At 46.4% G+C, this 57,671-nt stretch carries 50 protein-coding genes and 1 pseudogene (2 of these 51 cut by a window edge); 8 read left to right on the top strand and 43 right to left on the bottom strand.

Features of this window, described 5'->3' with window-relative positions; all coding sequences use genetic code 11:
- The 4 genes in view from NYE33_RS33290 to cysT are tightly spaced (at most 39 nt apart) and all read right to left on the bottom strand, a layout consistent with a single transcriptional unit that may run on beyond the window.
- On the bottom strand, positions 1–516 hold the start of the coding sequence (locus NYE33_RS33290; RefSeq protein WP_042134371.1) for a sulfate ABC transporter substrate-binding protein. 552 nt of this gene lie to the left of the window's left edge; only the first 516 of its 1,068 coding nucleotides appear in the window; its start codon is at positions 514–516; its stop codon lies off the left edge, out of view.
- A gap of 39 nt (positions 517–555) precedes the next feature.
- On the bottom strand, positions 556–1,620 hold the full coding sequence (locus NYE33_RS33295) for a sulfate/molybdate ABC transporter ATP-binding protein (RefSeq protein WP_042134369.1): 1,065 nt from the start codon (positions 1,618–1,620) through the stop codon (positions 556–558).
- A gap of 2 nt (positions 1,621–1,622) precedes the next feature.
- Positions 1,623–2,420, bottom strand: coding sequence for a sulfate ABC transporter permease subunit (locus NYE33_RS33300; RefSeq protein WP_042134367.1), 798 nt, complete (start codon positions 2,418–2,420; stop codon positions 1,623–1,625).
- Positions 2,417–3,232 carry a sulfate ABC transporter permease subunit CysT gene (gene cysT, locus NYE33_RS33305; protein ID WP_042134365.1) on the bottom strand — a complete coding sequence of 272 codons (816 nt, stop codon included), beginning with the start codon at positions 3,230–3,232 and terminating at the stop codon, positions 2,417–2,419. The genes NYE33_RS33300 and cysT overlap by 4 nt, the downstream gene beginning before the upstream one ends.
- A gap of 195 nt (positions 3,233–3,427) precedes the next feature.
- Between cysT and NYE33_RS33310 the strand changes: the two genes are divergently transcribed.
- A complete protein-coding gene (locus NYE33_RS33310; protein ID WP_042134363.1) occupies positions 3,428–3,829 on the top strand; it encodes a secondary thiamine-phosphate synthase enzyme YjbQ in 402 nt (133 codons plus the stop codon).
- A gap of 153 nt (positions 3,830–3,982) precedes the next feature.
- Here NYE33_RS33310 and NYE33_RS33315 read toward each other — a convergent pair whose 3' ends face one another.
- The 3 genes from NYE33_RS33315 to NYE33_RS33325 all read right to left on the bottom strand — a co-directional run bounded on the left by NYE33_RS33315 (position 3,983) and on the right by NYE33_RS33325 (position 6,687).
- Entirely contained in the window at positions 3,983–4,564 is a 582-nt protein-coding gene (locus tag NYE33_RS33315) for a TetR/AcrR family transcriptional regulator (RefSeq protein WP_039296452.1), read from the bottom strand.
- Between the two features lie 4 nt (positions 4,565–4,568).
- A complete protein-coding gene (locus NYE33_RS33320; RefSeq protein ID WP_039296449.1) occupies positions 4,569–5,201 on the bottom strand; it encodes a YigZ family protein in 633 nt (210 codons plus the stop codon).
- Between the two features lie 130 nt (positions 5,202–5,331).
- Positions 5,332–6,687, bottom strand: a complete 1,356-nt coding sequence (locus NYE33_RS33325; protein ID WP_039296447.1) for a glucose-6-phosphate isomerase — start codon at positions 6,685–6,687, stop codon at positions 5,332–5,334.
- A 263-nt stretch (positions 6,688–6,950) separates the two neighbouring features.
- Between NYE33_RS33325 and NYE33_RS33330 the strand changes: the two genes are divergently transcribed.
- Positions 6,951–7,853 carry an NAD(P)-dependent oxidoreductase gene (locus NYE33_RS33330; protein ID WP_076242389.1) on the top strand — a complete coding sequence of 301 codons (903 nt, stop codon included), beginning with the start codon at positions 6,951–6,953 and terminating at the stop codon, positions 7,851–7,853.
- A 498-nt stretch (positions 7,854–8,351) separates the two neighbouring features.
- On the opposite strand, the gene ppnP is transcribed toward NYE33_RS33330, so the two are convergent.
- Positions 8,352–8,669 (bottom strand): pyrimidine/purine nucleoside phosphorylase, encoded by a 318-nt coding sequence (ppnP, locus tag NYE33_RS33335; protein ID WP_039296439.1) that lies wholly within the window; start codon positions 8,667–8,669, stop codon positions 8,352–8,354.
- 34 nt (positions 8,670–8,703) lie between these two features.
- Complete coding sequence (gene tkt / locus NYE33_RS33340) at positions 8,704–10,755, bottom strand: transketolase (RefSeq protein ID WP_076242388.1); 2,052 nt, start codon at positions 10,753–10,755, stop codon at positions 8,704–8,706.
- A gap of 318 nt (positions 10,756–11,073) precedes the next feature.
- On the opposite strand from tkt, the gene NYE33_RS33345 reads away from it, so the two are divergent.
- A complete protein-coding gene (locus NYE33_RS33345) occupies positions 11,074–11,718 on the top strand; it encodes a hypothetical protein (protein ID WP_042134351.1) in 645 nt (214 codons plus the stop codon).
- 81 nt (positions 11,719–11,799) lie between these two features.
- Here NYE33_RS33345 and NYE33_RS33350 read toward each other — a convergent pair whose 3' ends face one another.
- From NYE33_RS33350 to NYE33_RS33415, 14 genes are all read right to left on the bottom strand, one after another.
- Positions 11,800–14,985 carry a hypothetical protein gene (locus NYE33_RS33350; protein ID WP_341069552.1) on the bottom strand — a complete coding sequence of 1,062 codons (3,186 nt, stop codon included), beginning with the start codon at positions 14,983–14,985 and terminating at the stop codon, positions 11,800–11,802.
- 573 nt (positions 14,986–15,558) lie between these two features.
- Complete coding sequence (locus NYE33_RS33355) at positions 15,559–17,823, bottom strand: hypothetical protein (RefSeq protein ID WP_340947536.1); 2,265 nt, start codon at positions 17,821–17,823, stop codon at positions 15,559–15,561.
- Between the two features lie 9 nt (positions 17,824–17,832).
- The gene (locus NYE33_RS33360) at positions 17,833–18,465 is read right to left on the bottom strand and encodes a hypothetical protein (RefSeq protein ID WP_340947537.1); all 633 of its coding nucleotides are present in this window, start codon (positions 18,463–18,465) and stop codon (positions 17,833–17,835) included.
- Between the two features lie 57 nt (positions 18,466–18,522).
- A complete protein-coding gene (locus tag NYE33_RS33365; RefSeq protein ID WP_042134344.1) occupies positions 18,523–19,020 on the bottom strand; it encodes a hypothetical protein in 498 nt (165 codons plus the stop codon).
- A gap of 20 nt (positions 19,021–19,040) precedes the next feature.
- Positions 19,041–19,421 carry a hypothetical protein gene (locus NYE33_RS33370; RefSeq protein ID WP_039296416.1) on the bottom strand — a complete coding sequence of 127 codons (381 nt, stop codon included), beginning with the start codon at positions 19,419–19,421 and terminating at the stop codon, positions 19,041–19,043.
- Between the two features lie 15 nt (positions 19,422–19,436).
- The gene (locus NYE33_RS33375) at positions 19,437–19,580 is read right to left on the bottom strand and encodes a hypothetical protein (protein WP_156118554.1); all 144 of its coding nucleotides are present in this window, start codon (positions 19,578–19,580) and stop codon (positions 19,437–19,439) included.
- A gap of 5 nt (positions 19,581–19,585) precedes the next feature.
- On the bottom strand, positions 19,586–19,795 hold the full coding sequence (locus NYE33_RS33380) for a hypothetical protein (RefSeq protein WP_042134342.1): 210 nt from the start codon (positions 19,793–19,795) through the stop codon (positions 19,586–19,588).
- A gap of 61 nt (positions 19,796–19,856) precedes the next feature.
- Positions 19,857–20,726: a hypothetical protein gene (locus tag NYE33_RS33385; RefSeq protein ID WP_341069554.1), complete on the bottom strand. Its 870-nt coding sequence runs from the start codon at positions 20,724–20,726 to the stop codon at positions 19,857–19,859.
- An 11-nt stretch (positions 20,727–20,737) separates the two neighbouring features.
- A complete protein-coding gene (locus NYE33_RS33390) occupies positions 20,738–21,787 on the bottom strand; it encodes a hypothetical protein (protein WP_341069556.1) in 1,050 nt (349 codons plus the stop codon).
- A gap of 14 nt (positions 21,788–21,801) precedes the next feature.
- Positions 21,802–23,376, bottom strand: coding sequence for an ATPase, T2SS/T4P/T4SS family (locus NYE33_RS33395; protein WP_341069559.1), 1,575 nt, complete (start codon positions 23,374–23,376; stop codon positions 21,802–21,804).
- Positions 23,373–24,437, bottom strand: a complete 1,065-nt coding sequence (locus NYE33_RS33400) for a hypothetical protein (RefSeq protein ID WP_156118552.1) — start codon at positions 24,435–24,437, stop codon at positions 23,373–23,375. Before NYE33_RS33400 ends, NYE33_RS33395 begins: the two co-directional genes overlap by 4 nt.
- A gap of 31 nt (positions 24,438–24,468) precedes the next feature.
- The gene (locus tag NYE33_RS33405) at positions 24,469–25,248 is read right to left on the bottom strand and encodes a hypothetical protein (RefSeq protein WP_042134333.1); all 780 of its coding nucleotides are present in this window, start codon (positions 25,246–25,248) and stop codon (positions 24,469–24,471) included.
- A gap of 279 nt (positions 25,249–25,527) precedes the next feature.
- Positions 25,528–26,424: a formyltetrahydrofolate deformylase gene (gene purU / locus NYE33_RS33410; RefSeq protein WP_042134331.1), complete on the bottom strand. Its 897-nt coding sequence runs from the start codon at positions 26,422–26,424 to the stop codon at positions 25,528–25,530.
- 46 nt (positions 26,425–26,470) lie between these two features.
- Entirely contained in the window at positions 26,471–27,598 is a 1,128-nt protein-coding gene (locus NYE33_RS33415) for a deoxyribonuclease IV (RefSeq protein WP_042134329.1), read from the bottom strand.
- 171 nt (positions 27,599–27,769) lie between these two features.
- On the opposite strand from NYE33_RS33415, the gene NYE33_RS33420 reads away from it, so the two are divergent.
- Both NYE33_RS33420 and NYE33_RS33425 read left to right on the top strand, forming a co-directional pair.
- Positions 27,770–28,234, top strand: a complete 465-nt coding sequence (locus tag NYE33_RS33420) for a DUF2621 family protein (protein WP_340948989.1) — start codon at positions 27,770–27,772, stop codon at positions 28,232–28,234.
- Positions 28,235–28,284: 50 nt separating this feature from the next.
- Positions 28,285–29,190, top strand: coding sequence for a TIGR01777 family oxidoreductase (locus NYE33_RS33425; RefSeq protein ID WP_042134328.1), 906 nt, complete (start codon positions 28,285–28,287; stop codon positions 29,188–29,190).
- Here the strand turns inward: NYE33_RS33425 and NYE33_RS33430 are convergent.
- From NYE33_RS33430 to NYE33_RS33495, 14 genes and pseudogenes are all read right to left on the bottom strand, one after another.
- On the bottom strand, positions 29,181–30,887 hold the full coding sequence (locus NYE33_RS33430) for a DUF6382 domain-containing protein (RefSeq protein ID WP_341069567.1): 1,707 nt from the start codon (positions 30,885–30,887) through the stop codon (positions 29,181–29,183). The genes NYE33_RS33425 and NYE33_RS33430 overlap by 10 nt on opposite strands.
- Before the next feature lie 41 nt (positions 30,888–30,928).
- Complete coding sequence (locus tag NYE33_RS33435; RefSeq protein ID WP_042134324.1) at positions 30,929–31,441, bottom strand: A24 family peptidase; 513 nt, start codon at positions 31,439–31,441, stop codon at positions 30,929–30,931.
- 27 nt (positions 31,442–31,468) lie between these two features.
- Positions 31,469–32,443, bottom strand: coding sequence for a pilus assembly protein (locus NYE33_RS33440; protein WP_341069570.1), 975 nt, complete (start codon positions 32,441–32,443; stop codon positions 31,469–31,471).
- 15 nt (positions 32,444–32,458) lie between these two features.
- On the bottom strand, positions 32,459–34,534 hold the full coding sequence (locus tag NYE33_RS33445; protein WP_341069572.1) for a hypothetical protein: 2,076 nt from the start codon (positions 34,532–34,534) through the stop codon (positions 32,459–32,461).
- 338 nt (positions 34,535–34,872) lie between these two features.
- Positions 34,873–35,538, bottom strand: a complete 666-nt coding sequence (locus NYE33_RS33450; RefSeq protein WP_042134322.1) for a TadE family protein — start codon at positions 35,536–35,538, stop codon at positions 34,873–34,875.
- Entirely contained in the window at positions 35,535–35,723 is a 189-nt protein-coding gene (locus NYE33_RS33455; protein WP_042134320.1) for a Flp1 family type IVb pilin, read from the bottom strand. The genes NYE33_RS33450 and NYE33_RS33455 overlap by 4 nt, the downstream gene beginning before the upstream one ends.
- Positions 35,724–35,736: 13 nt before the next feature.
- Positions 35,737–36,075, bottom strand: a pseudogene (locus NYE33_RS33460) (type II secretion system F family protein); the annotation flags it as partial.
- 195 nt (positions 36,076–36,270) lie between these two features.
- Entirely contained in the window at positions 36,271–37,278 is a 1,008-nt protein-coding gene (locus NYE33_RS33465; RefSeq protein ID WP_341069575.1) for a TnsD family Tn7-like transposition protein, read from the bottom strand.
- Positions 37,247–39,133 carry a TnsD family Tn7-like transposition protein gene (locus NYE33_RS33470; protein WP_341069577.1) on the bottom strand — a complete coding sequence of 629 codons (1,887 nt, stop codon included), beginning with the start codon at positions 39,131–39,133 and terminating at the stop codon, positions 37,247–37,249. The genes NYE33_RS33465 and NYE33_RS33470 overlap by 32 nt, the downstream gene beginning before the upstream one ends.
- Before the next feature lie 6 nt (positions 39,134–39,139).
- Positions 39,140–40,780: an ATP-binding protein gene (locus NYE33_RS33475; RefSeq protein WP_341069580.1), complete on the bottom strand. Its 1,641-nt coding sequence runs from the start codon at positions 40,778–40,780 to the stop codon at positions 39,140–39,142.
- A gap of 5 nt (positions 40,781–40,785) precedes the next feature.
- Entirely contained in the window at positions 40,786–42,963 is a 2,178-nt protein-coding gene (locus NYE33_RS33480; RefSeq protein ID WP_341069582.1) for a Mu transposase C-terminal domain-containing protein, read from the bottom strand.
- A 12-nt stretch (positions 42,964–42,975) separates the two neighbouring features.
- Entirely contained in the window at positions 42,976–43,776 is an 801-nt protein-coding gene (locus NYE33_RS33485) for a TnsA endonuclease C-terminal domain-containing protein (RefSeq protein WP_341069584.1), read from the bottom strand.
- The gene (locus tag NYE33_RS33490; protein ID WP_341069587.1) at positions 43,773–43,982 is read right to left on the bottom strand and encodes a hypothetical protein; all 210 of its coding nucleotides are present in this window, start codon (positions 43,980–43,982) and stop codon (positions 43,773–43,775) included. Before NYE33_RS33490 ends, NYE33_RS33485 begins: the two co-directional genes overlap by 4 nt.
- Positions 43,983–44,102: 120 nt before the next feature.
- The gene (locus NYE33_RS33495; RefSeq protein ID WP_341069588.1) at positions 44,103–44,570 is read right to left on the bottom strand and encodes a hypothetical protein; all 468 of its coding nucleotides are present in this window, start codon (positions 44,568–44,570) and stop codon (positions 44,103–44,105) included.
- A 205-nt stretch (positions 44,571–44,775) separates the two neighbouring features.
- On the opposite strand from NYE33_RS33495, the gene NYE33_RS33500 reads away from it, so the two are divergent.
- Positions 44,776–48,318, top strand: a complete 3,543-nt coding sequence (locus NYE33_RS33500) for a tetratricopeptide repeat protein (RefSeq protein WP_341069590.1) — start codon at positions 44,776–44,778, stop codon at positions 48,316–48,318.
- Between the two features lie 81 nt (positions 48,319–48,399).
- On the opposite strand, the gene NYE33_RS33505 is transcribed toward NYE33_RS33500, so the two are convergent.
- A complete protein-coding gene (locus NYE33_RS33505; protein WP_341069593.1) occupies positions 48,400–49,062 on the bottom strand; it encodes a hypothetical protein in 663 nt (220 codons plus the stop codon).
- A gap of 128 nt (positions 49,063–49,190) precedes the next feature.
- Between NYE33_RS33505 and recJ the strand changes: the two genes are divergently transcribed.
- Positions 49,191–50,840 carry a single-stranded-DNA-specific exonuclease RecJ gene (gene recJ / locus NYE33_RS33510; RefSeq protein ID WP_341069595.1) on the top strand — a complete coding sequence of 550 codons (1,650 nt, stop codon included), beginning with the start codon at positions 49,191–49,193 and terminating at the stop codon, positions 50,838–50,840.
- A gap of 44 nt (positions 50,841–50,884) precedes the next feature.
- Here recJ and NYE33_RS33515 read toward each other — a convergent pair whose 3' ends face one another.
- From NYE33_RS33515 to NYE33_RS33530, 4 genes are all read right to left on the bottom strand, one after another.
- On the bottom strand, positions 50,885–52,525 hold the full coding sequence (locus NYE33_RS33515; RefSeq protein WP_341069597.1) for an S-layer homology domain-containing protein: 1,641 nt from the start codon (positions 52,523–52,525) through the stop codon (positions 50,885–50,887).
- A gap of 190 nt (positions 52,526–52,715) precedes the next feature.
- Positions 52,716–53,027, bottom strand: coding sequence for a hypothetical protein (locus NYE33_RS33520; protein ID WP_341069600.1), 312 nt, complete (start codon positions 53,025–53,027; stop codon positions 52,716–52,718).
- Positions 53,028–53,045: 18 nt separating this feature from the next.
- Positions 53,046–55,532: an AAA family ATPase gene (locus NYE33_RS33525; RefSeq protein ID WP_341069602.1), complete on the bottom strand. Its 2,487-nt coding sequence runs from the start codon at positions 55,530–55,532 to the stop codon at positions 53,046–53,048.
- A gap of 5 nt (positions 55,533–55,537) precedes the next feature.
- A complete protein-coding gene (locus NYE33_RS33530; RefSeq protein WP_341069605.1) occupies positions 55,538–55,966 on the bottom strand; it encodes a hypothetical protein in 429 nt (142 codons plus the stop codon).
- A 143-nt stretch (positions 55,967–56,109) separates the two neighbouring features.
- On the opposite strand from NYE33_RS33530, the gene NYE33_RS33535 reads away from it, so the two are divergent.
- Entirely contained in the window at positions 56,110–56,457 is a 348-nt protein-coding gene (locus tag NYE33_RS33535; protein ID WP_341069608.1) for a helix-turn-helix domain-containing protein, read from the top strand.
- Between the two features lie 31 nt (positions 56,458–56,488).
- On the opposite strand, the gene NYE33_RS33540 is transcribed toward NYE33_RS33535, so the two are convergent.
- A protein-coding gene (locus NYE33_RS33540; protein WP_341069611.1) for a DUF4062 domain-containing protein crosses the window boundary here: on the bottom strand, positions 56,489–57,671 show its 3' portion. Its footprint extends 2 nt past the window's final position; 1,183 of the gene's 1,185 nt are visible here — the last part of the coding sequence; its start codon straddles the right edge of the window (only 1 of its three bases is visible, at position 57,671); the stop codon is at positions 56,489–56,491.

Consider the following 57,671-nt stretch of genomic DNA (forward strand, 5'->3'; position numbering starts at 1 on the left):
GGACGTCTTCGGATTCGGATAGAGCACCTTCACACCCGGCTTCGCCAGATCGGCAAAATCATGAATGCCCTTGGGGTTGCCTTCCCGTGTACCCAAGGCCACAACCGAACGCGTGACCATTCCAGCCTCGCCGCGTTCCTTCCAGCTCTTCTCCACTAGGCCCGCTTTGACCAGCTTCTCAACATCGCCTTCCATCGCCAGCAGAGTGACATCCGCCTCGAATCCGCCGGCAATCGCCCGCGCCTGGGTTCCGGAAGCCTCATAGGACTCCTGGAATACGATTTTTTGGCCGGTCTTAGCCTGCCATTCCTCCGCGAACAAGGGCAGAATTTCACCCATCGCATCCTTCGCTACGCTGTACGCACCGACCACCAGGGTCAAATCCCCCTGCTGCGCCGCAGCAGCTGTTGAACCTTCCTGTTCATTTCCGCAGCCGGCGGCGGTCAGTGTGAGCACCGCCAGCATTAAGACAGCCAGCCAGCCGTGCAGTTGTCTGCTCCTTCTGAAAAGCCTCATACCGGCGACACATCCTACATCTTATATTTTTAAATATTTCTAGATAAATACAGGCATCGGATCTTCCTTCAGCCCGTTCTCCTGAATCCAGCTGTGTTCATCATTGAACAGGTAGGCGCGGTGCACAAGCACGGAAATTTCCTGCCCGGGAGTCAGCGTCTCCTTCTCCAACGAGCGATAGGTTACCAGCTTATGACCGTTCACCTCAACCTCCACCAGCCATTCGCTGCCGCGGAAATGCAGATGCTTCACGATGCCCTGCTCGGTGGCCGAAGCCATTTTGAATTCATGCAGGTGGCCTACCTCGATATACTCGGGACGGATCAGTGCCTTGGTCGGTTTGCCGCCGCCTGCCCCTTTGAAGCCCTTCAGCTCGGAGGCACTCTCAATCAGCGTCGATTCCCCGATAAAGGTCGCCACGAACGGTGTCTTCGGCTCCTTGTAGATATCCCATGGCGTACCCTTTTGCTCCAGGCGGCCCTGGTTGATGATCATAATCTCATCCGCCACCTCAATCGCTTCATCCTGGTCATGGGTAACGAAGATCGAGGTTATGCCGACACGCTCAATCAGCTCCCGCAGCCAGGAGCGCAGCTCTTGGCGGATCTTGGCATCAATCGCCGCGAACGGCTCATCCAGCAGCAGCAGCTGCGGCTCAGGCGCGAGCGCCCGGGCAAAAGCCACCCGCTGGCGCTGACCTCCTGACAGCTGATGCGGATACCGCTTCTCGAAGCTCTTCAGCCCGGTAAGCTCCACCAGCTCGGCCACGCGGTCACGGATGGCATTTTTCGAACTCTTTTTCACCTTCAGCCCGAAGGCAATATTCTCAAACACGGTCATGTGCTTGAACAGCGCATAGTTCTGGAACACAAAGCCGATCTCACGCTCCTGGGGCGGCAAGTTATTCACAGTTTTGCCATGGAAAATAATCTCCCCGCTGTCCGGTGTCTCCAGTCCCGCCAGCATGCGCAGGATGGAGGTTTTGCCGCCTCCGCTTGGGCCGAGCAGCCCGATCAGATGACCTTTGGTAATCCCGAAATTGACGTCCTTCACGGCGTGGAAATCTCCAAAATGCTTATTCAGTCCCCGGACCTCTACATGCATAACTAGTGCACACCCTTTCTTCTCTTGCTCCATTCCATCAACAGCAGCAGACCCGCGGAGAACGCGGCCAGCACCAGCGCTATACCGCCCGCAGCCGTAACATTGAAATTCTCGACATCCTGATAGACCAGCGTGGTCGCAGTCTGCGTTTTGTTCATAATATTGCCGGACACAACGAGCACCGCACCGAATTCACCAAGCGAACGGGCCACCGTCAGAATCACTCCATAGATCACGGCCCAGCGGATCGAAGGCCAGGTTACTTTCCAGAAGGTGGTCCATCCATATGCACCAAGCGTCGAAGCCGCTTCCTCCTGCTGGGAGCCAATCTCCTGCAGCACCGGCATCACCTCACGCACCATCAGCGGGAAGGTCACGAACAATGTGGCAATGACCATTCCGGGAAAAGCATACACAATCTTCACTCCGATTTGTTCAAACAGCGCACCCAGCGCACTGTCCGGCCCCAGCAGAAGGACGATCATCAGACCGCCGATCACCGGCGATACCGCATAAGGCAGGTCAACGATGCTGTTCAGCAGGCTTTTCAGGCGCCGTCCCAGCCAGTTCGCCCGCACCAGATACAAAGCCATCATGATGCCAAACAGCGTATTCAGCAGCGTGACTACGACCACCACGAATCCGGTCATCATCAGCGCGTGCAGCGCCTCCGGCCGGGTCAGGGCATTCCAGAAGCCGCCCCAGCCTTCGCTGAAGGCACCGATCGTCATTTTACCCAGCGGCGCGGCAATCAGCAGGAAGAATACGAGATACGTCAGTGTAATCCAGAGTCTTCTCATGATCTTCTCCCCCGCATCTGCAGCAGACTAATCAGCCAGAGAATAAGAAAGGACAAGGTCAGGAGAATAATCGAGACCGCTGCGGCCCCCACCGGATTATCACTCTCAACTTCGCCGAAAATAAATACCGATGACACCAGCGTCCGCCCCGGAATATTGCCCGCCACCAGCACAACCGCTCCGAATTCAGCGAGCGCCCGGGAGAAGGCCAGCATCCCCCCGCCAATCATACCCGGTGACATCGACGGCAGAATGACCTGCAGGAAGACCCGGCTGGGCTTAGCCCCCATCGTATACGCCGCCTCTTCTTCAGAAGCGTCCAGCTCCTCCAGCAGCGGCTGCACCGCCCGGATCACGAAGGGAAAAGTGACGAAGACCATGGCAATCACAATCGCCGGCTGGTGAAAAACAATCTCGAACCCCAGCGACTCCGCCAGACCGCCGATTAGGCTCCCTGGACCCAGCAGCAGAAGGATCATTAGGCCTCCAACGGCAGTAGGCAGGGCAAACGGGAGATCAACCAGGCTGTTCAGCAGCGCTTTGCCGGGAAACTTATAGCGTATAAGCACCCAGGCAATCATCGTCCCCAGCAGCACATTAATGAGTGTGGCGATAACCGCCAGCTTAAGCGTCAGTAAAACCGACTTCCAGGCAATCGGATCCATAATACTCTCGACAAAACTGCCAATACCGAGCGAGAATGAATTGTAATAGACACCGAGTATCGGCAGCACGATCAGCACTACAAAATAAAGTAAAATAGTTGTACGGAATCCCCAGGTCCAGCCTTTGTGTCTAATCAACGAATTCAATGGTTAAGCCTCCCACCTCCGGCTATCCGGTCGGTATACTCGTCTTTAAAGCTGTAATTATTCCTATTAATATACTTGGTTTAAAGTTATCACTACTTTACCAAAGACCGCTTGCTGCCGTCAATTACTTTCGTAGCTTTTGGGTTAAAGTATATATAACATTCATTTTGCCTATGTAAGAGAGGGGAGTTCATTATGCTTCATACTATGGAGATCAGCACCAGCAAACGGGATGAGTTACGGGATATCACCCGCGAGGTCCAAGCTTATGTGAAGAAAAGCGCAGTGCGAAGCGGAATTATTGTAGTGTATTGTCCGCACACCACCGCGGGGATTGCGATTAACGAGAACGCCGACCCGGATGTGAAACATGATGTGCTGATGCGCCTGGATGAAGTCTATCCGTGGGAACATCCGAAATACCGCCACGCCGAGGGCAATACCGCTTCCCATCTGAAGTCAATCACAGCAGGCCCTTCCCAAACCATTATTATTCATGATGGAGCCTTGCTGCTGGGCCGCTGGCAGGGGATCTATTTCTGTGAGTTCGACGGTCCAAGACACCGGCAGTATTATCTGAAAATCATCGGGGGGTAGTCCGTTATTCCGTATAAAAGCTTATAGAAAAGCAGCTTCGCCGGTTCCTGCGGAGCTGCTTTCTATATTATTTATAGCTTCTATAACACTTTCACCAATCAATGTTATACCAATGCAACGCTCTAAAGTGCGGATTGCTAAAAAAAACAGCTATTATAAACTGCGGCTTAATACTTTGACATGAGTAAGTGCGGCTTGCTTCACATCTTCGAACAGCACCTTATCTTGAATATAATAGGAGATAAATCCGTGAGCAGACAAGAACAGGGTCAGCGGCACACTTTGCCAGTCTTCCGACACATATCCCTCTTCCTTCATATGACGGCGGACAATACCTGCAAACAACTCGAAACATCGACCCTGTTCAGCTCTACAATAAGCAAGCAGCTCTTCATCGCGGATCATGAACATGATCTCATACTGGTACGGATGATCCAGCCCGAAACGGATGAACTCCATAATCAGCTGTTCAACACGGGTCATTCCCTCTTCAGGGGGCATGCTCATTGCCTGATTCAGCAGTGTAGCCACATGATTGAAATCCTCGACTACGATTGCGTAGAATAATTCAGCCTTCTCTTTGAAGTGGTAATAGAGAGAACCGTGACTATAACCCAGATGCTGGCCGATGCTGCGCATCGAAATGGCCCGGTACCCTTTGGTTATAAAAAGATGCCTCGCCGCCTCCAATATCCTTTCCCTCGACAATTCCTGCTCCACTGCTCTTCTTGCCATAAATTTATTCCCCTTCGCTGTAGTAAAGCCGCCGCCCTTCCGTAACCTGGGCTTGCGCCCCGGTAAGATCGGTTATCCATGCGATAAATGCGTCACCTTCATCATTGCGCGGAAGACATAGCAGCGTAACTTTATCCGTAAATAAAGTTTCGCCAGTCTGGATGCCTCTGCCCCGCAGCGCGTTCTCCACCTTGCCCAGCCAGGTGTATTCGATTTCCACGAACACCTCCCGCCTCAGCACACGGGTGATCACCTCTCCGGCTTCCAGTGCCAGCACTGCGCCGTCTGTATAGGCCCGAATCAGTCCGCCTGCGCCCAGCATAATGCCTCCGAAATAACGGGTAACTACAATAGCGACATTTTTAACCTTTTGGCTGCGGATTACTTCCAAAATCGGCTTCCCGGCCGTTCCACTCGGTTCACCGTCATCCGACTGTCTTTGGATCTCATCCCTCTCACCAATCATATAAGCAGAACAGTTATGTGTAGCGTTCCAGTGCTGCTTCTTGATGTCTTCAATGAATTGCACGGCTTCTTCTTCGCTCTCCACCGGCATTACATGTCCGATGAAGCGTGATTTACGGATTACGACTTCCCGTGAACCGGGAGCACGTACCGTCCGGTATTGTTCCAGCATTTGTTGTCCATTCCTTAATATACATATGATAACTTGATATATATTAGGAGCAGCCCCCGGTAATGGTTACCTATGGACTGCTCCCTGATGACTTACATTTAGTATGAATGATCTGCGCGTATGGTTACAACTACTCAGTAAGTCTGGCTTCCAGCTCTGCCTTTTCTTTCTCGTAGCCCGGTTTACCGAGCAATGCGAACATATTCTTCTTGTAAGCTTCAACGCCCGGCTGATCGAACGGATTCACACCCAGCAGGTATCCGCTGATGCCGCAGGCTTTCTCGAAGAAGTACACCAGATAGCCGAAAGTATAAGGCGTCTGGTCAGGAATAGTGACGATCAGGTTCGGCACTTGGCCGTCTGTGTGCGCCAGCATGGTTCCCTGGAAGGCCTTCTTGTTCACGAAGTCCATCGTCTTGCCTGTCAGGAAGTTCAGTCCGTCCAGATCATCAGGATCAGACTCGATCGATACATGGTGCTGTACCTGTTCTACCTGGATAACCGTTTCAAAGATATTGCGGTTACCTTCTTGAATGAACTGACCCATGGAGTGCAGGTCTGTCGAGAAGTCAACGGAGGAAGGATAGATTCCTTTGTAATCCTTGCCTTCGCTTTCTCCGTAGAGCTGTTTCCACCATTCAGATACAAAGTGCAGGGACGGCTCGTAGTTCACGAGGATTTCCGTAGTCTTGCCTTTGCGGTAAAGTGCGTTACGTACTGCGGCATATTGATAGCTCTGGTTCGTAGCTACATCCGGATTGTTGAACTCATCGGCTGCAGCTGCGGCCCCTTGCATCATTTCTTCAATGTTGATTCCGGCTACAGCGATGGGCAGAAGGCCTACCGGTGTCAGAACGGAATAACGTCCGCCTACATCATCAGGAATAATGAACGACTCGTAGCCTTCTTCGTTAGCCAGCTTCTTGAGTGCGCCCTTCTCCTTGTCTGTAGTTGCGTAGATACGTTTGCGTGCTTCTTCCTTGCCGTATTTCTTCTCCAGTGCTGCACGGAAGATTCGGAAGGCAATAGCCGGTTCAGTAGTCGTACCCGATTTGGAAATTACGTTCACGGAGAAGTCTTTGCCTTCTACCAGATCAAGCAAATGCGTGATGTAGGTAGAGCTGATGTTGTTGCCGGCAAAATAAACTTCCGGAGTCTTGCGCTTGTCCTTGGACAGGTTGTTGTAGAACGAATGCGAAAGCGCCTCAATAGCTGCGCGTGCTCCCAGGTAAGATCCGCCGATACCGATAACGATCAGTACATCGGAATCACTTTGGATTTTCTTGGCAGCCTGCTGAATACGGGCGAATTCTTCCTTGTCGTACGCTGTAGGGAGATCAATCCAGCCCAGGTAATCGGAGCCGGCTCCGCTCTTGTTATGCAGCTGTTCGTGGGCCAGTTTCACCGGAGCGGCGAAATAGTCAATCTCGGTCTGGCTGAAGAAGGAAAGGGCTTTGGTGTAGTCAAAATTAATCTTCTTGGACATCGGTAATGGTAGCCTCCTGTTTATCTCTTTAGATTTGACACCGTTTGTTGCAACATTATTATCTAGGATACTTTAATTTGCCTTGACTGGCAAGGTCTTAAGGCATATCCCCGGCTTTGGAACCATGTTTATGAAAATTCCATGGAAGCGTTTACTGTCCGGAACCGGAAACCTGTTCTGTGGAACATGCCAGGACCTTCTGATAGAATGTAGACAAACTTAGTTTCTATATTATGATCTCAAAGAGCAAAGGTGGAAATGAAATGAAACAGATCGGCTTTATCGGACTCGGAACGATGGGAGCGCCTATGGCGTCTAACCTGCTGCGCAGCGGCTTTGAGGTTACGGTGTACAACCGCACAGCAGAGAAATGCAGACCTCTGGAGCAGGAAGGCGCGAAGGTTGCTGCATCTCCGCAAGCTGCGGCAGAAGGCAAGAATGTTATTATCACCATGATCAGCAATGATGATTCGATCCGGGAAGTATTCTACGGTGATAACGGTATTCTGGCTACCCTTCAGCCGGGAACCACCGTTGTGGATTCCAGCACCATCTCGCCAGGCCTCGCGAAGGAAATTGCCGTAGCCGTGGAAGAACGGGGCGGCAGCTTCCTCGATGCTCCGGTAACGGGAAGCAAACCTGCAGCCATCGAAGGCACCCTCGTCTTCATGGTTGGCGGCAGCGCCGCAGTGATTGAAGAGCACCGTGATATCTTCGACTCCATGGGCAGACTGCTGCTGCATATGGGTGCTAACGGCAGCGGTGCCGTAGCCAAGCTCGCTCACAATGCCATGGTCGGCATTCATAATGTCGCCCTCGCCGAAGGCTTCTCCATCGCCGTGAAATCAGGTGTTCCCGCAGACAAGTTCCTCGAGCTGGTGAAGAACGGATCGGCAGGCAGCAAGCAGGCTGAGCTGAAGGGACAGAAGATTATTGATAATGATTTCAGCAACCAGTTCTCCCTTGCTCTGATGCTCAAGGATCTCAAGCTGGCATCCTCGCTCAGCGATTCTACCGGCGTACCTTCGCCTATGCTTGGTGTCGCCAAGAGTATGTTCCAGGCGGGCTTCAATCACGGCTACGGGGATGAAGACCTGTCTGCTGTGGTGAAATCTTACGAAGACTGGATCGGCCAGAAGATCGGCGGCAAGGCTGACCAGAAATAATAAACCATACTCAATCAACAATTCCTGCAGGCGCAGCCGGATTTCAGGCTGCGCCTTTTAGCTGCAAATTTAAAATACACTAAGTGCAGGGCTCGCCCTCTCTTAGGTTCGTTCTCCCTAGTTACAGCTTATGTAATTATCCGATTGCAGCCTAAAAATCCCACTTCTCTGCACCTCTGAGAGCTCAACAACAACAAACATACGTTCTTATGTAATGGTAACAAATTTCCGGTTATATGGCAACACTCTCCTCATTTACCTCAATTGATATGGGACTAGCCGAATACGCCAATACCTCACTTATAACGTTGTGTAACTTGGATTTGGGCCGATTCAATGAGGAGAATGTTGTATTCTGGGCGGAATTTTAACAAAATCACCTTGAACTATAGGCAGTCTATGACATGACCCGCGCCATTTCAATCATTATCTGCACACAAAGAAATCCCCCGGCAGCCTAAAGCTCCCGGAGGATTTCTACATTTCTATACTTTTAAATTACACAATCGGGTAAGAACAGCAATAATCAGTTAATGCGAAGACTTCCAGCGCAAACTTGGAGTTGCCGGGAACATGGAACGTTTCTGTTCCGTCGATGTCTTTCCACACGTCAGTACCGGGAAGCAGTACTTTAAGATTGCCGGAGAGGATTTCCATCGTCTCTGGACCTTCTGTGCCGAATTCATACACTCCAGGCAGCATAATACCGAGTGTCACCTTAGTACCGTTCTCTAAAGTAACTGTACGGCTGGTAACTTTTCCGTCGTAATAGATATTCGCTGCTTTTTGAATTGTCGCGCCCGTAAACTGACTCATATGCTTATTCTCCCCTTTATGGTTAATCCGTCTATTATAGCAGGGCTTTCACGCGGCTGACTACATTTTCCACGGTGAAGCCATACTCTCTGATTACTGTGTCGCCAGGGGCGGAAGCGCCGAAGGTAGTGATACCCAGGATGTCGCCTTGATCGCCTGTATAACGTTCCCAGCCGAAGGTTTGCGCCATTTCAATCGCCAGACGGGCTTTCACTTCAGGCAGAATTACGGAATCACGGTAAGCCTTGTCCTGTTTCTCGAACAGATCCCAGCTCGGCAAGCTGATTACACGGACATCAATGCCTTCTTCGGCAAGAGCAGCCTGAGCCTTAACAGCCAGCTGTACTTCAGAGCCTGTAGCAATGATCTGTGCCTGCGGGGTACCATTCTTGGAATCAGAAACTACATAGCCGCCGCGTTTGATGTTCTCGCGAACGCCGTCCACAGTTCCCGGCAGGATCGGCAGGTTCTGACGGGTCAGTACCAGCGCTACCGGATTGGCTGTGTTCTCCATAGCATAAGCCCAAGCTGCCGAAGTTTCGTTGCCGTCAGCCGGACGAAGCACGGTAAGGCCTGGAATGATACGCAGGGACGCAAGCTGTTCAATCGGCTCATGGGTAGGACCGTCTTCACCGACAGCGATACTGTCATGTGTAAGCACGTAGGTTACCGGCAGCTTCATGATGGAAGCCAGACGGACAGCCGGGCGCAGGTAATCTGTGAATACGAAGAACGTACCGCCGAATACTTTGAGCCCGCTGTGCAGTGCAATCCCGTTCATAGCCGCAGCCATACCGAATTCGCGGACGCCGAAATAGATATTGCGGCCGTCATACGATTCAGAAGTGAACTGGGACAGACCGTTCAAGTGAGTCATTGTCGAGCTCTCAAGGTCAGCAGAACCTCCGACCAGCTGCGGGATACCGGCAGTCAAACCGTTCAGCGCATTACCGGAAGCGACACGGGTGGATACTGCTTTGTCTTCTGCTTTGTAGAATGGAAGATTGGCATCCCAGCCTGCTGGAAGCTCACCGTTCAGTGCAGTTTCGAGCTGTGCAGCAAGCTCAGGGTAAGCTTGTTTGTAAGCTGCAAATTTCTCATCCCATGCTTTGTTAGCTGCGATCCCTTTGGCTTTCACTTCTGCAAAGCTGGCGCGTACTTCGTCCGGAACAAAGAAATCTTCTTCATATACCCACTTGTAGAAGTCCTTCGTAAGCTTCGCTTCATCAGCACCCAACGGGGAGCCGTGAGTACCACCATGGCCGCCTTTACCTTGTTTGTTCGGGCTGCCGTAGCCGATAACGGTCTTCACTTCGATCAATGTTGGTTTGCTGCTGTCTGCTTGAGCTTCAGCAAGAGCCTTACCGAGTGCAGGAAGATCGTTGCCGTCTTCTACGCGCAGAACCTGCCAGCCGTAAGCTTCGAAACGTTTGGCCACATTCTCGGAGAACGCGAGGTTCAGCTTGCCGTCGAGGGAAATATCATTGGAATCATACATTACAATCAGTTTGCCCAGCTTCAAATGGCCGGCAAGCGAAGCGGACTCGGAAGAGATCCCTTCCATCAAGTCGCCATCGCCACAGATCGCATACGTATAATGGTCGATTACATTATGTTCGTCTTTATTGTAAGTAGCACCCAGCTGCGCTTCAGCCATCGCCATACCTACAGCCATACCGATACCTTGTCCAAGCGGACCGGTTGTCGCGTCTACACCTGCAGTGTGGCCGAACTCCGGATGTCCCGGTGTCAAGCTGCCCCATTGGCGGAACTGCTTCAATTCTTCCATTGGCAGATCATAGCCGCTCAGGTGGAGCAGGCTGTAGAGCAGCATGGAGCCATGTCCGGCGGACAATACAAAACGGTCACGGTTTACCCAAGTCGGGTGATCCGGGTTATGATTCATCGTCTTGGCGAACAGCTGGTATCCCATGGGTGCGGAACCCATTGGCATGCCGGGATGTCCGGAATTCGCTTTTTCAATCGCATCAATAGCAAGTGTACGGATCGTAGTGATGGCCAGGTTGTCCACCGTCGAGTTTTCTTCTTTATGAATGGCTTGATCTTTTTTTGCTTGTTCAGTCATTAAAATAATCCTCCTCAAATCAAGAATGTCATTTTGACTATTATTGTATCACGTAAGTGGAAGCATTTCCAATTGTTTTTGCTACAGCTTATAGTTAGCGGCTTCTGCCAGGTCTATGCACTCTACCACCAGCTTCGCAGAGTTTCGGAAGGGTTGGGGAGGATGCAATACTGGGATGGAGGAACTTAGCCTTAAGTCTAGTTTCTATCTAAGACTAAAGTTTGTTTTACAAAGCTGATTTATACAGTAAGATGGAAGTACCTCAGCAATATTTTTTACCGGATTATCCATTACTTCCAGCAGAAAGGGATTTCGAAGATGACTGCAAATAGAGATATCTATGTTGTGCTTACCGGAACGGGTACGGCCTTCAGCGGAATTATTAAATGGTTCACCAAAGCAGAGCTGAATCATGCTTCGATCGCCTTTGACAGTGAACTGCGCGAGGTCTACAGCTTCGGGAGAAAAAGAGTGCACAATCCGTTTATCGCCGGACTGATCCATGAGAACTTTATCCATCCGTTCTACAGCAGTGCAGACTGTGCCATCTATCAGCTTAGAGTCAGTGCCGAAGAGTATGACACCATGTACAACCATGTCCAAGGTATGATGCAGAATCAGGAGCGCTATAAATATCATCTGCTCGGCCTGGTGGGTGTGCTGCTGAATATCCGGATCGACAGGGAGGATGCTTTTTTCTGCTCACAATTTGTAGCCTCTGTATTTGAAGAAACGGCCGTGCATCCGGTGGCCAAGCCCTCCTGCTTCGTAACTCCGGAGGATTTCGCCTCGTCCCTGTGTGCCCACAAGATATTCAGCGGCAAACTTTCCTATTATATGCGCCGTAATAATCGTGTGGCTCTCCTCACATCCAGCTTACATACCACCAGTTCACCCGTTCCGGGGGCGGTTGCCGCACGAATGCTCCGCTTAAACGAAGAACGGACTGAGGGGATCGTCTGAACGATCTCCCTCCGCCCGTAGGATGCTGCGTGATATGAACAGATAAGAATAAGATACCGGTAGCTGAGTGACTAAGTTCCGTTATTTTACGCGATGACTCTGATAATATTCTGACCAATCCCCCAGAATGGTTACCGTAACTGAATCGACTTTGGTGGTGAATTCATTAGTCGCGGTAAAAGTGAACGTAACCGGACCATCCGGCAGCTGTTCAAACGACGGGTCTGCCAATTCGCCTGTCCACTTGGTCTTGTCACTTCCGGTCGGACTCAGCTGCGCTGTATACCCTCCGCTCATTGTAACCTGAACGGTATCCGGCAATCCGGTTGCCGTGCCCTGCAGCACGAATTTCTCACCCGCCCAATAAACAGTATACCCCCGCGGACTCTCCGCATTCCCGCTTTTATTCAAATTGTAAGCCTGACGGTTGCTGTTCCACTCCTCTGTGTGCTGGACAGCCCCCTTAATGCTGAGCAGATTGACCATCATATATTTGCGCGGAGACACACTGCTCCAGCCGAACCCGTCATACCCCTCAACTTCCACAGCATATTTCTCATTCTCAGCAAGCATGCCGGAAGGAACCTTCCACTGCTTAGCGCCGGATACCTGTTCACCGGACTGGGCCTTTACCGCCCCGCTTGCCAGATTAATAATACGTACTTTGAAGCGTTGCTGCACATCGCCGTCTTCATCCTGATAATCCCACTGAATCACAGGGGTGAGTGTACTGACAATGGTTGGACTGGATGGGCTGGTGCTGGTTGGATAAATAATATTCACAGCCGGAATCCGGTTCACGACCGTGATATTCTGCGACAGCTCCCGGTATAGTCCCAGACTGTCCGTGACGACTTGCCGCAGCGCGAAGGTTCCGTTTGACGTGAATTGCTTGGTGAAGCTCTCCTGTATGCTGGCCAACCCTTCGTTCCCGCTTGAAGGCTTAAGGAAATATTGATATTTAATACTGTCGCCCTTCGGGATATCCGCATCTGTTGCAGTGCCAGTGATCTGCAGTACATCCGTCCGGTAAATGGGTACCGCTGCTGCATTGCGGCCCGTATCCGTGATCAGGGTAAAACCGGCATGCGGCGGATTATCGATGATGAAGGCTTTTTCATTGGAGACTTCCGACCAGGAGCCTTTTGAATAAGCCCGGGCGTATAGGCTGAAGATCGCGAACCGTTCAAAGGTGGGATTAAGCACCTGATACTGACGCAATCCGCCGGTAGAATCTGTATTCTCGACTGTTTTGGCCAACTGCCCGTCTGACGCGAAGAACTCCAGCCGGTATTTCTCCTGCGGATCGTTCTCCGGATCACTGTAGTTCCACCCAATGAGAGGATCGCCCTGCAGCTCTGCATCCAGAACAGTCGGATTTGTAACCGTACCTGCCGGAGCCGTAAGCGTGATAGCTGGAGCCTGGTTTTCAATGACATCAATCTTTAGCTTAGCCACGTTTGACTTTGCACCGATTTGATCCACTACCCAATGTTCCAGGGTGTAGGACCCTGTGTCCGGGAAATCTATATTTATATTGGCTGTGCGGTACATTGTTGTGGTTCCATCGCTGCTGGTAACCTTCCAGTAGTATTGTAAGCTGCTTGCATCCGACGAGTCTTCATCCGTATCCACACCATAGTAGGTTTTGTTGTCATATTGGTATACAACCGCTGGTCCATTGATTCCTGCCGTTGGAACATGATTCTTGACCGTAAACAACCGAGTGGCATTCGAACTCAGCAATCCATCCGATGCTGTAAGCCGCATTTCCCACCCATCAGAGATGGCCTGCTGCTGTGATATCCCGTAGTTTGAAATTAAATCACGGATCGTTATCACTGGACTCCGATTACCGCTGGTATAATAATAGCCTGAGTTATTGATCCGTGCGTTCCAGCCATAACTCAGTCTGTCCCCATCCTCGTCCGGATCGGGCGTCAAATTTTCCAGCGGAATTACCGTATCCCGGTACACTTCAGATGGCATATAGAATGCAGCTGCAGGTGGATGATTCATGACCTGCACGGTTTGGCTGTAGGGTTCTGACCAAAGCCCCCGATTATCATGGACCTGTAAGGTTAACTGGTAAGTCCCCACTCCGTAGGCGGCAATATTCGGAGGTGTAGTTGCCCCGCCCCAATGACTCCATACCTGCTGCCAGCCGTCCTTAACCACCGTCCAGCTATACACATCAAGCGGATCATTATCCGGATCAAAGGACTTGTCTGTGACCGTCGTAGACTTACGATAGGATACAATGTTGGGATCTACCGTAAAGAGTGCAACCGGTGGGAGATTCCCCCCATTGCCAACAGTACGCACACACCAGTCACTCCAAACTCCTGCTCCATTTTCTCCGTCCACATCACGCACCCGCAGCCGGATATCATATTGATCAGATGTCGGCAGCTGCGCAGGCGGTTGCCCGTCCATCCACATTTCAGATTCGGTTATTTTATACTGCCATTGCCAATCCATCAAGCCCTTGTTATACGCCTTAATATGATCAAGATCGTAGGAGCTATCTGTGATTTGGAGCCATCCCCCCGTTAGCTTCGCACTAAACAGAGCAATCGGCTTGCGGTGTACGTGAAACGTCATGGATGATAAATTATCGCGGCTCCATAGCCGGTAATCATCGAACCGATCATCACTTTTTGGATTATCTCGAGCCTGGAAGGTGGCCACATACACCCCGCTGTAGGGGAATGACTGATACTGGGAATTCCGCCATAGACCACTGTCACCAATGATCCCCATCGAATTGTCAAAAAAGTTCGGATCGTGATCATACCGGTACCTGTCTTGATACTTCGGGTCCCCTTCATAATCTGTATAGGATGTCGTGATGTCTACAGGTGTATTGATTAAGATAAAAGACTTATTCCTTAACCTATAGGACACATTTACATATAGTGTCCTCTCGTCTTTGAAGTTGTATGGATCTACGACTTTGACAGTGATCGTATGCCGTCCAGGAGGTATCCCGTCTGCCAAAACGTCTATGGGTATGGAAAATGGTTTATTATATAATGCCTGCGGAATGGTTACTTTCTTGTAGAAAACATTCGGGATCTCCGCACTGACCACCACATCGTTATTGTCCACATCGTGTACATATCCTTCAATGTTCATCCCGCTGAAGCCCGGCTCGTTAATGAGCTGCTGTTCGCTCGGAGTCGTTACGGTTAGACTTGGAGCTGAATTGATAATTAACGGCACATCGTAAAAATAACGTTGGGCGGCATTCGCCCAACCATTCATGGGAGTGTTATACCAATGACTATCTCTTGCCCAGACCACAATATCTAACTTGGTAGGAAGTTCCCGATCCCATGGTACACTCACCTGACTCGTAGGTGGTCCTGATAGACTCAATGTATTAAATGTTTGAGTAGCCGGGAACTCATTTACTAACCATTCCCTATAATTAACTGTAGCGCTCTTTGTTGGCGAACTAAAACTTGTGGAAATGCTCACAAATCTAGTTCTCCAGTAGTCAGAATACCAATCCTTATTTGACGATTTCATTATAATTGGTGAATCCAGAACGACGTCATATTCAAAGTTAAGAGTTGTTAGGTCAAATCGGACATTTTTTAGAGTAAGACTTGGCATATCAAGAGTTACATCTCCGATTTCCCCCATATATGGTTCCCAATACCTAGTATCGCTAAATGCCTCTACATGTATGTCGATATAGTTAATTACATTGGGATCACCCGCAGCAGCTACCCGCACCTTTCCCGGAAAAGCTTCAGGACAGGTTAGAAGCAATAACACAGCAGCCATGAATATTGAGAGTACCTTGTTAAATTTCTGCATATTCTTTCCTTTCTACCATGACCAATCCACATCTGGTGCCTGATTTTTAACCTTAAAGATTCGTTCAATAGCATTCTGTGTGATGTCTGAGTTGTTCGATTGGCGATCATCCTGGGTAACAAATTCATCAATCGTGGGCTGACCAAATTCTTCAAATACGGTGAGCCTTACCTGGTACTGCCCAACATCCCGCACTTTAAAATTGAGATGATCTAAATTCTCGTTACTAAAGATGACCCAGCTCTCATCTGCAAAATTCCCGTTGTTATTCGAATCGTAGCGATATTCCCATAGCCTCCGGGCCACAATATCCTTATCCGGAGAATAGGACATGTCATCGATAGAGATCGTCGCCTGATTGCCATCTGCAGGGTTACGATACGCAGAGCCAGGAAGTGTGAAGTAAGCAAAGGGCTTCTCATCCGGTACAATATCAAACGACACTTCGCTATTCGCAGACAGCCCCAGGGTATTCTCGACATAGATTGTTGCTTTATATCTGCCGGGCTTTTTAAACAGTACATCTTTACTTGGCACGTCATTCAGCGACCCGCTGTATTTAATGTCTGCGTTGGTACAGCCAGAAACGGCAGTGATGGTGATTTTAGTTTTAGAATCTACCAACGGGTAATGTGTAGGGCTGCTGCTATAACTGCGGATAATGACCTTCCGGTTCTGTTTTAAGGTTCCTTCAGCGTAAATAGATGCATTCGGGACCGGCTCAATGACCGTAATTTCAGTACTGGTGCTCCCGGCCATTGAATCATCATCCAAAACCGTGAGTGCCAGCGACTGCTCACCTAAGTGCTCTTTATCGTACCAAAGGGTCCCCCGCGGCCGATCTGTCAATTCTCCTATAGCATTCGGCGTGTCCCAATAATAGCTTTTGATAAAGCCATCCGGATCGTAGGAGCCTGCGCCGCTGGCTTCAAATTCTTGTCCTGCCTTAATCGTCTTTGGTGCTGAGATAAGGGCAATCGGCGGCTTCAGCTCTCGCGGAGGATTCGGAGGAGAAGTTGGTCCTGGAAAATCCCCGCCTGGAGGAGTTGGAGTTGTATACACTCCGGCTTTCACGGTGTAGGACTCCTTCAATGAAGTGATGGTTCCCGTTTTGGTTACAACGGGTTTCTTGAACCTCACGACTATACTTAATTCGTATTCCTGTGTGATACTAGGTGCCTTCACTTTTGACTTTTGAATCGTAAAATCTATTTTCTTTGAGGACGTAAGGGTTTTAGAATAATCCTTTAGCGTTTTCAGTGTGCTCTCATTGCCTTTTTCTTTGGCATAAAACACCCATTCCTCGATGTTAGACGAATCTTTATATGCCAACAGCTCCCCTTTTAGGTTAATTTGTACCGGCACGTCTTTATCCTCAAATTTTGCCGGATTGGGTGAGGGCTTTTCAAGAATTGCTGCACCGGTTAGGGTTGCTTCATCGGGGAGGCCGTAGTCGAAGGTGACTAGGCCGCCGTAGCTGTAGGTGGTGACGTTGGCATTAGCTTCGTAATAATAAGTAACCAGTGCAAAATATCTCCGACCTTCTGCTTTTCCTGAAAGTCCGTCATCCGGTTCTGATTTCCATGGAGTACTATTGGGGATAAAATAGTTTATAATTACTCTTCCATTCTTAAATGTTGGTAACCCCTTAGTATATGAAGAATGTTCGAGTAATATTGGTTTTATAGACGATGCAACAATATCTTTTGAATCAATATCTTCTGTTTTTGAACCGTTATACCATTTGAGATACAGCTGATCTTGTAAAGGACCAGCTGTTACTACTATAGATGGAGGATTTTGTGATGGATAACCATCGGTAGCTGTTACATCTTTTGTCTTCATTCGATCATTACGTTCATCATATTCATTAATTTGCCAACGTCTTCCATCTGAATACAGCCATATTGAATTGTAGATTTCAGTCTTGTACATTGCTTCAAAAGAAGCCCTATACCCTTTAACTTTTTCAAGAACTTTTTTATTTTCCGTACCTTTTAAAGTAACTTTTATTTTTCCATTCTCTATAGTAATACTTCCAATGGTCTGATTATTACCAGTATATTTAAGTGTATTTTGTAAGATTGCAGAGCTGGTAACTCCGCTAGGCAAATCCAAGTAAAAACTTTTTGCACTGTTATCTGATCCTACTAAACCTGTAGTGATGGGAACAGCGACAGAACTTGCTTTAGTGCCATTCGCAGCTTGAGCATAATCATTCGGAAAGCTTGCTGCCAGTAAAATAATAATCAAAATCAAACAACTAAATTTTCTCATACTTCCTCCTTACAGTTCTTCCACTACGAATTTTTCGCTGAATTGACCATCGAAGTACAAACGAATAGCAAAATGATCGAAAGCAGTGTTGCCATACATATAAGCTTGATATGTTGATAATTGTTCCCCTGGCTTAAGAATAAAACTATTAAGAGCCATTTTATCATTTGGCTTTTTAATGCGTGACCAATTTCTTACAGGATCAACTGATACCAATCCTTTAAAGCTCAATACCCAGTATTCTCCGTTCTTATCATTACTCACTATTTTTTTGCTATTATTTTTTATTGTTATCTTTGTCCAAACAAAATAGGTAGGCTTTGAAATAAGCGATGATTCTTCACCATATTTATATGTTTTTCTCAAATTGATTGCGTCTTTAGAGTTAATATCATAAATCATAATCTTCTCCAGCGTATAACTAAGTCCCCCAGCCTCAACTGTTACCGGAAGCTCTACATCCTTCACCAACCCATATTTCGAAAGATTATCCCTCATAATCGGAGCCGCCGTCGGTTTTGCAGCTGTTGCACTGGCAGGCCCAACTTGACCTACAATTACACCGGCTAACAATGTTGTTGCCAGTAAAACTTTTACAGCTGTTCTCCCCATCATTGTTTTGCTGAGCATCGTCTTTTTCATAATCGTACTCTCCCTTAATTGTAGTAGTTGGATCAGAACCCGCCGAAGCTCATATGGCTAATGATTCAGCTTATATTCTTGAACCGCCGGCACAGTAATTGCTTCTTGTACTTTGTTTCTGGAGATCAGGGCCGGATGCTCTGTTTCAATAACTGCGATGACCGAAGGGCCCTGTATGTATTTGGTGATGCCGTAAGCAGGGTCTTCATAGAGCATGGGAAATGTATTACCCGTCGCTTCATCCACAATGTCGAACTTGACGATCTTCACTTGAGCCTGGAGCCGGCTCCCCGCTAAGGGGGATAAGCCGTCGTCCAGTCCCAGATTACTTTGCAGCGTTTGGCGGAAGGTCTCATACGCCGCAGATGGGTCAATAATCAACCTACCTTGTGCCCGCGCTGCTTCGTTCAACTCCTGTGATGCATCGTGAACCGCCATATTGTTGGCATCCTTGAGCATACTGCGCATGATGTCCCACTCCTGATTCTGAATTTGAAAAAACCAGGAGTAAATAAAGATCAGCAGGACAAACGCCAGCTTAATAATATAATCCATTGGTCAGCTTCATCCCTTAGTTAATCGAGATATTCACTCATGATCGATCCGTGCCCATAATAACGTGTCGGCTGGGAGACGCCGGAGAAATTGTAGGGAAACAGATTTACCCTTGGCGCTGTTACATACACATCTATCCGCTGCTTGCGCTCAAGAATCATTTCCGTACTGCTAGTAATTTCAATAGAGCTCTCCGGAAAACCGACAGCCTTCAGGTTCGAGATGACCTCGCCTCTCATAGAGGCTGTAACCATTCCTTCGGTTGCAGCCTTTTGCGTGATATAGGATGTGTTGGCTTTGACCTGCAAATCCAGCAGATAATCAATATACGTAAAAATCGGCTGCAGGATAATGAACAGCACCAGCCACATAAACAATGCCCGGAGGACGGTTGCCTTCAAGCGCAGCGCCTCCTTTTAATACTGTTCAACTGCTTTGACATGGGTAATGATATCATCCTGGCTGCCGCCGATAATGCTTGTTGCCCCGGCGATAAAAATGCCCGCAATCACAAAGCCAATAGCCAGAAAAAGTGCGACGGAAATCGAGTCCTTCTTCATCTCCGTTAAACCAAAGGAGGAACGATGGTATACGTTACGGCTGCTTCCCCCGAGCCTGACGGCTCAACCAGGCTAACCGCCGGAATGACCGGTCTGTTATCATCTGCATCGTCAATTACGTCCCGTACGACAGGAATCAGAATTGCGATTACGATAGCCACACACAGAAATCCGATAGCGATAAATAAACCAGTAGAAATAGCGTCCTTTTTCATTGTTAATATCTCCCTTTTTATTTTATATTTTTAAGTGCTGTTTGAATATACAAAAATTCACTCATTGAAACATCCCCACACCGCTAAAATTGCCCTTAATCAGCATAATGTACTGCATAGCCAGACATACAATCATCAGGAAGGTAGCGATAGACGGAATTACATTAATGATGGTCGATACATCGCCGATGAAGGACCATTTCTTCAGATATTGGTCGCTCGATATTTTGGTGATAATCTTGCCCTGCTCCCTTAAATAATTCGCTGCTTCATGATCATCATCCATGCCCTCTGTCGCCAGCAGAATCGAACGGATATCATTAATGAAAGCGTGGTTCTCTGGAAATTTGCCGCAAAACCATTCAATCGCACGTTCGGTTCCCTCATCTACCGCCCTTTCCGAGAGCTCATATAGATCCTGACGGATATAATTGAAGTGACTGGCTGTCCCTGCACAAAAAGCGCCAAACTCCACATACCCGCGCTTACGCAGCCGGTTATTCTCATAGAGACGGATGAAGGAAATCAGCTCCCCGTCTTTTTGAATAAGTGTCTTCTGATGCAGCCAGACCAGCAGCCAGCCAAGGGGCAGAACCCGCTGCGGACTGGTAATCAGCAGAATAAGCGCAGCAATAAGCGGATCATAAATAGATAAAGGCTCTGAACGTACGAAGTCACCTGCCGTCTGAACCAGCAGATAAATCAGAGCCACCGAGTACCGGAACATTGTGATTTTGGCTGCTGATATAGACAGACCGCTCTGATTAAGCAAGTGCTGCAGCCGTTCATTCTGCACCCGTTCCCCGAAGGCCTTCCATTTCACGCCGAGACGGAGCACATAACGTTCCTGACGGCTGCTGCTGCTGACAAAAACCAATAGAGCGAGATACACAATACCTGTTACGGCTATCAAAAGTAGTAATCTATCCATTATTCATCACCTTAGTGGTAGTCCAGCTTGGGCCTGGCGAGGATGGTACTGATCATGAACGAGATGAACATTCCCGCAATGATGACCATCATAAATGTAAGACCAACGGTAGTCTCAAACTGCAGTTTGAAATAGACGTCGGGCTTCAGCATGTACATAAATGTTCCAACCGAAGAAACCAGCACAACCAGATTTCCGTACAGTCCCAGGCTAATCGCATCCCTGCTGCTTGCTTTGACCGTCAGAATCGTCTCCCGTTGCTGCTCCATGGAGCGGTTAAGCATCATGAGCGAGCTTTTGAGATAACGCGTGCCTTCCTTCTCGCAATAGAGCAGATCCGATACGAATTCTACGGCAAAGGTTGTTCCGATCGCTCCGGCAAAACGTCCCGCCTCCTCATTCAGCTCCCGTTCATTACTGTAATTGGCAAACGCCGCTCCAAGAAGCTTCAAGGGAGTCTTCAGCACATTATCCCCGGCCAGCAAATCACTGGTTCTCGACAAAATGGAATCCGCAGATAAATGAGTGAATTTGGTGGCGATTTTGATCACATCGAGCAGATCGTAGCTCCCCCGCACTTTCCTCTGAGCATAGGTATACCTCATCCGTAAATATGGAATGCTTGCCGAGAGAACTGCCAGAAACAGCGGGAGCCGCCAAGCGTCCTGCACAGCTGTACTGTCATTTATCACAATCCCCTCCAGGAAAGGATTATTAAAGCTCATATGTCCCGGCAGCTCCCGCAGAGTCAGCAGACCCGATAGAAAAACCCCCGTGAACAGCATGCCTGAACGGGTGACAAAACGCATAACACTGATTCCCGGCTCATACCTCTTATGGGCAAAATACAGCAAATCATCCAGATGGCGGTATAGCCACATTCTTTTATTAATCATGCTTACCCTTTTGCCGAACAGACTCATCCTCAGGTTCATCCGGAAATCCATCTTTTGTCCCCACTGCGATAAATGCCGCTCAATAAGCGGCTTCACCAATAGCCACAATCCGCCCGCGGCCAGTAAATGAAAGACAAACTGGATGATATAGTACAGCAGCGCCACAGGCTCCCCCCCCCTCATTCGTTCAAAACAATCCTGGATTTCAAGCTTTCCTTCAGCGGGTCCACCATCGGTTTCTGGGCAGCGAGATGTCCAAGCTCCTGCAGCATAATCCGCGTGGCCCGTGCATTCTTCTTCTTCATCTTCAGCATTAGTCCCGGCGTCAGCTTGTCATTGTAGCTCCAGGCCGACTGCTCCGGCTCCCAGCGCATCAGATCATTAGCGAATACCGAGTTGCTGGCTTCCTCATAAAAAACCTCGGATATCCGCGCGAGCCGTTTCTTCCCATCGGGCACACTTTCCAGAATAAATACCAGCTCACAGGATTTCAGCGCTGAGATTAAATGCCCCTTCAGGCTGCCGCCAATCCGTGTAGATACGGCAAATGCACCCTGGTAAGGAATATCCTCCGAATCCACCGTATGAAAGGTTCCGGTAATGCCGTCATAGCCCTTCTCGCCGCTCCACAGATAGAATTCCCATTCGTTATAACGCATCTCCGTCATATAGAGAATGTTCGGGTCATGCCGCAGCGACTCCACACCGACCTCCATCAGCTCCTCATTCGATGCCTGGATCGGAATGATCCGGTGGCCCTTGATCTGATACGGCAGAATTGACTCCGGATGCTTCTCAATCATCACCACTCCCATACAGGAGGAGGAACCGAGCAGCTGCTCACCGACAATTGTATTGGCAAAAGTGGTTTTGCCCGAGCCTACGGCACCCGCGATAATCGTATTACGGAAAGTACCCGTAAGCGCACGGATCAGTTCAATCGCTTCCGCAGGGATGCATTCTGTGCCGGCCTGATCATCCAGATCCAGGAATTCGACGACCTGGCGGCGCAGCGATATGGTGGTGAAGCCTTCCCAGACCCGTGGCGACACCCAGATGGCTAACCGGATGAACCGGCCCGGCCAGAGGGGATCGTCCATTTTGAATTCCACCGAAGGGTTATCCTTGTTCAGCTTTTTGTTGGGATCGCTTTTCAAAAGGGATCGCTTGAGCTGCTCTACACGATCCAGCGAAGGCATCTCATACGGATAAGCTACAAACCTGCCCTGGTGGTTATAGAAAATTTGCCGTCCGATCATCTGCAGACCGGTTGATTCACTATAATCCCGGTCCGTAAACCAGCGGTACGCAGGTCCGAACCCTTTCCATTCATGAAACAGCGCTTCAGCGGCTGTACGGTAAGCCTCCGGCACCTTGCCCGTAAACGGGGTACGGCGCAAATATTTCTCGATCTCGTTCATGAAAAAGCTGACTGCCTGCGGATCACCAATCAACGCCTTGGCATTTAGCTCGAAATAGCTGTCATCCTCACGCTCCAGTCCGGCGTTCATTTCACTTTTCATTTTTTGCAGAAAGCCGTAGAAGTCTTCCTTGCCGGGTTTACTGGTACGGAGCACGCTCGGCTTCAGTGAGAAAAGCCGTATGTCCTCTGTCTCCTTCGCTAATCCAGGCAGTGCCTGTCCGCTCCCGTCCTCCTCTTCCTGCCGTCTTCCATGCTCAGGGTCTAGCGGAGTCCATCTTGATGGAATTCGCCCCTGCTTCAGCGGCCAAGCTTCATCCGGATATTCAATCATTGAAATATTCCCTTCTTTCGGACTTCCAAGGCCAGACCCAGTGAAACCAACAATGCATGAACCTTATCGTCTACATGCTGAAGTTCTTTTTTGCCGAGCGGCAGGCTCTCCAGGAAAGGCTGGTAATACGGAAGCTCCAGCAGGATCTCACTGCCAAAGCGCAGCGCCAGATTCTTGGAGGAGGTCAGCTCTTCTACATTGCTGCGGTTAATGATCCACTGGAAATCCTGCGGATGCAGATCCATATGCCCGGCCAGCTCCATCAGAGGCTGCAGCCTGTATTCATGACGGGGATGCGTTACAATCATCCGCAGCACGGATTTCTGCATACCCACATACCAGGCGGCACTTTCCGGAATGGACCCGAAATCAGCCACCACTACATCGGCATTGTCACTTGCTCTGGCCAGCAAATACTCGATCTCCTCCTCCTGATAGTCCTGAGCGCTTAAATAATCGAAGTTGCCCGGCAGATACGAATATCCTTCCTGTTTCACAAACCCGGCAAAGTCCTCATCGTGAAGCATTTTGCCGGTAATCCGCGGCCGCAGCCTGTCCAGACTGACTGCTGTCTTACGGTCATAACCCGGATCGTACAGATCAAGACCCAGCACGATCACCCGCAGCCCCGAAGCCGCAATCCGTCTGGCGAATAGCTTAGCTGCACTTGTACAGCCAATGCCCGGCCCGGACCCGAAGAATCCGATCAGATTTCCCCGCTCTGCCTGCTCATCCTCAAGCATGTAGCGCAGCTTATCGATGATCGCTGATGAGGTGGAACGCGGAGGCATGAAGAAAATCCCCAGGCTCTCACATTGCATATGAATGGCCTGATACCCCCTCACTCCTTTTTGCAGATATACATACAAAATGTTGGAATCCGCATAACTCCGGCGCAGCCCGCTGAGTCCGGATACCGGTACCTGCTCACTTGTCACCATCAGCAGATGTCCTCCGGCCTGCGCCGGCTCAGGCAGCACGCTTTGGGCGATGACCGTAAATCCGGCAAGCTTTATTTCATTAATGGTCAGCTGATCCATACCCAGACTGAATATTTTCAAGCTCATCTTTCCTCCTGTCTGCTCCACTCTCCTACTCCACTCTTACGATCCACAGCTTCTTGCCCTGTTCCAAAAATGCCCCCAGCAGCTCCCCGTCGCTCTTCTTCAGCTTCAGCTCCGGCGTAGCTACTTTCCCGGTCGAGGTGAAGCGGTTATTGTTGTTGCCATTCTCCGAATCCAGCACATCATTGTTGTCTTCAGTGCGCACATAATTCACGGTTACTCCGCTGAGAAATACTTTGCGGCCGGGAAGCGCCGGCTGAATTTCCTCATCCACCGCAGATGCCGGTCCTGAAACCTTCACGCCTGCGGAAGCATCTGCTGCCCCGGCTGCCGGGCTATAGCCTGTCCGGTCCTTAACCGGCGAATCCCCTTCTACCAGATAAATATCCACCTTATCTCTGCTGCGGAGAGAACCGTTAATGGCATAGATCGCCTCTTTGGGTATAGGAAATATCCCCTCATCCTGCTGCGGCTCCAGATTGCTCACATCAATCAGTGATTCGGTCAGAATACTGCCATCCGTCAGATTCACATTCGTAATCTTCCGTTCCACCTGATTTAGGCTTCGGATAACACCAGCCGGAATGTCTTTGGTCTGCACGGAATCCAGATAGAGATCTCCGGGCTTCAGCTCATAATTTTTCGGTAAAAAGCCTCCGCCATCCACCTTGATTTTGACGACAGTCTGAGAGAGTACATAGGGTTTGAAATAGAGATCATAGCCAAGCAGTCCGCCGAAGCCGGTGGTCAGGATGAGAAAGGCAAAGATGTAATTGCGTTTTAATAAATGTCCGCGTTGCGATGACAAGCCCTTTACCCCCTTTGAATGTGAAATCTGCACATAACAAAATACACTTTGGCTTAAGATCCAAAATGCCGGTAAAATGCTTTTTTACCTATAGTGGTGAGAAGTGTATTAGATTATTACTGTGAGGTTGTTGTATAGCTTGAGGCTGCGGGAGAAGCTCCCGGCTGAAGATGTTTCCGGTAAAAATCAGGCCGGAAGGATGTTATGAACATCCGCGTTCCGTGTGATTCCTGACTTTTACCGGGGTGGTTGTAAAGGTTAACTGGAATGCTTCGCTGCTTAATTAAAAACTACTGTTTTATTATGATGCACGAGGATTCTGTCCTCAATATGCCATTTCACCGCACGGGCCAGAACTACCCGTTCAATGGTGCGTCCGATGCGCTTAAGCTCGTTCACATCATCGCTATGGCTGACCCGCTGCACGTCCTGCTCGATAATCGGACCGCCGTCCAGCTCTTCAGTCACATAGTGGGCAGTAGCGCCGATAATCTTGACCCCGCGCTGATACGCCTGGGCGTACGGCTTGCCGCCGACGAATGCCGGCAGGAACGAATGGTGGATATTGATAATCCGGTGCCGGTAATGCTCGATGAACGAAGGCGAGATAATCTGCATATACCGGGCCAGAATGATCACATCGATATCATCACCAATCACCTCAAGCTGACGTTTCTCGGCTGCTTCCTTCGTATCTGCCGTTACCGGAATATGATGGAATGGAATACCGAAGGATTCGACATAAGCCTGCATGTCCGTATGGTTGCTGACCACGAGAGCAATATCCGCATCCAGATCACCGGCCTGCCACTGCCAGAGCAGCTCCACCAGACAGTGATCCTCTTTGGATACAAAGATCGCCAGCCGCTTCTTGTGGCTTACATTGAAGATCTGCCAGTTCATCTTGAAGCGCTCGGCAACGCCGCCAAAAATCGTACGCACCTCTTCCAGCCGTTCATCCAGCTTAGGCAGGTCAAACTCCACTCTCATAAAAAACATTCCGCCGTCCGGGTCCATCGTATATTGATCCGACTGCACAATGTTTGCACCATGCTGGTACAAGAAATGCGACACTGCCGCTACGATTCCCGGCCCGTCCGGACAGGAAATGAGCATACGCGCCCGGTCCGGATATTGTCCGCCTGATGAATGATCTCTTTTCACATGTAACTCCATATTTCTCCGTCCATCCTCTCATCTGCTTGCGCAATCTGTTGTTGGATTAAGCGTTCACGAGCAGCTGCTTGCCTGCCAGCCAGGCGATCAGCCGCTGGTTGACAGCTTCCTCACTAAGCTGAGGGAATAATCCGGCGGCAATTACATTGTCATAGAGCCGTTCCAGCGGTTCACGGGGATCGGCTTTTTTGGCTTTGGCATCATTCTTCAGCAATTCCCATACATCAAGCACATAGCGGCGGGAGTCCAGCTCCTGTTTGGCAAAAAAAGCATGCAGCTCTTCCAGCTCCTGCAGGAACTCCGCTCCGAAACGTTCAGCCACATTGCCGCGCAGCAGAGCAATTTCCACTTCATACATTGGACGAAGCTTCTTGGCATCCTTGCCAATCCACGGGGTCTCCAGAATGAACGGCAGACCTGCCAGCGCTTCATGATGTACGACATTGTTGATCGTCTCAAAACCAATATAGCCCGAGCCGATCGGAGTATGACGGTCTTTGCCCGCTCCCCGCGGATTCTTGCTGTCATTAATGTGGATAACGCCGAGCCGTCCCAGGCCGATGGTATCATCGAATTTCTTCAGCACGCCATCCAGATCGCCCACAATATCGTATCCGGCATCATGAATGTGACAGGTGTCAAGACAAATGGACAACCGCTCATTATGTACGACCTTATCGATAATGGAAGCAATCTCCTCGAAGCTGCGTCCGACCTCTGTTCCCTTGCCGGCCATTGTTTCCAGAGCAATATGCACTTCCGTCTCATTCGTACCGCCCAGCACTTCATTTAGTCCGTCTGCAATACGCTGAATGCCGTATTCGGCATCCTTGTCAGTGAATGCACCCGGATGCAGGACGATATGCTTAACACCGAGCGCATGGGTACGGCGGATCTCCTCCTGCAGGAAATCAACTGCCAGCTGGTAGGTGCTTTCCTTGTAGGAGCCCAGGTTAATAATGTATGGGGCGTGAACCACAATCTCTTCGACGCCATTCTGCGCCATAGCCAGCTTCCCTTCCTCAGGGAACATCGATTCAATTGGCTTACGGCGCGTATTCTGCGGCGCTCCCGTATATATCATAAACGAGGTAGATCCGTACTCATTTGCTTCATTGGCCGCGCTCAGGAGACCCTTGTCCGCGCAGGACACATGTGAACCTATTTTCAGCATGCCTATTTCCCTCTTTCCTTCACGAATTAACCCTTATTCTACCGTGATCGGGAAAATAAATCTAGGCAAGCCCCAGAAGGCTGCTTCCGCTTCGCAAAACTTTGGAAATACGCTATACTTTAGATGAGTAAAAGGAAAGTGACAATCATCATTGTCAAAGGCGGTGTATACATGCATTTTCATTCACCCTCAAGCTTGTTATCTGCAGCTCCGAGCAACTGGTTTATGAATTCCATCGCATTTTGGACCTTTTTACTGCTGGGCTGTATGTGCATCGGCGGCTATTTTATGTTCCGCAAATTTCTTAAGGTACTGCCCAAGGCTGACGGCAAGTCCAAGCTGGACTGGCAGAATTACTGGGTAGAACGCAGCCGTCCACTATGGAGCGACGAGATGAAGGCTTTTCTGGACCAGCTGGTTCAGCCGGTACCCGGCCCCTTCCGCGACATCGCCAAACATTCCATTGCTGCCGAGATCGGCAGAATTGCTGTGGAGAGCAACGCTCCGGAGGTAACCCGCGAGCACTGCATCAAAGGCTATATTATAGCCACACCACGGCGCGATAACCGCTTTCTGGTTACCTTCCTGGAAAAGAACGGCATCGACTACACATCTTATAAACATTTAGTCAAATAACTGCTAATCAGGTCACGCCATGGTCAGGCGTCCAGAACAGGAGCACCCCTATGAAATATATCATTTGCGGAGGCAGCGGCTTCATCGGCAGCGAACTAACCGAATATTGGCTGCAAAGCGGGCATCAGCTCATCAGTGTCGGCCGCAAGCTTCCGGCGAACCCACGAGCTCATCCGGGTCTGAGCTATCTTACCTGGGACAGTCTGAAATCAAATCCAGAAGCTGCCGAAGGCGCAGATGCACTGGTTAATCTTGCCGGAGCTTCCCTTAGCCAGCGCTGGACTCAAAGCGGCAAGCAGGCGATTATGAAATCACGGCTGGAAACCGTTACCGCAGCAGGGAAGCTGCTGCAGTCGCTGCAGCATAAGCCCCAGGTAGTCGTCCAGTCCTCTGCTGTCGCCATTTACGGGACTTCACGGCAGGATACCTATAATGAATCTTCTCCAACCCGCGTTGTAGACTTCCCTTCAGAAGTCGTCAAGACCTGGGAAGAGGCTGCCGATGAAGCATATTCGGGCTGCCGGCTGATCAAACTGCGCACAGGCGTTGTGCTGGGCAATGAGAGCGGTGCTTTTCCCAAAATGAGGTTGCCGTACTCCCTTGGCTTCGGCGGCAGAATCGGCAGCGGCAAGCAGTGGCTGTCCTGGATTCACCTGACGGATATCGTCCGGCTAATCGAATTCTGCATTCTTCATCCTGAGATCGAGGGTCCTGTCAATGCCACTGCACCGCAGCCGGTTACGAACGAACAATTCGGAAGCATGATCGGCAAAGTCTATCATCGTCCGCATTGGTTTCCCGTCCCGGCATTTCTGTTGAAGGCTGCCGTAGGTGAGCTGTCGGAAATTCTGCTTGAGGGACAGCGCGTACTTCCTTCCAAAGCGGTGAATAACGGCTTCACGTTCACCTATCCAACCCTGCAGCCGGCACTTGAACAGCTGAAATCTCAAGTGTGAAACGTATAGCAGCCCTTAACAATCGTGAACACCGCTCCTTCGGTCAACGGATACTCTTTATAAGGAACCATAACCTCACCAGCGAGAAGCGTGCCGTTCCTTGAGTCCAGATCCTTCAGGATATATCCGCCGGAGCTTCTGGAAATTTCGGCATGCACCCGCGATGCCCCTTCAGATGTCTCTACATACTGGGCGACCTCTGAAGAGCGGCCAATAATGAAGCTGGGGCGGTTCAGTTCAATTCTCTCAGGAGTTCCGCCGTCATCCGCCTCGCTTCTTTCCAGATAAGGAACTGCCCGCCCGCTTGATGGGAGCCCACCCCCTTTAACCGGTTCCGGTTCCCGGATAAGCAGCGCCGTGGCAGCTACAGCAGCAGGCGCTTCTTTCACATGAAGCCGTTCCTCGGCAATCTCCGGGGCTGTACCCTGTCCGCCTGCCATTGTCCCCCTAAGATAAGAGATTTCAGCAGATGATGCTTGTTCTGAACGCATGTAAGCGGGAGCTGAAGTCCGGAACGGCGCTACCGGATTTCTGCCAAAATCCCATTCCAGCTCATTCCTCAGCTTCCGGCCTGTACCCTTCCTGTCCTCTATCCCCTCCTCCAAAAATTCTTCCTCTTCCTCAGATCCGCCCCGGGTAATCCTACCGCTCCACACCATCCAGCATACAACTGCCAGCCCCAGAGTTACTGCTGCACAGACCGCGAGCCAAAGCGTCAAGGGATTATTTAAATAGAGAAACTTCCATAACAACGCATCGCACAGCACTGCACCAAGTACAATATACGTCCGATACGATGATGTTCCGTCCACAGCAGCTTGGAGGGTTTGTTCAGGCATATCAGGCCTCAGCTGTTCTCCGGTTGCTCCCCCATCCTTCCGCTTCAGCCGCGGTGCGCCGCTCATCCATGGAGCCTGATCTGGCGCCTGTCCAGAAGCAGGAGGCACACTCTCCTTACCTCCTTGCTCCCACGCGAAGGCTGCTCTCCCCGGGAAAGCCGTCTTTGGCTCTTCCAGATTAAGGAGCGGAGGCTGTTCCATTCTGTCTGCTGACCGAATCGGCGCTCCTGCCAGCTTCCCCTGAACCAGCCCCATGGCTTCAGGAGGAGCCCTGTATTGGTCTGCCCCTGTCAGCAATTCTGCTAATAGTTCCTTAAGCCCTGCAGGGCTGAAAGCCTCCTCCCCGCAGTATTGCAGCAGCCGCTGCATTCCGTCACCGGACAGCTCATGGATGGCCGCCATAAAAACCATGATCAGTGATCTGAGTGACTCCCCCGGACTTACAGCTGATTCTGTATGCTGCAGTGGAAGGTAGGTAAGGAACACTTTTCCACTGTTTAACGGACCCTCAATGAAGATGTAGTCTTCATGCAACGCGTACTGCTCTGCACGCAGCATATACAGGCGCCCCTCCTCCATTCCTGCAGCGATCTGCAGCAGCAGCCCGAAGAATTCAAGCATACTCAGCCTCTCACTTTTGAGCAGAGCCCCCAGCATTTTTCGTCTTGATACGGTATATTCCAGTGTCACCTGCAGGTCTATCTCTCTAAGAAGCAGCCGCAGATGATGCGGAATGCCGGTGTTCATCAGCATGCGGGCCTGAACCATGTTAAGCTCTCCTGCCGCCAATCCCTCAGGCTTGCCGAGTAGCATCGTTATCCCATCCTGCTGCACGAAATCACGTTCCAGTCCAAACAAGCAGCTTCACCTCCTGAGCTGTTATAACTCCAAACCTCAAGTCAGAAATAATAATACGCACAGATAAATCCCGGAAAAACAGCCAGCATAAACGGAAACCGGAGCAGATCACTCGCCTGTCCTTTTTTGAACATATCCGTATTACGGAGCAGCAGGAATCCCGCACTTCTGCTTAATATACCGCGTACCCTCCGGCCTGCTCCCCGCCTGAAGAGAATCATGCTCCAGCCGACAACGGCTCCCAACAGCACTGAATACACAATTACCTGCAGGGAGAACAATACACCAGTCCAGGCACCAATTCCGGCAAAAAGCTTAACATCTCCAGCCCCCACTGCCCCGATGAAATACATGATCAGCAGCAGCAGAAACCCCGAACCTGCACCGCACAGAGATAAGAGCAGTCCATGCCAGCCACTCATAATCACCTGCAGGGATATTCCTGCAACCAGTGCAGGCAATGTGATCCAGTTAGGGATCTTCATCCAGCGTATATCTGTGATTAATGCTGCTGTCAGGAACGGCAGGCAGCCCCAAAAAGCCCATTCTGTCATCCCCACTCCCCTTCCCGTAAACTTCAGTTATTTCACAACTGTAAAAGTAGCCTCCAAGGAGGTGCCGTCAGCCAAACAAATGACGAAGGGCCAGGTCCCCGGTGTTGTATTTACGCCTATCTTCCATTCCCATTCGATATATCCGTTCTCATCCGCCTGCTTCCAGCCCAGATATTTGGCCGTGCTCTGACCGCTTTTGTAAAAAATGGCCAGGTTCGCCGAAGCACCCGGAGGCACCTTAACCTTTATCAGGCCCTGATGGTTCGCCACGCCCGGATTAGGCTTCTCCAGGACGACAATGATGCCTGTTTCTTCATCAGGTCCGGCCGCACCGCCATCTCCGGATACATCTGTGTTGCCGATCCATAAGCGTTCGACTGCACTGGCCTCAAGTACAATCTTTTGATTCAGGAACGGGACCTTCATCGGCAAATCATAGCTGACTACCAGTCCGAAGTAAGGATGTGTTCCTTTATTCAGATCAGGGACGGTTACATTAGACACATGAATCCGGCTGTATTTAAGCCAGTCCGAAGACAGATACGGCTTCAGCATAGGCTTAAGTGCGATATCCAGTACGGCCTCGGAAGCTCCGGCCTGCACCTTCTGGAGCGGCCCTTCTCCCTGCTGGACTGCAGCGCTGACCCAAGATTCCATAGGCTCAGGAAGCTCTTTCACATAATTCTCGCTCCATTCGGCAAGCGACAACCGCGGAATACTCCATACACCCGGAGAGGCAGAGCCAGCGGACGAATCTGTGTTCTCTGCTTCACCTGCATCATCCCATTGCTGTGCGGCCAAAGCCGCAGGATACATATGCGCCGAGACTATTTTAACCGTATCGGAAACCGTGCTCTGCAGCGCCGTGGAATATAGTGTCATTTGCACAATAAAGATCAGGAACAGGACAAATAACAGAAACATGGGTAGAACCAGCGCCGCTTCTACAACCATGCTGCCTTCATCACACGGGCCCGGCGATTTCCGCAGACAGAGCTTCATTCGGCCAATCCTCCTTCAATAAGAAAAGTCGGCCCCTACTTTCCTGAAATAATTCTTACCCCGGACGTCCCCGGAGAGTCCTGCACTATAATCCACCAGCTTCACTACTCCAGGGAGAAACCACAGCGGCATGCCCATTGTGAGTTCTGCTGAGGCATACGTGAACTTACCCGCCGGATCAGTGCCGGTATTCAGGCGGATAAGTGCAAGCATCCGGGCCAATTGTTCCTCCCCTCCTCCATGAAGCAGAAGAAACAACCGCAAATGATCACGATAGGTAAGCTTCGCGGTCATATATTTGGATAAAGGAATCTCCCCGTTCCTGCAGAGCAGAAGCATGTCCTGAACAGCCTGTTCAACTCCATACAAAAGTGCAGCAGCCAGGACCGCCAGCGGATTGCCCAGACTGGCTTTCTCTATCATTCCCTCCATAGTCCGTACGGCCAGCCGCAAGGCAAAGATCTCCCCATATGCCGCCGCTACATTTCCGGCAGGATTATAGAAGCCGTACAGAATATACTCCAGCTCCTGAGCCTGAGGATCAAGTTGTTCCCCGAGCTTTTCTCCGAGTCCTTCCGCAGACCCGGAAGCCAGCGGAGTCAGCGCCGATAGATCAAAATGACGGAAATACATTGCTGAATACTCTGTTTGATACAATCTGTCCCTGGCGCCTTCCAGAACACTGCTCATCGCTGAGTATAAACCGTCCATATTTTTCATCGATGATTTTCCGGCAGTATACTGATCACCGCTATTCACAGTAACTGTTGCTTCCTGCTCTATACCCTCATTGAAAGAGACATTCTCCTCGTAGTATTGACGCAGACTACGGTACCGTTCCGCGGCTTCTTCTGCGCTTTCACCCAGACCGCGGATCTCATTAAGCAGTTTCATAGCCTCCCCGAGCTTGGTTTTGGCCTGTTGTTCCGTTTGCCTGCGCCCACTGTCCGAAGTCCGGCGGCCGTCAATCTGCGCGGCCTCAGCTGTAATAATGGATCCATGCTCGCCATAATTCTGTATATAACTATGAATTGTCCCTGAAGCATTCAGAACACCTGTAACCATGCCTGAATACTCTCCAGATGATCCTGATAATGCACTCAATACGGCTGGTAATCCGGATACTGCCGGCTCCAGGTTCATTGCAGCCTGTTCCTGTTCCCCTAAGTTATTGTCCATAGTACTGAACTCGGATGAAGGGAGAATAAGGCTTGCTGCTTGTTCCCTCAGCTTCCTGAGCGGCTCTGAATTCATTTCTTCCACGCTCCCCGGGATGTCCCAGTTCCGCGCAGGATCATTTCCGGCAGTATCTGCGGCAGCCATTGACTGATCGAGCATGCTTTTCATCTGCCGGTTTAAATCCTCAGCCTTCGTAAGTGCTGATCTGGCCTCCTGTAACCGGGAGTTATGATCTGCCTGAACCTCAGCCAGAACACCAGGTATCCGGCTGATCAAATCAGATACTTGATTTCTATACAGCGATAGAACTCCTGAGTACTTTGGCGGTTTTTTGGTATCCCGGAACAAATCCTCGTAATACTTGGCGAAATAATCGTTATACATCGCCGGGATATCCGCTGCAGAGGCAATGGAGCCCAGCCCAGCAGGATATATATGATTAGCAGGAGGATTCATCAGAAGCTTCTGCAGTTTCACTGTACTGTCAGCAGCCTCTCTTCTCTTCTGCAGCATAAGTTCCAATGCTTCCTCACGCTGAGTATATAGAGGCTGCAGGTCTCCCAGTATCTGTGTTGTCTGTGAAGCCTCCGTCATTGCCGCAGACAGGGGTTTCAGCTTTCCTGCCAGCTCCAGTGCGAAATCAACAGGTGCTTTATACTTCATTTCTTCAATAATCTGCCGCCGGAAGATATCATAGCTGCCAAGCGGCCGGCTCCAGTTCAGCGAAGAGGAATACAGCTTTACCGGCAGCAGATTAAAAGCATCCGCCCGTCCACTCTCATACAGATTATCGTTCAGCACCTTGGACAGCAGCTGATTGCCGTCGTTACCGCCGAAGGCGAACAGAGCGTACCGGTCCCGTAAAGTAATATCATAAGAGGACATTACGGAGCGGACCCCGGCTCTCGCCAAACGTTCCTCCTGCACATTCACAGCCGCTATCCGTGCGTAATCTATGAGCACAGTGGTGAAAAGAAATACGAAAGCCAGTATCATAATCAGAAAAATGGAGACAGATCCTTCAGTTGTATGCAGATATCTGAAAGTACACCTAACTAACCTTCCGGTTCTATTAATATCGCTACTTCTGTTGCTACTTCTGTTCCTAGTTCCGCTCCGCCTTGCGTAATTCCGGCAGCGGCCCGGGCTAGGAAGCTTGCTGAACAACTTGCATTCCTTGGAATGCAGCATCCGTTATCACCTCCTTCCAGCCCCATCACCTGAACCAGTCCCGCCGAGATATTGGCAGCTTAGTGCAGCTTGTCCAGCATGAGGGCAGCGTTCTTCTTCTCCATGCCCGTGTCCTCCTTGCTGCCGGATGAATGATTCTTGAACTTGGACCCGTAGTAACGCATGAGGTCTACGGTTCGAATAAACTCAACAGGCTCAGTAACATAGGAGCTGGCAGATATCTCGGGAACCGCCTCATCCGCCAATAATTCATCCAAGACAGGTAAATTCAGCACCTTCTTTAATTCAGCACTGATCTTGCGGCCTGTGAATCCGTAAGTGTAGCTAAGCTCTCCCGTCAGATTCAACGGGACAATCTTCGAAGCTTGCCGCAGCTTCACTACGGGCAATTCGCCCCCAGCCTCCGCCTCACCAGGCAGTACAATTACCTCACTTCCATTCTGTGCACTCTTTCCGAACAAGGACCCCAATAATCCATCTTCGCTGATTCTCCAGTACAGCGGATCATAATTGCCTGCCGTGAATTCCCCATCCACCGCCCTGTTGCTATTCTCCCAATTATAGGCCGCACGCTCGGTTGCAGCTGAGCCCACCTGCAGCAGCATCGACTTCTGATAGCTGTAGAGGGAGAAAAACAGCAGCAGCATTGTGATGCACATAATGATCGGCAGCAGAAGCGAAGCCTCGATTGTGAAGCTTCCCTCCTCCTCCTGCAGAGGGATCACTCAAATACTTCCTGACTCTTATCCCCGGCAGTACTAATCAAGTCCTTAACTACCTTTACAATCTCTTCACGGAACACCAGCACTACCGCAATCAACACCGCAATAATCAGTATCATCTCGAGCGTGCCCAGTCCATCTTCATCTCTCCAAAAATTCCTCACACCTTCTGCAATCAGCATCATCATATGCTTCTACCTCCTACATTTTTAACATCATCAGCGCCGGTGTCCCCACCAGCACAATCACAATTAAGAAGATAACCACCATCGGGAAGACCAGCTTTGAGGAAGCCTGTTCCCCCTGGGTCCGGCTGATAGCCTTCCGCTTCTCCCAGAGCATCCGCGACAGATCACGCAACGACAGAACAAAGTCAGCTCCGCCTCTGCGGTAATTTAGCAGTACTGTAGTTGTGAAGATGGAGACTTCCTGCACCGCACAACGCTTGCTGAAGTTCTCAAACGCCTGCTGGAACGAATAGCCGCCTTCCCATTCCGCTGTCATCTTCAGCAGTTCAGCATACAGCGGATGGGCGTTGTCTCCCTGGCGGCTGTTGATGTCTCGGTAAAATAAAGTTAATCACATAGAACCCTGATTTGACGGGCTTTTTTCAGCCTTGATCTAAAAATTGATTAATTTAAAGTCGATCCATGTTCAATTATTTACCAGTAATTTAAAGTCGGTCTCAAGACTGCATGAAAAACGACGTTATTTCTAACGTCGTTAATGGGTCACTTATGTTATAAAGAGTTCATACTCCTGATCAGACAACACAACTTTTTGTTCCAAATATTTCAAGTCTACTTCAAGGAAGATCATAATAAGAACGTGAAGAATAGGGTGAACGTTAGGTATCTTTGTCGTGCTATCGTTAATCAATTTCTCTAAATCGGCAATAAAATTTATACCAAGTTCTGATGTAATCGTTGACAAGTACTCCTGACCAAAAAAGTCGATAAATTGTTCGTTGAATTTCTTTCGCCTGACAAAACCTGAATTAAACAACGACATTGCTTCAATTTTTCTAATGTAAAATTTCTTTAAATCTTCTAGACGGATGTGCCACCTTCGTGAGAATAATGCTGCTGTCATTTTGGAGATTTGTAAATCCCATTTTGAAATAGGAACTGGCCGAATTGTTTGAGGAATCTTGATACTCCCGACATCAAAAACCGCGTACTTTTTCTTTCCGTATGAATAATCGAATCCCGAACTAATAAGTGCATGTTCGTGAATGGGACAAACTTTTATTCCGTTTAACTGATGAATTCGATGTAGATACCCTTCCCCATATCGATGGACATCATCGGCATAACATATAGGGCAATACATGATGTGGCGATTGATAAGTTGGAATCGACATATTCCCAACTGGACTTCCACCGATTTTTTAGGATCATCTCCTTTCATTACATCTAGTATCATGTCTGATTTTCCGTTGTTAATAAACAATTCAATCAGCGGAAAAAATGAATGCTTATAAATTAATGAGTCCAATTCAAAACTTTGGTTTTGTGAGATTTTGCTTTTTAAAATTCCTAATCCTGTCGGAAAAGCCGCTTGTGGAACTATTGTTCTAAAATCATAAAGGTCTTCATTGGTTTGAAAGAGCGATTTGTTACGACTCCAATAATGATAGCGGGCAACAACGCTATAAAACAACTCGTCGGGATAAGGGGTAGGAAAGAAGGAGAGCATATCTAGCCCTCCTTTAAAGCCGATGAATACGACAAATGTATTCAATTAGCTTTTTCACTTTAGGTGACATTTTATTAGAATCAATATGAGCCATTCTAATCAATTTATATCGAGTGAAGTTCTCCCTGTTACTGTGCAAAACCTGAGAAGCGATCTGAATTCGACGGCACTGAAAGTCCTCATGGCTTTCAACTACAGAAGATAAGTAGTTGATCGTTTGGGGTAGCTTGGCTGAATTTCGAGTGAGAATAAACAACGAATTGGTAGCTTCACCAATGGAGTTGATGGTGATTCGGGTCGGTTTATCCAGATGAAGAAGCTGATGCACAGCTTCTTTGCACTTCTTCACTAGAACCTGATCTCGTTCTATCCAATTAATTGGAGTATGATGATAGTGTTTCGCTTTTTGAAGTGGCGGTGAATTTTCGATTAACCACTCGGGATCATTTTTCGCTAGCCACTGAAAAGGTCTAATCAATAACATGGATAATTCGGTCTTTCCTTTTTGCGGATACTGTTGCCGAAGCAGCTGCCACTGATCTCGATATCGGGCTTGCTTTTCAACAAACCCTTTTTCATCTGGTACATATAACAGTCTTCTATTCGGTGCGCATTGAGCAGAATATTTTTTCACGGTAACCCAGCTAACTTGAAAATGATTTGCCACCTCTTGTGGAGTCATTTTTTTAACCGTCAATAGATGTTGGAGCTTTTCCTCCCAGATGTTGCCGTACTGTTTAACGTAATGATAGGAATATCTTTCTTGATCTCCTTTTTCAGGACCATGTCGCGTATATACAAACCCACAATCACACTGGAACGTTCCAATCACCTTTTCTTTTTCTTTAGGATGCACTTTTACATCTAATTTATGGATTGTCTCTTTTCGATAATGATCTGAACCAATATTCAAACAAGGCCATGGTCCACTTCCAAATGGTTGACTCGTTGGATTTAGGGAAAAGAAATCTTCAGCAGAAATATTCATAAAATGCATCATTAAAAGATGCCGAACAGGGCTAATTGCTGCCCTTAGACTCCTTGAAAAGGAACTGAGCCAATTGTAATCATTTTTGGAGTTCGGGAAACATCCAATTTTATTTAAAAAGGGAGCCCCAAATGCCTCTACAAAATCATTAGACAACTTCGAAATGTTTACTTTGCCTGTATGACTGGTGTAACCAGCAGACTTTAGTAAATAGACATACTTTGATTTCAATGTTTCCATTCCAACGGGTTTAACATGATGTGTAAGAATATACTTCACATTGTTTGCTAACGAATCCACGTTATGACTTTGGTCAATTTCAGAATATTGGAGTAAATGACCATGTGGTGCCTTAATGAACTGGTTGATATCCATGAATTGATATTTATGCTGACGGTCACGAAAAGGAATGTTTGAAGTTTGGAGTTTCTGATAATGAACAGGACACTCTTGAACGAGACTGACCTGATGAAGTCTGTGCCAGTACGCTTCCCCGTACCACTTAATATCTTCTTCAACACAGGATAAACAATATCGAAGCGTAGGCGAGAAAACTACCGTTGACGAACCACCGCAACCTAACATTGAATGTACCCCACCTCCATTATTCCCCCCAACTTTAAGTTTGTTAGTCATCGCATCGACTTTTTCAGGAGTTAAGAATGGTTGGTACAATGGAAAAAACGTATGGTTTTGAATTAACGATTCTTCCCTTGTCGAATGATGAGTGGGAAGCTGAGACTGTAAAAAGCCTAGTCCGCAAGGGAGATCAACAACGGCTGCCAATCTCCCTGTTCCAAATAACTCCTCAATGGTAGCCGAGTAGCTTTTTCCTCTTGACCAAAAGTGGTATCTAGCCATGACACTATAGTAAATTTCATCAGGATATGGATTTGGAAACATCGGCAGCATATTGATTCACTCCAATTCAATGGTTTGGATAACCCCCGCTTCTTTTAAGCGTTCATAGTTGCTGGAGGTATCTGTTTCAGACGTTGGCTTCGTTACAGCACGCATATCATCAGGGGACATTAATTCACCAAAAGACGTATCAATCTCCATGTGAAACGCAATGTTCATTGCATCTTTTATGACTTTCTTAATATCTGTGGCTTGAGCATTTTGAGTCACAGCAAGATGGGCAGCTTCTTTGGCAATCATAGGTTTATAGTCCGCCTCTAAAAGCCACTTGGATACAATCATAATAGGATCATTTTCTTTATCATTTGTGCTTGCGGCCCTCTGGTTTTGCAGCGTGTTTGAAGTTCCTTGCAGCGCGACGCGTTCTTTCGATTTTTTCAAGAAATTATCCATCGTGTCTTCGTCCACATAGATATCTCGTATTTTCATTAATTTACTGATTTGATTTTTCTTAATGGCTTCCAATATTGGTCTAAGTAACTGGAACGAATCTTTGGCTACTTTTCGAATGACAGCAGTTGTGATTTGTTCTCTTTCTTCTCCAATAACACTCCACTGGGCAAGCATGTACAATTTAACGGCAATATCCGTAATTCCTTGCGATTCATCATACAAAACTTTCTTCAGCTTTGACGTTAATATTGTAGGTGTCCTCGTCCATTGATACGTCCAAAGCTGTTCAACAAAATAATTCCATACTTCATCTTCTTGAACATGATTACTCCAAATTAAATCACCTTGCCCGCTCATTCTTCGTGCGGTGGAAAATGTGCCTTGCAACAATGGAATAACTGCATTTGTTCCAATAAGAACAACAGGGATTCCCATGGAGTTAACTAGATCCACAAAAAAGTTCAACATGTTATCTGCACCGCCGCTTTTTGCCGCATTAAGATGCTGAATATCATCAATTATCAAGGTTCCTACCCCTAAAGTTGATGCGATAAAAGCAACATCTTGAATGAGCTCTTCCGTAGTGACCCTCCCCCTGCAAAACTTGTTGTAATAATTACTACCGAGAATGCTATCAAGTACTTGGAAAAATTTTAAACATAACCCTTTGATGGAGCCGTTGCTAGGACATTCTAGCTTTAACCAAACAACCTGAGATCGGTGAAAAGGTGTTCCGTTATACTCCGAGTGCTGAATAACCTGAGGATATAGAGAAAGTACACTTTCTATAGCCGTCGTTTTTCCCATTCCGCTAAGACCGATCACTGCAAATCCAGCAGCGGATGAGCGTATTACAGGAATTTCGCCTGGCTCCAAATCCATGAAGCCTGCTCTCATCTGTCGCACATATTCAGCATCAATGGGATTGCGTGCCAGGTATCCTTGTCTTATCATTCGGGAGAACCGCTCTTCAAGATCCAAAAGCATCGGTAACGCTTCAACGTACGTTCGAATTCGCTGTACAGCATGGATGCGTGCTTCATCAGACTTACCTCGTTCTTCTTCATTGTAAATTGGATATCGCTTCATTTTCCGAATGGCTTCTTCTTTCGTGAGGACAGGCGGCAAGGCCTCAATCCACAAATTGTGTTGATATGTCGGTTCCTCCTGTTCAATATAGGTTGCCTCTACACTTCTACCTGTGAAAACATATTTACCGTCTTCTAGCATGGAACTCTTCTTCATTACGTTCATCCCCTCTTTAATTGTTTTAGTAAAGCTAAACTTGATTTTGATTTTGAAGATGGAGGTAGCGGTAAATCAATATCTAGTTCAGTTGCATCCCACACATCTGGGGAACCAGACTTTCCTCCAACATCGAATTTTTCAATTTCCCTAATTTGTTCTCGTTCTTGAGCCCGATTTTCTCTAATCCCTGATAGACGGTTAAGATCACTTAGATCCACTTCTTGAAGTTGCTCTTTTGTCTGCTCCGTTGCATCCTTGCTTATGGAATTGTTCAGACTGCTAAGTTCCACATCCGCCTGAAGTTCAGCGGCTATTTCTAGTTTCGTTGCCAAAAGCTCAAGGGCTATCAGTTCCTGAGTATCTTCTAATCGATGGTCCATATAACGATGTTCCCTTTCCAACAATTCACAACGTTCAAATCGGTTGGTGCCTGACTCTCGCCAATAAATTGCAGTAGTGTTTCTGAAGTCATATGAAATATCAATTTTCCAGCTCTTTGAACGAGCTTTTATGAACCACTCTTCAGATATCGCTGTAGGACAAGAGTAATACATCCCTTTAAAACGAATCCCTTTCTTCGTAACGGTTGCTGTATCTTGCGGCATCAAATTCAGTTTTACAAAATCTGCATCCCATTGTCTTAGATGTCCACTACGATTTTGGACTCCCCACTGCCATAAATGATTAGGAATCGGTTTAACATGGTCAGCAATCATAAATTCATCTTTGTTGTAGCCTTGCAAATAATGACTTGTGTTATATTTTAGAATTGTGTTTAAGATAATTTTTGTAAACTCATTTAAATCCAATGTTGCATCCAGCGCATGATTGGGCTCTCCTCTTTGGCGGTGTCGCTTATTTATCGCACCTGGTAGCCAAGAAATTGTTTTTAAGTTTAATAATCGAAATTGTTGTTCAACAATGCCTTTCCAATCCGCGCGATAGGGTGGGGTGTTAACTATATCAATATTAAAGTAAAAGGAAAGCACACCTGCGGGATCTGAAATCAATTCCCCTCTATCGGCTACGATTTTTTCAGGGAGATGAGCAGATGGAAACATTTGCTCCGTAATCTCAATACCTAACTTTTTTCCTAATTCCGTTTTATTTTCAAACGTATTTAGTAATGCCATCTGTGCTCCAAGCCAGCTCGGACCTTCCAGACCCACATAAAAACCTACAATAACCCGACTAAATACATCTATAACCACATACAAAACGGGCCGTCCAATGATTTTGGTACGATCATAACTACTTACCAAGTACACATCTGCCATGGTTGCATCAATTTGAAAGACTGAGCCTGGTCCAAAGTTTTTCTTTTGGGAGTTACCGAGTACAGGTCGATTATTCAAATCGAATTCCTTCTCCCCTTCACGGGAAATAATTTTTTTCTTGATATTTCTTCGTTTGCGGTTCCAGTACAAGTAAGTTTCATAGGTAAAATAGGTTGACGGATCTGCCAAAATCGGAACCTCTTTCCCCTGAACGATTTTTTTACCGATGCTAAAAAAGTGAGCAATCGTTTCAATATAAGATTTTTTTAGAGAATACCGTTTTCGATTCTCATAGAACATGTTGTATCCCGCGAGTATGATGGACAGCATATTTTCATCGACACTCACTCCCGTCTTCCCTGTAGCAAGTTCCAGTACAGACTTTCTTCCCCGTTTTTTCCCTCCACTAACGAGTCGTTCTTTTCCTTTGCCACCACAAAGATTATAGCTAGGTAACAGCCCATTTCTATTTTTCCCCCCTCTCCAGTATTTTCTTAAATATTTGTAGATATATCTGGGATGGGTGTTATGTTTCTTTGCTGCTTCTTCCACCATCACCTTTAGGAGCGAAGCTTTGTAAATATCAGGTTCGTCTGTAACCAAATCCTTTATTTTTTCCCAAGCTTCATCTCGCTGTTTGTAGTGTTTCTTTTTGGTCTCAATATTGGGCATATCTGCTCGTAGATATCGGTCTACGCTCAGTACACAGGCCTGTCGAGTTGTTAAGTCCTCCAACAGCTCATCAACATGCATGAACTCAGGTAAAGCATTTGGAGTATCCATATCAAAAACCATTAAATATTCGTTGTTAGGCGAAATGAATAATATTCGTTTTACGAGATGAGGTGCTGACTCATCACCGACAAACCATTCAATTAATGAATTCACCCCAAAAGGTAACATTATATCCCTCCTTTACTGAGTTATTAAATTTAATGGTTTGGCTGTATCAATTGGAACAAGCATATCTAACTTCCAAATCTTATTGGCGACAAAATGACGTACAATCCAAAGGGATGTGCCATAGGAATATGCATATTGACGATCCAGTTCAGAACATGAATGTGCTAACGGTTGAGAGGATTGTCTAATTATCTTCTGGAAATGAGGTTCTAAATCCATGATCAATTCTTCTGAGAGGAATGAAGGGCCATCAATAAGTCGACGTGCTTTATGAATCCAACGTATATTATCAATTAACGGTTCAGGGATATCGAAATCAGTGATGACTGCAAAATTAACATTCTTCTGTTGCCAATACATTCGCTCGATCTCCAGTAACTGAATCGTTCGTTTTTTTTCTAGGTTTTTGATGGGCATCACTGATATAGCAGTGTGATGCCCCTGTTCATCCGTGATAAAAAAATCAGTTGTCATTACCCTTAATTGCATTGTTTTAGGATGAAGAGGATGCCGAATTTTTAACATATGAGCAATTTCAAGCGTTTGCTTGGGATCAAGTGGATACCGTTCACGGATATCCTTTACACTTGATCTCCATTCCAATATATAAAAATAGGAAAGCTCCAGATTGGATAACAAATGATGGACTCTGCCCGTCTTCCACCCTAAGATTCGATGCGAAAATCCCTTGGATGGTATTTCTCTGACTTTAAGCCAAGGATGATAATTTGGTCCTTCACCTTGGCCCCGCCCCTTTTGGACCATGAACTTATACTCTTCCAAAATCGTTCTTTGTTTTTTTATCGCCATCATTTTTCCTCCTCGCTACTCCAAATTTGATGTCTTGCATGCTTTTCTTTCGGTGCTAATTTGCTTCTGTTTGCAGAATATCCTACGACCCATAAGAATTCATAGCACAATTTTTTCCATAACTTTTTCACCAAAAAAAAAACTGTTTTTTCAAGTTTTTTGTGCATACGCAATTTTTTGAAAAATGGAAATGACGTTAATGTATTCAAGTAAACATATAATGTATTTACTTTACTTATATTCCCTATCTAAGTAATTTTAAAACTCCATTTCATCACAAAAAATCCTCAAGAAAGTAACTTGAGGATTACATCATTTCTTTATCCCTGCTATTCTTTGATTTCTAAGAAGTGATTAAAGCTATATAAATTCTTAAAAAACTGTTCTTTATCGTAACTGTAGCAATGACGCAAACATCCAAAAAACAGCTTTCTAAGCTCTAACAAATTTTTTTCATCCTCCATATGTTTTGACAACCTCGTTGAAAATGTATGGTTTTCCGTTACGTATGCAAGTAGCTCTCGTAAGTTCTGAGGAGACTCCACCTTGCCATTTAGAAGTGCATTTATTGCCCCATTCTCATTAATATCATCAAAGGTTAGTAAGTATGCTTCGAGATAATCACTGTTGGGTTCTTTTCCATGTACAAACTCATCCACTCGCTTTTTAAGTTCCGAAGGTTTTATAGATTCTTTTCCGTATTGAAAACGTAAAATATTTCTAAGCTTCTTTAGAAACAGTTTGTATTCTTCGTCATTAAATTTAGCAATCGAATTACGAATGTTCTGTATGTACATATTTACACCTCAGAAATTTAGAATTCCAGCTATTTACTAATTCAATTTCTTACTTGCAAATACCTGCTACAAAAAATTATTCTTAGCATAATTATCAGTCCACCGACAATCTTGTTCCTTGGCCATAGTTGTGGTTTAGACCATTATGAAAGTGATACACTAATTATATCAATTCACTTTTTGTAAAGATTGAGGGGGCTGTATATTGGAACCAGTTGTACTTTCACGAATTGCAGGAAAATTCTTCGCTTATGTATTGCCACAGATTAAAAACATGAAAGTTTATCGTGATTTACAAGCGAAGTGGTCCAAGGATAATTACTCAACTCAAGTTAAAAATATGTTTAAAGCTGCAATTGCTGATTCTAAAGCAATATTCGACATTTCAGATGAGTTAATAAATGATTTGTTAGATGATAAAACAAACCGTGATGAAATCTTTCGCTGGATTATTGAAGGCATAACGATGGAAGATTTCGATTCATCAAAGTTAAACCTACTTCCATATATAGAAATATACCCTCAGTACCAAGACTACCTGGAAGCATTTTTTGTAACAATTCTGGCCAAAATTCATGATTTCCAAGAAACTCACTGGAACCCTGGATTTTTGCAAATTTTATCACAAGTTCGATCCCTGAAACTTGAACTTAAGGAAGACCTCAAACAAGGGTTTGACAGAATAGAGACTGCCCAAGGACAGTTTAGTCAGACACTAAATGAACAGAGTATTCTTCTAAATACGTTATTCGAACCTGTTTCATTTACCGATTTAAATAAACTTATAATCGCGGGTGATGTACTTATTGCTCGCGAAAGAGCATTCGAAAGACTTCGTAGTAAAAAAGTACACACGGATGAAGAAATTATGGAATTGAATGCTGTCATTGCTTCCTGCTTTATTATGAATGGACAAGAAAAGGAATCCATCTTTCACTTACAAACCGCAGTTAACCATTGTAAAAATGAAGCACGAAAGTGCCGCATGCTATCATTGATTAATCTTTTTCAGGAACGTTTTGAAGACGCTCTAAAACACACTAATCGAGCTATCGAAATAGAAGGTTATACTCCAGCTAACATCGAAAAATTAGTCGATATTTACAGAAGGCAAGGCCAAAATCAATTAGCAATTGAACTTTTAGATAAATATGATGCATCTGAATTGAATGAGCTTCGTGCATACACGTTACTAGGTGATCACCAGTTTGATGCCACTCTGACATTGGCTCAAAAAATGTTAGAAACAAAACCAGAAAACTTCGCATGGCAGCTTATTAAACTTGAAGCTATGGTTTTAGACCTGCAAGATCAGGGCTCCACTGGAATGATAATAGATATAGAAGAAAAATATCAATTAATAATGCCTATCATAAAGAAGTTAGAAGGTCAAAAGAAAAAAAGTGATCGAATTAAAAAACGTCTTCAGGAACTAAAAGCACCCATTTTATTGTGGAGTAATCGCTATTCGGAAGCAAAGATGACATTTGAATGGTTGTACAATCATGAATATGAAAATAAAGACTTTCACTTTAAAGGTTATCTTTATTGTTGCTTATGCGATGAAGATTGGAGCACATCCATTCAGTTACTTCAGGAACGAATGACCGTAGGTAAAGTAGACATTAAAGATATTGTTGTGTTGGCTAATGCTTATACAAGTTCTGGTAATCCACAGCGAGCTATAGAATTACTAGAAGAACAAGCCGAGCTTATAGATATGAGTGATCAATTTTCAATAAAATACTATTTCGTATATATGGAAAGCTTAGCAAGCGCCTTAAACCATTCTCAAATTCAAACGACAATTGATACGTTAGAGGCTAAACATTACACTCAAGTTGGAATTAACGCCCTAAAGGCTTACAGGGCCACAATTCTTCACGATTGGGATGCTGCAATCTTACACTGGGAATCATGCATAGATAATTTAACTGAAGAATTGTTTGTAGAAGCTACAATGAGTTTATCACAAGCATATATGAACAGAGCTACACCAAATGATTATCAGCAATTAGTGAAGTTAATTGAGAAACTCCCCCTTTGGCGTCAACATGAATCCATGGTTAATCGTTACGCTAGAGGCCTATATGAACTAAGAGAGTATAGTAAAGTCATTGAATTGGCTGAACAATTTTCAACACCTAGTATTGAATTGCGGGAGATTGTTAGTACAATATACTTTAACTTTGAGTGGTATGGACCAGCAAAAGAACACTATAAAGCGCTGTTCCAAAAAACAAACGATATCACGTTTTTATCCAAGTATGCGAGATGTTTGCTCCGCTTAGGATCAATTACAGAATGTAATAACGTTCTCCGCTCTATGGAGCAAAGAATAAATGCAGAACCTACAGCAGAACGTTTTCATTTATTAAGCATGAGCTTTTTGGAAGCTGAGGGCTATCACCAGTCACTAGAATATGCATATAAGATGTTTGAAATTGGAAAGAAGGACCCACAAGTTTGGCGTTCCTACTTTTCACTGTTCCTTAACGTCACACAAAAACTAAGCAATCCCTTACCAGAATGGATTAGTACCTATCATTTTATCTTTGAACATTTCAATGCAACTTTCCCAACAGAAACTCCCATTTTCCAAGCTATTAAAGCCTTTAATGATGATAAAACTCTTTCTGATCAAATCATTGAAATGCTAAAGGATCATCATGAGGCCAATCTTCATAAAGTAAACGTAGTGAAAGAGAATCAATTTCCTCCAAGTATCTTGGCTAGTTTCCTTGACAAGGGACCTTATGAAACCTGGATGTATTATTTCTCTTCAGATATGGAGTTTGGAGTGTATCAAGGTCCTGAACTGCAAGATATTGATCAGGGAGTAAATGTTTCAAAAACAGCCAAGGAAATTTTCTGTGATACGTATACTCTTCTGACGATTAGAGAACTCGATCATCTTGATAAGCTAGCTGAAATGTACAATTTATATATCCATCAAAATGATTACAATGAACTTTTCAACGAATACTCTCATCAAAAAACGATAAGTGCACAAGGATCATCTATTCTCAGCTACAACGATGGACAGGTCACTTATCATAAAAATAGCGCTGAAGAAATGCAAGAATATCTTAACAAGTACGAAGAGTTCATCACTTGGATTAATGAACACTGTACAAAAATAGGAAACCCTATTTCAAATGATGAATCAAATGATGAAATGAGCTTTTTAATTCACCCTCTCGAAGTATGTAATGACAAACACTTAATCTTGATGTCCGATAGTTATCATATACGCGGAACTGCAAAGGAACTTTTTAATATTCAATCCTTTAATACTGTGGAATGGATAATCAATTTGGTCTTAAGTAGTAGAATTGGCGTAGGACAATATTTTGAGGATATGGGGAATTTACTTAGCATGGGATATACACTACTCCCTATTAATGAATTTATGATACTACATCACCTAAAGAAAAATGAGTATGTATTGGACGATAAAATGCATCTGTTATTGAATTATTTAAAGAAGGATCAAATAAATCATGAATTTACTCTTGGCGTTTGTGGGGTAATTTTACAATGGGTCTGGTTAGATGATGTACCCTCATCTCAGCAACAATCAATTACAAAGGCACTGTGTGCTGTTGCTACCCATAATAGAAACAAGCAGGAAACAGTTCAACAACTTTTGGATTTTACGGAGACCCTCTTCTCAACACTAAATCAGGATCAATTCGAAGAAATGAACATAGAAATTCACTCTTGGTTAGATCAACAAAGTATCTAACTGAATTGAAGGGGGCTCATTATTATTAAATGAGCCCCCTTTAGGTTGAATTCATATCCCAGATAAAGCTCGTCAGAAATACTACCTGACGTTTTCATTTTCCTTTTCAGCTATGTAAGTTACCGTCAATATATTTCTTCGATTAAGCAGCACTTCTCTCTCTGTATTATGCTTCCCCTTCATAGTGTTGACAATGTAATCTCCTCGACGAGTGATATTAACCAATCTATATAATTGTGGCGCTTCTCCGATGAGTTTGATTTCTAATATTACTGTTTTAAAATACTTGCCTTGGATCATCTCAAGCATAAATTGAACAAAATACCATATCAAAATTGATGTAATTACACACAATCCTAAACAGAGGATTATGTAACCAGGTAAAAGGGGATTCATCGTTTTAATATTAAACGGGAATAATAATTTTAAGTACGTAATAGCATTAGCGCCTGCGATTACATAGACAGTTAAGAACAGTATACTTATACTTACTAATTTAGGGATTCTCATAATATAAAACAATGTAACTGGGATAAAACTGACTAACCATGAACCAGGCTTGATTTCAAAGGCATCATAAAAATAATAAGATAACGAAGAAAGTAATAAAATGATTACTGGAAAGATCGTTACTTCGCTCAACATTCGGCTTATCTTGATCTTGGCTTCAACTTTCTCGATTTTACTTGTGTTCCGTTCTAGAACACGACTAACAGCTTCCATATTAATGTCTGGTATATTCACCCAATCTCCCCCTCCATTCATAGCTCCTCTTACTTTACCTATTCATAGAAATCATTTTCAATAATCAAAATCACGAGTGGTTTATAATTATACCCTTCTGGCAATACCGTGAATTGGAGGTGTTGCACTTGCAATGGCAGTTACAAAATACTAATGAATTTTCACCTGGGATGATTCAGTATTACTCCCGTCAATTTCTACTTCCCCCTTTTTTGACGAAGCAGCTTCTTACCGCTGGTATAACCAATGAAGATCTCTATTACACCTATGCTTACCCTAGCCTATCAGACTTGCACAATCCCTATCATTTTAAAGATATGAAAAAAGCCGTTTATCGCATCTATCAAGCGATCGTGCTTGGTCAAAAAATTTCTATTTTTGGCGATTACGATGCAGATGGGATGACATCAAGTGCGCTGCTTTGCCGTGCACTCTGCTTTCTGAAGGGAAATGTATCCGTGAGAGTGCCCACCCGCGCCGAGGGCTACGGGCTTACAGCAGAAGCTGTTGAGAGATTAGCAGCGGAAAGTCCCGCTCTCATTATCACCGTCGATAATGGATCGAATTCGCATGGAGCACTAGCCAAAGCCGCAGCCAAAGGAATCGACGTCATTGTAACGGATCATCACGAGATCACGGGTGAACTTCCTAAATGCTATGCCTTTATCAATCCAAAGCGAGCAGACGACACCTATCCTTGCACCCACCTATGCGGAGCTGGGGTAGCCTTTAAAGTGGTTCAGGCTCTGTTTGCCATACGTAAAGACCTGGATTGGTATAAGCACGCCTGGGATTATCTGGAGCTCGTTGCTTTAGGCACGGTTGCAGATTTGATGCCGCTCATAGGGGAAAACCGAACGCTAGTGAAACTGGGGATACACAAGATGAATGAAAACCCTTCAGCTTTATTTAAGCAGCTTTTTAAACTTCTGCGAATTACAGAGGTGGATAGCTCTACCCTCTCGTTTCTTATCGGACCTGTTTTTAATGCCTGCGGCCGAATTGGCGATCCCAATTTCGCGGTAAAGTTGCTCATCACTGATGTAAATGATGAAAGGGATCTGATCACTCTTATTGAATTAAATGAAACACGAAAATATATGACGGAGATTCAGTTTGAACAGGTTGATCAGATTATTCAAAAGCAGCATCTTTATAAGCAAAATTTGATTGTCGTCATGGATGAACTACATGAGGGCTTAATTGGAATATTAGCCGCCAAAATTACCGAAAAGTATAAAAAGCCTGCAATCGTGTTTACGAATCGTGGAAAGGGATCTGCACGTTCGGTACCGAACACGAACTTTTCTATTGTAGGAGCCATTCAAAGTTGTAGCCAATACCTAAAGACCTATGGTGGGCATCAGGCTGCCGCAGGGTTAACCCTTGAACCTAGTAAGCTCCAGCATTTTACGAGTGCGATTCAAACGGGCGCTCTTAAAGAGACCTTCATTCAGCCAATCAAAAGGTATCATCACGAGCTAACCATCCCACAGTTCGATGATGAGTTCTTCGATCATTTCCGAATGATGGAGCCGTTTGGAATCGGAAATGAAAAGCCTCTGTTCTACAGTTCAGCAAACCCAAACCAGTATCAGGTGGAATTGTTCGGGCGAGACCAACTTCACGCTTCCCTTCACTTCCATCGAAAAAAGGCGCTCGCCTTTTTTAAAGCTCCTTTATTTCCAAATGCCCAAAGCCGCCACATGGAAATTCTGTACACTCCAAACTCCTATCAAAAGAAGGATTTTATTGTAAACGATTTAAATGTGCTCTAGCAAAAAATGAAAACGGACCCTCATACTTGAGGCGTCCGTTTTCATTACTTCTTAATCTGCATCATTTTATAAATGGTGAATGCGGCATCGGCCCGAGTTGTATCCGAATAATCCAAAGCTCCTTTACTATTTAGGCGAACAATCCCTCTATTGACCACCGCCTGAACGATCTCAGGACTCCACCAATCCCAATCTGAATTCCGATCCACAATTTTAATTTTTGGAGATTCGCCTTTCAATTTTAAAGCCCGCCCTGCCCAAAGGGCCATTTCAAGTCGGCCTAAGGCTTCATCAGGATAAAGTAGACTCATATCTGTTAATTTGAGGACACCGTGGTCAAGTGCAGCCGCGATGTACTCATTTGCCCAGTGGTTAACAGGCATATCATCACCATAAGCCGTTGTTTTTTTGGAATGCGGCCATCCTTGCGAAACCACGATCCATTGGATAAATTCTTCACGGGTGATAATATCCGTTGGTCGAAAGGTATTGTCTTCATATCCTTTAATGATTCCCTTCGCCAATAAACTTCGAATCACTTGTTCATCCTTATGTCCCTTCAAATCGCCGAAGGGCACAGACGGGGTGGAGATATGCAGATCACCGTTCGCATCGAATAGCCACTTGGGATATACCTGTCGGTTCATTGCCACTCGTTCATTGTTAATCGGAAAGCTCCCCCAGCCCCACACCGTTCCATCCGATCGAATCGCATACGTAGAAGCATCATTCACAGCATAATCGACTACTTTAGTGAGTGATTTATACAATACTTTTTCGTTGGAATTAGGACCTACACGCACTACTTTTCCGTTACCTAATTGTCCAAACCCATTATCTCCCCACATCCAGAGGTTACCTGAGGTATCTAGTACTCCATGTGGGTCATCGCCTTTTAGAGAAACAAAATTACTCATGTTGGAAAAACGAACAAAGCTGGTTTGGGTTTTTCGCGTATAAATTACCCCGTCGCCTAACAAAACATAGCTCCAGCTTGCACCGACGACTCGTTTGTTGGTAAGTTCGGGTTGCTGTTGATAGCCTCCAGCCCATGCGAGATACTGCACGACCTCTCCGTCAGGTGCCTTCAGATAGTCTTTGACTAAGGTCAGAAATTGATGATTAGGTGTATATTCTGTGGGAATATAACCGTGAGTACGCCCCCTGCCCCACAATCCGTTGGGATTGTTCGGTCCAGCATCCCAGCCCCACCCCCAAATCGAACCATCCGTCTTCAGGACTAAGGCATCCTGCCTGTTTGGGAATGAAACATAAGCGACATCTGACATTAGGAACGTCGGAATGGGTACATACTTCGCATCCATTTGACCCGATTGACCGTATTGATTATCTCCCCACGTGTACAAATCCCCATTTTCAGCTAGTGCAGCCGAAAACTCCATCGAAGCGAGGACCTGTTTAATTTTCGGCAAGCCCTTCACCTGGATAAGGGTAGATCGGAAGGTAGTCGTTCCATCTCCCAATTGTCCTTTTTCGTTCTGTCCCCAAGCCCATACCGTACCATCATCTTTTAGTAACAAGGCATGACCTGCGGATTGACTGGAGATTTGTATAAATCTCGGGCTGACTGCCGCCGAATCGGCTGCGGCCGCTGGAGGATAGAACGGAAGAAATAATAGGATGCTACATAAAAGAATCACCAAACGTTTGATTCTAAAGTTCATGCTTTACCTCCGTCTCTGCGTATACATACTGCCTAATCTCTTGTTACAGCGTATTCTGTGTAAAAATATCGGACCGCATCATCGAGGGCTTTAACGTTTCATAATTCACTTTAAGCTCTAACATTGCCTTTGGCCAAAACGCAGTGGAAATCCCCCATGATGGCGCTAATACGTTATCTAATATGTCTTGCTACTGCGTAAGTTGATGGACGATCTCATCCACAATCTGTGGAAATCCACCATACGCGATAAAATCGCTGATTGCTGAAACCAAAAAGTAAAGAAAGACAAAGAAAAGAACCACCCGCATCCATTCAGGAACCAGTTCATTAAACGTCCAAAGCGCCCATTTCAGAATACCGACGACGATTGCCTTTAGGATCGCGAACGGAATTTTCACCAGTTCGCCTGCAACGGCTTTCGCCGTATGCGTCGTGACTGCCTCACCTGTAGTAAAGGTCTTCTTTGCTAGCTTTGCTGTAAAATATTCAAACAGCGCCATATCTCTTCCCTCCTTGCTTTACATGTGACGGAACGCTGCCACCATATCCTCGGCTTCAATGACCATGAGATCCTGGCTGCGCGTAAGGGCGAGGCGGTTGTTTTGGGCCATTCGCACCTTCTCGACGAGGTTACGTGCCCAGCGGCCGTTGCCCTCCAGCACACCGCCCGCCTGGTCGGCAAGGGCAAACGTCTGCTGCTCTAATACCTCTACGGCTTCAACCGTCAGGACAAACTGCTTGGAAGAAAACGAACGTTTTACGATGTCGACGATCTCATCCGCCGCATAGTCAGTAAAGGTAAAGCGAAACGGGATTCGTGAATGTAGTCCTGGATTTAAGGAAAGCAGTTCTTGCATCTCCTTATTGTAGCCTGCCAATATGACCACGAGTTCGCCTCGCTGATCTTCCATCGCCTTGACGAGGACATCGATGGCCTCGCGGCCAAAATCATTCGGAGATTCGGAGCGTGCTAAAGCATAGGCTTCATCAATAAAGAGGATGCCACCTTTCGCGCGATTGATTAATTCTTTCATGTTGGCCTCGGTGTGGCCGATATAGCGGCCAACGATGCCCGCACGATCTGTCTCTACTACATGGCCATTAGCAAGAAGACCCAGTCCGTTTAGGAATTTCCCGATAATGTGCGCAACCGTGGTTTTGCCTGTCCCAGGCGAACCCTCGAACATCATATGCATGCTAATCTTTTCCGTGGTTAATCCTTGCTGCATCCGTTTTTGTTCCAATTCCACGTGATGGAGGAGGCTTTGGACCTGTTCTTTTAACGAAACAAGGCCAACCATGGCCCGAAGTTCCTGCAAGGCTTCTTCCCGAAGCTCGCGCTTACCGATAGCCGCAGGATCAATCTCTTGTTTTCCGTACTTTCGAGGCATACCTGCGGCTAGTCGTAGATCATCTGGCAAGATTTTTCCGATATACCGATCAGTATTTTCGCTTGACACGCGTACATTGTGCTCTTTAATGACACGTTCGACAAAGTTTCGTGCCCAGCGACCATTCCCTTGAATCAATCCATTACGGTGACAGAAGTTTACGATCTCTTGGATCTCATCTTTAATTAAGTGGCAATCGTAGCCTTTGGCTTGTAGCATCGTGAACACGATCTGTCCAATCTCCAGAGGTGTATAATCCGAAAATGCAAAGGTATACGGCACACGAGAGCGGAAGCCTTGGTTCATCTCCAGGAAACGTTCCATATCGCTAGAATACCCCGCCATGATGACCACAAGATGCTCCCGATAATCCTCCATGGCCTTGATCAGCACATCAATGGCTTCTTTGCCGAAATCACTCGGGGAGTCCGATTTAGCTAGCGCATACGCTTCATCAATAAACAAAACCCCGCCCCAAGCTTGTTCAAGCAGATCGATCATATTCTCTTCTGTGGCGCCGACGTGAGTACCGACAATGCTAGACCGATCGGCTTCGATCAACACCTGCTCTTCAATCAAGTTCATTCCATACAATAAATGGACCATGATACGTGCCATTTCCGTCTTGCCTGTGCCTGGTGGTCCTGAAAAGATCATATGTAACGTGGGTTTCGTCGAAGTGATCTTTCCCAGCCGCTGAGTAATCAGGTGTCCCTGCATTTGCTTAATAAAGCTTTGAATTTCAGCCTTTAGCGGAGCTAGCCCCACCATCTGGTCCAGTGTTGCAAGTGCCTCTTGCAGTACCTGATCACGATCATGAAGACTTTCATTCCCGTCTTCATCATCATATTGATTTTCTTCTATGAGAGTTTCCTCGTCCTCATCCTCTTCATACACGTGCTGCTCAGGCGGTGCTGGCTTTGCAAGCGCAGAAGCCGTGGCCGCTGTTTGAGTCTGTGATGGCGCTACCGTTCGCTGAACAGGGCGTGAAGGAGGCCGTGTAATGACCTGTTCAGGTGCTTCCTTCTGAGGGGATTTTGCTGCCTGATAGGCAGCCATTCTCGCGCGGTTCACCAACTGCGCAAATAGCCAGCCCCCAAGCAAAATGAAAAGCCCTCGCCAGCTAAGCGCAATGGTTTCCACAGACTCAACATAGAACGGATACACGAGTACATCCCAACCACTACCAATCAGCTCTACCTTGTTCATGAGCATCACTGAAAAACCATACATGACGATCCAGTAGGAAAGCATCAATCCTGTGAGGAACGTAGAATCGAGGTTTTGATATCGCTGCCGTGCTGTTGCAATGATAACAGCAACCGCAGCGGCCGCTATGGCCATTGTCAAACTTAATAGGGCGAACCCTACACTAAAGGCAAGAATTCCATAAGCAATAATTGCGCATCCTTCTGCCATTCGTCGATGAAAAGAAGGTCCTGACAAAAACACGAAGAGCGCCGTTGAACCATAACAAGCAAAAAGCATTTCCGCATTCTCCATTGAAGGATCAGCGGAAAAGAGACCTAATAAGGCCATGAATGCATAAGTGACGGTTAACGCTAAAATCAAACGATTAGATACGATGAGTAGACGATCACACTTTGTTTTCATCTGTCTTATCCTTCGTTCTGATGAATCACTCGACGGGTTTCTTGGACCACTTTCCATTCTTTTATCGTCTTCACGATCGAAAAAGGAGCAATGATCCAGCCAGCCAATAACGTCAATATGGCCCGAAATGGATTTGAAAGGAAGGAGCCAAAAAAGTGATACGCCCACGGCAAACTAAAACCAAGGTAGGCGTAACCCAATTTCTCCCCCATTCCTGATGCTGAAGTCATGCCTCCGTACACGCCCAGCGCGGCAAAGATAAATGCAATCACAAAGCTACCTATGATTCGTTGTTGAACACGCTCGTTACTCTCCAGTAAACACTTCTCACATTGCATGACCGTAAATTGTTCCGAACAAGTGGAACACATCCCTTTTGAGCAGCTATGACACTGCACAACTGCCCCTTTTCCCTGGTGTTTGTAACATTCCATCCGATATCCCCCTTGAACATATTCCTTCAATTCCCAACTAGTGTAGCACATTGTTCCTATAGGGTTCCATAAATAAATATGTACCTTTCAGTCCGTTTTTGTGAACAGATTAATTCTTTAGACTCAAAGTATGGGAGGGACGTATGGACATTCTAGAAGCGATCGGAAAGCGGATACGTGAAATAAGACTGGAAAAACATTGGACGCAGGAAAAGCTCGGTGAAGTCATCGGAGTCTCCTATAGTTATGTCGGCAGAATTGAACGGGGACAGAAAAACATCTCGCTTCAAACTTTAGAAAAAATCGCTAAAGCCCTAGAGGTAAATGAAGCAGAATTCTTTACATACTCCCATACTGAGAAACTCAATCCAAGTGAAAAAATGAAAGAGATTCAAGAGATAAACTTCATGCTATACAAGCAGGATCTTCAATCCATTCTAAGAATTAAGCCTGTTTTACAGGAGATGTTAAAGCAGATGAAAAAAAAATAAGCGCTTGGCGACTGCCAAGTGCTTATTTTTTTCATAGTATTCTCAATAGATCCAGCATATCGCTCCCTTTAACCGTAATATCAATTTCTTTGAAATCTATCGAGTCCACGCTATCTTCATAATCTACATCTTTCGAATGAGCTGTAATAATGGCTTTATTACTTATGAATATTAAACCTTTCTGTTCCAAGTCCCACAAAAAATTCACCAGTTGAATTTCACTTCTTAAATCTGGATATTTCTTTTTGAAATCAATAAACCTCAATCCTCTACTTGAAGAAATAGAAAGTTGTTTCAAGGTATATATCTCAAATTCTGAAAGTTCCTCTAAAATCTCACGATATTTTTCAATAAGAACGTAACCTTTGTGAGTCATGCTTAAATCGTCAAGACTGGATTCATATCGGATTAGATTGTTTTTCGCTAAAAAGGCGGAAATATGTTCGTTTTCTTTCTTTCCTAATCCTATTAAATTTGCCAAAGTATACTTTGATGCTACCTGATACTTATCCCCGTCGAGCATTTTATAGAGATGCGCAAGGTATTGCAGATATTCTCCCTGAATTGGTATCTCAGTTATTATTTCTTCAGATCCAAATATTGTGGGTTGAGTCTGAACTTGTGACGACACAGCTTTCTTTACTTTCTGTTGTGGACTAGCAACTCTATTTTTCAGTCTTATATTTTCCTCTTTCAGTTTTTCAAAATCTGCGCCTGGAACCCATCCATGCAGATTGGGGTAGCGGCCTAAGATATCGTTGAGCGCACCGTGTATTGCTAACTTTATATCTTTGTTATCTACAAAAATTCTTGCAATTCGGCTTAAAACCTCAGTTTTAAACTCTTTCCATTTTTGATAATACTCGCGCTCAATAAAATTAATATTCTCTTTTCCTTTACGCTCAATCGCCTCATCTGATATAACAATAGCAAATCTGGGCTTGCCTACTTGGCCTGCGTAATCGTATTCCCAATGAGTATAACTCTTCTGAGTTGAAGGTTCCAAGCTACCATAACGTGCACCCAGTATGAGCAAGTACACATCAGATTCATCAATCCAGCGTTGTATTGTATCTTTTTGAGATTGAGAACCTGCTTGAAAAAGTTCCATTCCTGCTGGAATGTGCCCTGCGTCCAGTATGGCTTGAACGGCTGCTTGCCGTTCTTCTAATAGGTCTGTGTAAGTAGATGAAATAAAAACTTGCAATTTCTTC

Source organism: Paenibacillus sp. FSL R10-2199 (assembly GCF_038000235.1).
In the GTDB taxonomy this organism is placed as follows: domain Bacteria; phylum Bacillota; class Bacilli; order Paenibacillales; family Paenibacillaceae; genus Paenibacillus_AQ; species Paenibacillus_AQ phytohabitans.

Coding starts and splice junctions, on each gene's coding strand:
- NYE33_RS33470 (WP_341069577.1), bottom strand. CDS start 39,133: ATGCTGCCGATGTTTCCAAATCCATATCCTGATGAAATTTACTATAGT.
- NYE33_RS33330 (WP_076242389.1), top strand. CDS start 6,951: ATGAAACAGATCGGCTTTATCGGACTCGGAACGATGGGAGCGCCTATG.
- NYE33_RS33355 (WP_340947536.1), bottom strand. CDS start 17,823: ATGAGAAAATTTAGTTGTTTGATTTTGATTATTATTTTACTGGCAGCA.
- NYE33_RS33475 (WP_341069580.1), bottom strand. CDS start 40,780: ATGAAGAAGAGTTCCATGCTAGAAGACGGTAAATATGTTTTCACAGGT.
- NYE33_RS33295 (WP_042134369.1), bottom strand. CDS start 1,620: ATGCATGTAGAGGTCCGGGGACTGAATAAGCATTTTGGAGATTTCCAC.
- NYE33_RS33300 (WP_042134367.1), bottom strand. CDS start 2,420: ATGAGAAGACTCTGGATTACACTGACGTATCTCGTATTCTTCCTGCTG.
- NYE33_RS33425 (WP_042134328.1), top strand. CDS start 28,285: ATGAAATATATCATTTGCGGAGGCAGCGGCTTCATCGGCAGCGAACTA.
- NYE33_RS33515 (WP_341069597.1), bottom strand. CDS start 52,525: ATGAACTTTAGAATCAAACGTTTGGTGATTCTTTTATGTAGCATCCTA.
- NYE33_RS33365 (WP_042134344.1), bottom strand. CDS start 19,020: ATGGATTATATTATTAAGCTGGCGTTTGTCCTGCTGATCTTTATTTAC.
- NYE33_RS33520 (WP_341069600.1), bottom strand. CDS start 53,027: ATGGCGCTGTTTGAATATTTTACAGCAAAGCTAGCAAAGAAGACCTTT.
- NYE33_RS33360 (WP_340947537.1), bottom strand. CDS start 18,465: ATGAAAAAGACGATGCTCAGCAAAACAATGATGGGGAGAACAGCTGTA.
- ppnP (WP_039296439.1), bottom strand. CDS start 8,669: ATGAGTCAGTTTACGGGCGCGACAATTCAAAAAGCAGCGAATATCTAT.
- tkt (WP_076242388.1), bottom strand. CDS start 10,755: ATGACTGAACAAGCAAAAAAAGATCAAGCCATTCATAAAGAAGAAAAC.
- NYE33_RS33525 (WP_341069602.1), bottom strand. CDS start 55,532: ATGAAAACAAAGTGTGATCGTCTACTCATCGTATCTAATCGTTTGATT.
- NYE33_RS33455 (WP_042134320.1), bottom strand. CDS start 35,723: ATGATGATGCTGATTGCAGAAGGTGTGAGGAATTTTTGGAGAGATGAA.
- NYE33_RS33380 (WP_042134342.1), bottom strand. CDS start 19,795: ATGAAAAAGGACGCTATTTCTACTGGTTTATTTATCGCTATCGGATTT.
- NYE33_RS33350 (WP_341069552.1), bottom strand. CDS start 14,985: ATGAATGGTTGGGCGAATGCCGCCCAACGTTATTTTTACGATGTGCCG.
- NYE33_RS33440 (WP_341069570.1), bottom strand. CDS start 32,443: ATGAAGCTCTGTCTGCGGAAATCGCCGGGCCCGTGTGATGAAGGCAGC.
- NYE33_RS33415 (WP_042134329.1), bottom strand. CDS start 27,598: ATGCTGAAAATAGGTTCACATGTGTCCTGCGCGGACAAGGGTCTCCTG.
- NYE33_RS33535 (WP_341069608.1), top strand. CDS start 56,110: ATGGACATTCTAGAAGCGATCGGAAAGCGGATACGTGAAATAAGACTG.
- NYE33_RS33530 (WP_341069605.1), bottom strand. CDS start 55,966: ATGGAATGTTACAAACACCAGGGAAAAGGGGCAGTTGTGCAGTGTCAT.
- NYE33_RS33375 (WP_156118554.1), bottom strand. CDS start 19,580: ATGAAGAAGGACTCGATTTCCGTCGCACTTTTTCTGGCTATTGGCTTT.
- NYE33_RS33345 (WP_042134351.1), top strand. CDS start 11,074: ATGACTGCAAATAGAGATATCTATGTTGTGCTTACCGGAACGGGTACG.
- NYE33_RS33310 (WP_042134363.1), top strand. CDS start 3,428: ATGCTTCATACTATGGAGATCAGCACCAGCAAACGGGATGAGTTACGG.
- NYE33_RS33320 (WP_039296449.1), bottom strand. CDS start 5,201: ATGCTGGAACAATACCGGACGGTACGTGCTCCCGGTTCACGGGAAGTC.
- purU (WP_042134331.1), bottom strand. CDS start 26,424: ATGGAGTTACATGTGAAAAGAGATCATTCATCAGGCGGACAATATCCG.
- NYE33_RS33435 (WP_042134324.1), bottom strand. CDS start 31,441: ATGACAGAATGGGCTTTTTGGGGCTGCCTGCCGTTCCTGACAGCAGCA.
- NYE33_RS33325 (WP_039296447.1), bottom strand. CDS start 6,687: ATGTCCAAGAAGATTAATTTTGACTACACCAAAGCCCTTTCCTTCTTC.
- NYE33_RS33385 (WP_341069554.1), bottom strand. CDS start 20,726: ATGGATAGATTACTACTTTTGATAGCCGTAACAGGTATTGTGTATCTC.
- NYE33_RS33485 (WP_341069584.1), bottom strand. CDS start 43,776: ATGATGGCGATAAAAAAACAAAGAACGATTTTGGAAGAGTATAAGTTC.
- NYE33_RS33420 (WP_340948989.1), top strand. CDS start 27,770: ATGCATTTTCATTCACCCTCAAGCTTGTTATCTGCAGCTCCGAGCAAC.
- NYE33_RS33495 (WP_341069588.1), bottom strand. CDS start 44,570: ATGTACATACAGAACATTCGTAATTCGATTGCTAAATTTAATGACGAA.
- NYE33_RS33395 (WP_341069559.1), bottom strand. CDS start 23,376: ATGATTGAATATCCGGATGAAGCTTGGCCGCTGAAGCAGGGGCGAATT.
- NYE33_RS33315 (WP_039296452.1), bottom strand. CDS start 4,564: ATGGCAAGAAGAGCAGTGGAGCAGGAATTGTCGAGGGAAAGGATATTG.
- NYE33_RS33480 (WP_341069582.1), bottom strand. CDS start 42,963: ATGTTACCTTTTGGGGTGAATTCATTAATTGAATGGTTTGTCGGTGAT.